This window comes from Pedobacter yulinensis, from assembly GCF_003029735.1.
GTDB lineage: Bacteria > Bacteroidota > Bacteroidia > Sphingobacteriales > Sphingobacteriaceae > Pedobacter > Pedobacter yulinensis.
The window spans coordinates 805,702-854,387 of the sequence record NZ_KZ686268.1 but is presented as its reverse complement, the minus strand read 5'-3'; the positions used below and the strand labels follow the sequence as shown (position 1 = coordinate 854,387).

At 49.2% G+C, this 48,686-nt stretch carries 49 protein-coding genes and 1 tRNA gene; 16 read left to right on the top strand and 34 right to left on the bottom strand.

Translation table 11 applies throughout. From position 1 onward, the window contains the following. A partial coding sequence (locus tag C7T94_RS03830; protein WP_162618585.1) for an IS256 family transposase occupies positions 1-912 on the top strand: 912 nt, incomplete at its 5' end. Between the two features lie 131 nt (positions 913-1,043). Here C7T94_RS03830 and C7T94_RS03825 read toward each other — a convergent pair. The 3 genes from C7T94_RS03825 to C7T94_RS03815 all read right to left on the bottom strand — a co-directional run bounded on the left by C7T94_RS03825 (position 1,044) and on the right by C7T94_RS03815 (position 3,629). Next, positions 1,044-1,601: a hypothetical protein gene (locus C7T94_RS03825; RefSeq protein WP_162618529.1), complete on the bottom strand. Its 558-nt coding sequence runs from the start codon at positions 1,599-1,601 to the stop codon at positions 1,044-1,046. 1 nt (position 1,602) lies between these two features. Then, the gene (locus C7T94_RS03820; protein ID WP_162618528.1) at positions 1,603-2,949 is read right to left on the bottom strand and encodes a hypothetical protein; all 1,347 of its coding nucleotides are present in this window, start codon (positions 2,947-2,949) and stop codon (positions 1,603-1,605) included. A 428-nt stretch (positions 2,950-3,377) separates the two neighbouring features. After that, positions 3,378-3,629, bottom strand: a complete 252-nt coding sequence (locus C7T94_RS03815; protein ID WP_107213788.1) for an Arm DNA-binding domain-containing protein — start codon at positions 3,627-3,629, stop codon at positions 3,378-3,380. A 756-nt stretch (positions 3,630-4,385) separates the two neighbouring features. On the opposite strand from C7T94_RS03815, the gene C7T94_RS03810 reads away from it, so the two are divergent. From C7T94_RS03810 to C7T94_RS03795, 4 genes are all read left to right on the top strand, one after another. Next, positions 4,386-5,482, top strand: a protein-coding gene (locus tag C7T94_RS03810) for an IS3 family transposase (RefSeq protein ID WP_107213786.1) whose coding sequence is annotated in 2 segments (ribosomal slippage) — positions 4,386-4,647 and positions 4,647-5,482 — 1,098 coding nt in all. Because the reading frame shifts where the segments join, the coding sequence is not laid out codon by codon here. A gap of 376 nt (positions 5,483-5,858) precedes the next feature. Further along, the gene (locus tag C7T94_RS03805) at positions 5,859-6,167 is read left to right on the top strand and encodes a hypothetical protein (RefSeq protein WP_162618527.1); all 309 of its coding nucleotides are present in this window, start codon (positions 5,859-5,861) and stop codon (positions 6,165-6,167) included. A 31-nt stretch (positions 6,168-6,198) separates the two neighbouring features. Further along, positions 6,199-6,960 carry a GLPGLI family protein gene (locus tag C7T94_RS03800; protein ID WP_162618526.1) on the top strand — a complete coding sequence of 254 codons (762 nt, stop codon included), beginning with the start codon at positions 6,199-6,201 and terminating at the stop codon, positions 6,958-6,960. Between the two features lie 123 nt (positions 6,961-7,083). Next, positions 7,084-9,765, top strand: coding sequence for a TonB-dependent receptor (locus C7T94_RS03795; RefSeq protein WP_162618525.1), 2,682 nt, complete (start codon positions 7,084-7,086; stop codon positions 9,763-9,765). A gap of 72 nt (positions 9,766-9,837) precedes the next feature. Here C7T94_RS03795 and C7T94_RS03790 read toward each other — a convergent pair. The 3 genes from C7T94_RS03790 to C7T94_RS03780 form a co-directional block, all read right to left on the bottom strand. After that, positions 9,838-9,911 (bottom strand) — tRNA-Asp (locus tag C7T94_RS03790). A gap of 102 nt (positions 9,912-10,013) precedes the next feature. Further along, positions 10,014-11,087 (bottom strand): peptide chain release factor 1, encoded by a 1,074-nt coding sequence (gene prfA / locus C7T94_RS03785; protein WP_107213779.1) that lies wholly within the window; start codon positions 11,085-11,087, stop codon positions 10,014-10,016. A 201-nt stretch (positions 11,088-11,288) separates the two neighbouring features. Further along, positions 11,289-12,089: a UDP-2,3-diacylglucosamine diphosphatase gene (locus tag C7T94_RS03780; RefSeq protein ID WP_107213777.1), complete on the bottom strand. Its 801-nt coding sequence runs from the start codon at positions 12,087-12,089 to the stop codon at positions 11,289-11,291. A gap of 347 nt (positions 12,090-12,436) precedes the next feature. Between C7T94_RS03780 and C7T94_RS03775 the strand changes: the two genes are divergently transcribed. Both C7T94_RS03775 and C7T94_RS03770 read left to right on the top strand, forming a co-directional pair. Next, the gene (locus C7T94_RS03775) at positions 12,437-13,447 is read left to right on the top strand and encodes an NAD(P)/FAD-dependent oxidoreductase (RefSeq protein ID WP_107213775.1); all 1,011 of its coding nucleotides are present in this window, start codon (positions 12,437-12,439) and stop codon (positions 13,445-13,447) included. Between the two features lie 76 nt (positions 13,448-13,523). After that, the gene (locus C7T94_RS03770) at positions 13,524-13,853 is read left to right on the top strand and encodes a 2Fe-2S iron-sulfur cluster-binding protein (RefSeq protein WP_107213773.1); all 330 of its coding nucleotides are present in this window, start codon (positions 13,524-13,526) and stop codon (positions 13,851-13,853) included. An 8-nt stretch (positions 13,854-13,861) separates the two neighbouring features. Here C7T94_RS03770 and C7T94_RS03765 read toward each other — a convergent pair whose 3' ends face one another. After that, positions 13,862-15,550 carry a S41 family peptidase gene (locus C7T94_RS03765; protein ID WP_107213771.1) on the bottom strand — a complete coding sequence of 563 codons (1,689 nt, stop codon included), beginning with the start codon at positions 15,548-15,550 and terminating at the stop codon, positions 13,862-13,864. A gap of 111 nt (positions 15,551-15,661) precedes the next feature. Continuing rightward, a complete protein-coding gene (locus C7T94_RS03760; RefSeq protein WP_107213769.1) occupies positions 15,662-15,877 on the bottom strand; it encodes a hypothetical protein in 216 nt (71 codons plus the stop codon). Between the two features lie 105 nt (positions 15,878-15,982). On the opposite strand from C7T94_RS03760, the gene C7T94_RS03755 reads away from it, so the two are divergent. Next, positions 15,983-17,668 (top strand): alpha-glucosidase, encoded by a 1,686-nt coding sequence (locus C7T94_RS03755; RefSeq protein ID WP_107214658.1) that lies wholly within the window; start codon positions 15,983-15,985, stop codon positions 17,666-17,668. Here the strand turns inward: C7T94_RS03755 and C7T94_RS03750 are convergent. From C7T94_RS03750 to C7T94_RS03735, 4 genes are all read right to left on the bottom strand, one after another. Next, entirely contained in the window at positions 17,634-18,467 is an 834-nt protein-coding gene (locus tag C7T94_RS03750; protein ID WP_162618524.1) for a helix-turn-helix domain-containing protein, read from the bottom strand. The two genes, C7T94_RS03755 and C7T94_RS03750, sit on opposite strands and share 35 nt — an antisense overlap. Before the next feature lie 277 nt (positions 18,468-18,744). Further along, the gene (locus C7T94_RS03745; RefSeq protein ID WP_107213765.1) at positions 18,745-20,061 is read right to left on the bottom strand and encodes a M20/M25/M40 family metallo-hydrolase; all 1,317 of its coding nucleotides are present in this window, start codon (positions 20,059-20,061) and stop codon (positions 18,745-18,747) included. A 4-nt stretch (positions 20,062-20,065) separates the two neighbouring features. Then, positions 20,066-21,898: a M61 family metallopeptidase gene (locus C7T94_RS03740; RefSeq protein ID WP_107213764.1), complete on the bottom strand. Its 1,833-nt coding sequence runs from the start codon at positions 21,896-21,898 to the stop codon at positions 20,066-20,068. Positions 21,899-21,973: 75 nt separating this feature from the next. Then, a complete protein-coding gene (locus C7T94_RS03735) occupies positions 21,974-23,098 on the bottom strand; it encodes a DUF4407 domain-containing protein (protein ID WP_107213762.1) in 1,125 nt (374 codons plus the stop codon). A gap of 185 nt (positions 23,099-23,283) precedes the next feature. Here C7T94_RS03735 and C7T94_RS03730 point away from each other — a divergent pair, with 185 nt between their 5' ends. The 3 genes from C7T94_RS03730 (at position 23,284) to C7T94_RS03720 (ending at position 25,153) form a co-directional block, all read left to right on the top strand. Further along, positions 23,284-23,601 (top strand): rhodanese-like domain-containing protein, encoded by a 318-nt coding sequence (locus C7T94_RS03730; protein ID WP_107214657.1) that lies wholly within the window; start codon positions 23,284-23,286, stop codon positions 23,599-23,601. A gap of 2 nt (positions 23,602-23,603) precedes the next feature. Next, on the top strand, positions 23,604-23,789 hold the full coding sequence (locus C7T94_RS03725) for a DUF6358 family protein (RefSeq protein WP_107213760.1): 186 nt from the start codon (positions 23,604-23,606) through the stop codon (positions 23,787-23,789). Positions 23,790-23,854: 65 nt separating this feature from the next. Beyond that, complete coding sequence (locus C7T94_RS03720; RefSeq protein WP_107213759.1) at positions 23,855-25,153, top strand: MFS transporter; 1,299 nt, start codon at positions 23,855-23,857, stop codon at positions 25,151-25,153. Between the two features lie 236 nt (positions 25,154-25,389). Here the strand turns inward: C7T94_RS03720 and C7T94_RS03715 are convergent, their stop codons facing one another. From C7T94_RS03715 to C7T94_RS03665, 11 genes are all read right to left on the bottom strand, one after another. Then, a complete protein-coding gene (locus C7T94_RS03715) occupies positions 25,390-27,141 on the bottom strand; it encodes an ABC transporter ATP-binding protein (protein WP_107213757.1) in 1,752 nt (583 codons plus the stop codon). Between the two features lie 178 nt (positions 27,142-27,319). Then, positions 27,320-27,883 carry a ribosome recycling factor gene (gene frr, locus C7T94_RS03710; protein ID WP_107213755.1) on the bottom strand — a complete coding sequence of 188 codons (564 nt, stop codon included), beginning with the start codon at positions 27,881-27,883 and terminating at the stop codon, positions 27,320-27,322. A 38-nt stretch (positions 27,884-27,921) separates the two neighbouring features. Continuing rightward, entirely contained in the window at positions 27,922-28,626 is a 705-nt protein-coding gene (pyrH, locus tag C7T94_RS03705) for a UMP kinase (RefSeq protein ID WP_107213753.1), read from the bottom strand. Between the two features lie 63 nt (positions 28,627-28,689). Continuing rightward, entirely contained in the window at positions 28,690-29,787 is a 1,098-nt protein-coding gene (nagA, locus tag C7T94_RS03700) for an N-acetylglucosamine-6-phosphate deacetylase (RefSeq protein WP_107213751.1), read from the bottom strand. Between the two features lie 84 nt (positions 29,788-29,871). Next, complete coding sequence (locus C7T94_RS03695; protein ID WP_107213749.1) at positions 29,872-30,726, bottom strand: M12 family metallopeptidase; 855 nt, start codon at positions 30,724-30,726, stop codon at positions 29,872-29,874. 216 nt (positions 30,727-30,942) lie between these two features. After that, a complete protein-coding gene (gene tsf / locus C7T94_RS03690; RefSeq protein WP_107213747.1) occupies positions 30,943-31,782 on the bottom strand; it encodes a translation elongation factor Ts in 840 nt (279 codons plus the stop codon). A gap of 99 nt (positions 31,783-31,881) precedes the next feature. Then, entirely contained in the window at positions 31,882-32,721 is an 840-nt protein-coding gene (gene rpsB / locus C7T94_RS03685) for a 30S ribosomal protein S2 (protein WP_107213745.1), read from the bottom strand. A 21-nt stretch (positions 32,722-32,742) separates the two neighbouring features. Beyond that, positions 32,743-33,129, bottom strand: coding sequence for a 30S ribosomal protein S9 (gene rpsI, locus C7T94_RS03680; RefSeq protein ID WP_107213743.1), 387 nt, complete (start codon positions 33,127-33,129; stop codon positions 32,743-32,745). 3 nt (positions 33,130-33,132) lie between these two features. Next, the gene (rplM, locus tag C7T94_RS03675; protein ID WP_107213742.1) at positions 33,133-33,576 is read right to left on the bottom strand and encodes a 50S ribosomal protein L13; all 444 of its coding nucleotides are present in this window, start codon (positions 33,574-33,576) and stop codon (positions 33,133-33,135) included. A 277-nt stretch (positions 33,577-33,853) separates the two neighbouring features. Then, the gene (locus tag C7T94_RS03670) at positions 33,854-34,210 is read right to left on the bottom strand and encodes a hypothetical protein (RefSeq protein ID WP_107213740.1); all 357 of its coding nucleotides are present in this window, start codon (positions 34,208-34,210) and stop codon (positions 33,854-33,856) included. A gap of 25 nt (positions 34,211-34,235) precedes the next feature. Continuing rightward, a complete protein-coding gene (locus tag C7T94_RS03665) occupies positions 34,236-34,877 on the bottom strand; it encodes an HAD family hydrolase (RefSeq protein ID WP_107213738.1) in 642 nt (213 codons plus the stop codon). 122 nt (positions 34,878-34,999) lie between these two features. Between C7T94_RS03665 and C7T94_RS03660 the strand changes: the two genes are divergently transcribed. Further along, positions 35,000-35,785, top strand: a complete 786-nt coding sequence (locus C7T94_RS03660; protein ID WP_107213736.1) for a 3-keto-disaccharide hydrolase — start codon at positions 35,000-35,002, stop codon at positions 35,783-35,785. 1 nt (position 35,786) lies between these two features. On the opposite strand, the gene aat is transcribed toward C7T94_RS03660, so the two are convergent. After that, positions 35,787-36,419 carry a leucyl/phenylalanyl-tRNA--protein transferase gene (gene aat, locus C7T94_RS03655; protein ID WP_107213733.1) on the bottom strand — a complete coding sequence of 211 codons (633 nt, stop codon included), beginning with the start codon at positions 36,417-36,419 and terminating at the stop codon, positions 35,787-35,789. Positions 36,420-36,490: 71 nt separating this feature from the next. On the opposite strand from aat, the gene C7T94_RS03650 reads away from it, so the two are divergent. The 3 genes from C7T94_RS03650 to C7T94_RS03640 are packed head-to-tail and all read left to right on the top strand — an operon-like array spanning position 36,491 to position 39,545. Next, positions 36,491-37,924, top strand: a complete 1,434-nt coding sequence (locus C7T94_RS03650; RefSeq protein ID WP_107213731.1) for a DUF1800 domain-containing protein — start codon at positions 36,491-36,493, stop codon at positions 37,922-37,924. A 10-nt stretch (positions 37,925-37,934) separates the two neighbouring features. Continuing rightward, entirely contained in the window at positions 37,935-39,134 is a 1,200-nt protein-coding gene (locus tag C7T94_RS03645; protein WP_107213729.1) for a DUF1501 domain-containing protein, read from the top strand. Between the two features lie 42 nt (positions 39,135-39,176). Beyond that, positions 39,177-39,545 carry a YccF domain-containing protein gene (locus tag C7T94_RS03640; RefSeq protein WP_107213727.1) on the top strand — a complete coding sequence of 123 codons (369 nt, stop codon included), beginning with the start codon at positions 39,177-39,179 and terminating at the stop codon, positions 39,543-39,545. On the opposite strand, the gene C7T94_RS03635 is transcribed toward C7T94_RS03640, so the two are convergent. Then, entirely contained in the window at positions 39,538-40,530 is a 993-nt protein-coding gene (locus C7T94_RS03635; RefSeq protein ID WP_107213725.1) for an App1 family protein, read from the bottom strand. The genes C7T94_RS03640 and C7T94_RS03635 overlap by 8 nt on opposite strands. A 49-nt stretch (positions 40,531-40,579) precedes the next feature. Between C7T94_RS03635 and C7T94_RS03630 the strand changes: the two genes are divergently transcribed. Then, the gene (locus C7T94_RS03630; protein WP_239494917.1) at positions 40,580-41,479 is read left to right on the top strand and encodes a diacylglycerol/lipid kinase family protein; all 900 of its coding nucleotides are present in this window, start codon (positions 40,580-40,582) and stop codon (positions 41,477-41,479) included. Positions 41,480-41,482: 3 nt separating this feature from the next. On the opposite strand, the gene C7T94_RS03625 is transcribed toward C7T94_RS03630, so the two are convergent. From C7T94_RS03625 to C7T94_RS03585, 9 genes are all read right to left on the bottom strand, one after another. After that, entirely contained in the window at positions 41,483-42,142 is a 660-nt protein-coding gene (locus C7T94_RS03625; protein WP_107213723.1) for an energy transducer TonB, read from the bottom strand. Between the two features lie 28 nt (positions 42,143-42,170). Further along, positions 42,171-42,860 carry a peptidoglycan DD-metalloendopeptidase family protein gene (locus C7T94_RS03620; RefSeq protein WP_107213721.1) on the bottom strand — a complete coding sequence of 230 codons (690 nt, stop codon included), beginning with the start codon at positions 42,858-42,860 and terminating at the stop codon, positions 42,171-42,173. Further along, positions 42,860-43,501 carry a PAQR family membrane homeostasis protein TrhA gene (trhA, locus tag C7T94_RS03615; RefSeq protein ID WP_107213719.1) on the bottom strand — a complete coding sequence of 214 codons (642 nt, stop codon included), beginning with the start codon at positions 43,499-43,501 and terminating at the stop codon, positions 42,860-42,862. Before trhA ends, C7T94_RS03620 begins: the two co-directional genes overlap by 1 nt. Further along, the gene (rbfA, locus tag C7T94_RS03610; RefSeq protein WP_107213717.1) at positions 43,501-43,869 is read right to left on the bottom strand and encodes a 30S ribosome-binding factor RbfA; all 369 of its coding nucleotides are present in this window, start codon (positions 43,867-43,869) and stop codon (positions 43,501-43,503) included. The genes trhA and rbfA overlap by 1 nt, the downstream gene beginning before the upstream one ends. Before the next feature lie 78 nt (positions 43,870-43,947). Continuing rightward, entirely contained in the window at positions 43,948-45,141 is a 1,194-nt protein-coding gene (hflX, locus tag C7T94_RS03605) for a GTPase HflX (RefSeq protein ID WP_107213715.1), read from the bottom strand. Positions 45,142-45,208: 67 nt separating this feature from the next. Then, positions 45,209-45,991, bottom strand: a complete 783-nt coding sequence (gene trpC / locus C7T94_RS03600) for an indole-3-glycerol phosphate synthase TrpC (RefSeq protein WP_107213713.1) — start codon at positions 45,989-45,991, stop codon at positions 45,209-45,211. Between the two features lie 12 nt (positions 45,992-46,003). Next, positions 46,004-46,573 (bottom strand): anthranilate synthase component II, encoded by a 570-nt coding sequence (locus tag C7T94_RS03595; RefSeq protein WP_107214655.1) that lies wholly within the window; start codon positions 46,571-46,573, stop codon positions 46,004-46,006. Between the two features lie 33 nt (positions 46,574-46,606). After that, positions 46,607-48,013, bottom strand: a complete 1,407-nt coding sequence (locus C7T94_RS03590; RefSeq protein WP_107213711.1) for an anthranilate synthase component I family protein — start codon at positions 48,011-48,013, stop codon at positions 46,607-46,609. Positions 48,014-48,213: 200 nt separating this feature from the next. Beyond that, a complete protein-coding gene (locus tag C7T94_RS03585) occupies positions 48,214-48,657 on the bottom strand; it encodes a cytochrome B (RefSeq protein ID WP_107213709.1) in 444 nt (147 codons plus the stop codon). Positions 48,658-48,686: the final 29 nt, after the last annotated feature.

The window sequence follows — 48,686 nt, the reverse complement described above, 5'->3', positions numbered from 1 at the left end:
CTGGAGGGCAATATCCTATCGATGTATGCCATGGGCATGAGTACGCGTGCCATGCGTGATTATGTGCAGGAAATGTATGCCATGGACATCTCTGCGGCTGAGATCTCACGGATTACTGATAGTGTATTGCCTGCGGTGCAGGAATGGCGTAACAGACCATTGGAGGCCGTATATCCCTTTGTGTTCCTGGATTGCATGTTCTTCAAAGTCAGGGTAAACGGAGCGGTGGAAACCCGCGCCATCTACAATATTCTGGGTGTGGATATTGAGGGTAAGAAAGATGTGCTAGGCCTTTACACCTCTGAAAATGAGGGTGCCAAGTTCTGGTTGTCAGTGCTTACCGATCTGAAAACTCGTGGTGTGGAAGATATCCTGATCGCCTGCATAGACGGGTTAAAGGGCTTTCCTGAAGCTGTGGAAGCTATCTTTCCAAAGACCAGGGTGCAGCTTTGCATTGTCCACCAGATCCGTTCGTCCATGCGCTATGTTCCTGAGAAAGATAAAAAGGCCGTAATGGCCGACATGAAACCTATCTATCAGGCAAATAACGAACAGCAGGGATATGAAAGACTGCTGGAGTTTGAAGAAAAATGGGGCAAGAAATATCCCCTGAGCTGCAAGTCATGGCTGGACAACTGGGTCAACCTCTCGGCGTTCTTTGAATACGACCAGGTGATCCGAAAGGTCATTTACACCACCAATCCGATTGAAGGCGTACACCGCCAGATCCGTAAAATTACCAAGACCAAAGGGGCTTTCTCTTCTGAACAGGCTCTGATGAAACTCATGTACCTGGTCATTAAAAACATCAGCAAGAAATGGACGATGCCAATCCATAACTGGGGACTGGCATTCTCGCAATTATACATTAAATTTGGTGACAGAATTCTTCAGGAGAACAGAGGCTTCTGAGAGGTGTTAATTTAGAACTGACACAGTTCGCGTTACACTTCCTAAAAGCAGGGAAGCTTACAATCTGCTTTGGTTACTATTCGATCTCCATACCAAATCCTTTACAAGCCCTCCACCTTACAACCTCTATTTTATTTTATTGGACTACTCCGATTGAACACGATTGGCTGGGTAATCAATTTTTTTATATTGTTTCCATCTTTGAATTTCTGAATTGCTGCATCAAAATCTGGATTCATCTGATAAGCCCTTAATAGTTCAAAGGCTTCCGCTAAAGAAATCACTGCCTCCTGATCGCCAACCGGTTTGTTTTTTTTCTGGGTACTGAAAATGATCGGGACTATCAAGCATATTCTACTATCGCTGCCTATTAATGGAGAAAAATTTATATCAGACAACTTTTTATAATTAGGCAGTAACAACCCTAATTTATCCTCGCTTGGGAAAATCGATGTGACTCGAACTTTATTGTCTGTTGACTTTTCTATCAGTAATTTAAAATTAAAGACGGTCAGTGACGAACTATCAGGGAATATAAGTTTGTCATCATCTTTCAATAAAGTCTGATAAACTGAGAGATACGTTCTGCCTATCTTTGTATCCTGTATCTTGGAAAGTTGTCCAGCAGCACGGAATTGCGCAAATGTTAGCGAAAGAACAACAGCTGATAATTTAAAGATCTTATTCATATTATGGGCATTTCGTACCTGTGAATCCTGGTTTAGTAGCATCTCTTTCTTGGTTGTTTACAAGAACATCACTTTGTGTCGACTGCACCACACCACCTCGTGCTAGAATCCATGCTCTACCAATATCGAAGCTGGGATTATAAGTGATTATTGCATCTCGCATGCCATTTAAGAAATTGTTAGCACCCATTTCAAAGTGACCGTTGATTTCGGAAAATAGAGTTCTTCCTCCATTGCTTGACAAACTTCCGAAGCGCTGTTGGTATTGAGTTGGAGTAAGTGTGTGTTTCATGTAGGCAAAATATGCATGTAACGCTTCGTGATACATGGTTACAAGGATATATTCTTTTGTTGCTTTCGATAAGACATCGGGATTCAAATCAACTTTTATGTTTTCTGTAATTCCTGCAGTATAAGACCCTGTTGACATTTGTCCATCCGTGGAAGTTCCGGCAAGAGCAGAATTGACTCTAAACGTTATATTAATATATGAATTATTTGAAAACGTCTGTTTAATCAAGCCTGCTATGGAAGTGTTAAGCTTAGGTAGGGTCTTCAGGAGTGCTTGTGCACATGGGTATCCATTTAAGCTATCGATAATACTTTTCTGCTCGCAATCAACTATCCCTGTATTACCGCCAATACACGCATTGCAATCGTAGGACCATGTTGCATTACCGTTGGCATCGCCATTGCAATCGTAATATATTGGCTCAAAGTACATTCCCCCCGACCCCTCCTCATCTTCAAAATGATCCTGTGCCTCTTCGACATATGCGCATTGGGTAACATATTGTTGACCCGAAGGCACCCAGCCACAAGTAGGTGATGCCCCACCAGCAGAAATGCAACCGAAAGTATAAGTTTGTGCAAACCCAGAATGACACTGAAAATCGGCAGTTTGAGCACCCGACTTTGTGCTGCCCACACCGGAAGTGATTCCCTCGGTGATCGTTCCCTTTTTATATACCCATCCATTCGAGAAAGTTCCTCCTGCATGGAAAAAGAAAAGTTTTCCATCAAAACCCGTAGTGCTCCTATAGTGAATTACATCGGGGCTCATATTTCCTGTGTTCTCAATGAGCATAAAAGCTGCATACATAAGTTTCTGAGTGATATTGTTCTCAAAAATCAGCAGACGAATATCATCTTTTTTGGCCAACTCCTCCAAATTTGACGCTGTCTTGGAAAGCGAAGTAATGAAAAGCTTGTCAGGATTTTTCAAATACACTTCATAGACGGTCTGCCTCGCCTCCTTTCGAACGACCACACGGTCCCAATTAGGAGTCAATTTTCTAAATATATGATCTTCAGGTAACTTGTTATTAATCCGTAACCATGTTGCCAATCTGGTGCTTTGTTGATCAGATAGTTGGTCCGACGAACTATGTTTCTTACAAGACCAAAGAGTGGCAATTAATAACAATATTATAGATAAGCATACGGATCTATAGCCGCGTTGATTCAAGAACATTGAGAATGTATTTAGATTAAAAATGAAGTTAAATGGTTTGTTGATCAGCAAGTAATTGTAGCGGCAAAATTACATAAGACGCAAAGTATTTTAAGCCTTAAATTTAATGAAATGCAAATTCAATGCACTTTATAATTATCGAATGGCACTAGTAAGATACAAAAGTTCGAGAGGTTTGCGCACAAAATGCCATCCAACCATGATCTTTCTCTTTGAGCGTATGAAAGATAGCATTGCAGTCCCCGAAACTTTCCCAGATGCTAATCATGAACGCCTTATTTATTAAAGACATCAGTGCATTGTTACCAAAGAGCCATAACTTCTTTTGCACGTGCTTCAAGGGTATCTAAAAAGAAATTCAGTGACTTGGCAGCTTCGCTGTTACCATAGGCCCTACCGAGTCTTTTATTCCAGGAGTTTGGATTGCAGCTGCGTCCGGTAGATGTCTCGGCTTGTTTACCTTCAACTCTAAAACGCAGATAAACAGGTGATTCGTTAGCAGTTAATGCTTTTGGCTTTCTCAGATGAAAAAGCAATGTGGTTTTTGCACTCATAACAATGAGGATTATTAGTTATAAAATTAATTTGCTCATCATTTGAAATCAAGATGTTCACTCGCTGAACATGTTGTATTACAACAACTTAACCCCTTCCGCGTGAGTCCAAGAATTGGAATTTGCGACTCACGATTTACTCACGTTTTTTATGAGTTCCAGTGCATATTTTGGCATGCGCCAAAAACAAAAACCCTTCAAATGATATCATTTGAAGGGTTTAATCAATTTTAGATCCTCTCTAAGCGGAATGGACGGGACTCGAATCATTGCCTTATATTGTTAGATATCAGTGTGTTTTATAACTTCAAAAATCAATTAGCCATCGAATAGGTCACCGAATAACTTGAGTAATTTTGAGTTGTTTTAAAGAACTTTCTGACGTAAATATCGAAAATACACATGGCGGAATCTGGAACAGCAGATCAACGCTTATCAAGGTGAATTGATCGACAAAAGTGTTGTTCAAAAACTTTTTCAAGCAAAACTCACCGATAGCGAAAAAAATGGTCTGTCTAATGCAGCAGATTGGTCGGGGATGCACCTGATACTAAACGCTATATTTAAAGCGGCTTCTTTATAGCCGAACTTTTAATAATTGAAAAACCTTATAACACAGATATAGTTAATTATACCGCATACGCCTAAAATGCCCTTTGAAATAAATTTTCAAATAAATTTTGTTCTACTGGTGTAAGTGTCCCTGAAAATCGAACAGTTTAGAACTGGACAGAAATGCTTAGTTTTAAATGGGGAATGAAAAAGACACGGTTTACCGAAACACAGATTGTAAGAGCCCTTAAAGAGGGAGAAGAAGGCAGAAAGACAGAAGACATCTGCAGAGACCTGGAGATCAGCAAAGCAACATTTTACAATTGGAAGAGTCGTTACGGCGGCATGGAAGCTTCCGACGTCAAACGGCTAAAAGAGCTTGAAGAAGAAAATGCCCGCTTAAAAAAGATGTTTGCAGACCTAAGCCTGAACCACGAAATCCTCAAAGAAGTCATCACAAAAAAAGGTTGGGGCTCCGGGAACAAAAACAGTTAACCCAGGAGATTATACTGGATCACGGTTTAAGTATCACCGGAGCCTGCATGCTAACGGGCATGTGCCGCTCACAATATTATTATACCAGCAAGAAGGACGACAGTGCAGTAATTGAGGCCTTGGATGAACTATCTGCCAAGCATCCGGTGTATGGTCTCCGTAAGCTATACGCTTATCTGCGCAGGGCTGGTAAGGGTTGGAACCATAAAAAGGTATATAGGGTTTACAAGTTGCTTAAGATGAACAAAAAGCGTCGTGGCAAACGCAGACTGCCTCTTCGCCAGCGGATTCCACTGGAACAGCAAGAAAGTATTAACCAAAAATGGAGTATGGACTTTATGAGTGACAGCCTGGCCTCGGGGGGCAAGTTCCGAACTTTTAACGTAATGGACGACTGCTCACGTGAAGTGTTAACCATTGAGATCGGCTCGTCTATCTCTTCCCGACGAGTTACCCGCGCACTGGAACAGATAATAGACTGGCGTGGCAAGCCTCTTTCGGTACGTGTTGATAATGGACCCGAGTTTACCAGTCATCATTTTGAACTTTGGTGTAAAGACCAAGGTATCAGTATCCAATATACCCAGCCAGGCAAGCCCACCCAAAATGGGTACATAGAAAGGTTTAATAGAAGTTATCGCAAGGAGATTTTAGATGCATACCTATTCTTTAGCTTAGCTGAAGTAAGGGAACATACTGGGGTATGGATGGACGAGTACAATAACAGAAGACCTCATGAAGGACTGGGGGATTTGACACCGGCTGAATTAGCAAAAAACCTCCGGGATCATCAGATAACCGCATAATAATGTAAATTAGAAAAGTCCAGTCTAAGCTGTAGGAGAAATGGAGTACTTACAATAGCTGAATACAGCTTTTGAGCCTGGTATAAATTATCACCGGTTCTATACTGCCGGGCTCAGGGCTACACCGGGTTTCGACTTCTGGTTGGTCGCGCTCAAAATAATTTGCCTTTTTGTTTATAAAAAGCTAAGTTTAGCATATCGAATTAACTAAGATGTCTCTATTGTCCCTGTTATCTGAAATTACTATTGCAATTGTTTTACAGCGGTTAAGTCCGGCTCATTACAAGATTTGTGTTTTGCATAATGCGGTTTCTATTTGCAAACAGAGTTCCTTTGTTGATCAACCAGGTAAGCTTCAAATTAAAACCATTAAATTATGAAAACAATTGTTCTTTCTTTAGGCATTTCGATGATGTCATTGTTCGCCGCAAAAGCAGAAACCAGCGAAAGCAAATCACTTTACAATCAGAATCCCCGTGATTGCACAGCTTCAGCCACGCGCACGGCATCTGCAGATGTCACATGTCCCGACGGGACAATTATTACAATCAGCGCTTCGGTGACACGTTCGGCAACTGCTGCGACTTGTGAAGAAGCAGCGATCGTTGCGGTCATTACCGCTGACGTTGTAGCAAGTCAGGTCGTCAATGGCAACGTTGAGGCAAAAAACTACATTTGTCCTTAGAAATCCAGCGGGGGGATGCCCCCGCATTTTTATGAAAAATCTAATAATAACATTTTTTGCTTTTGCCACGCTATCTTTCGGAAAGGTTGCGGGACAATCAGTCGTGGCAAATTACCTGATCAGTCAGGATATCTATGGCACCGGCGATCTGAGTGAAAAAAAATTAGCCACAATTCAGAGCCGCGGTTATCTTTATAGGCAAAACAATCAATACATCTATTTCGAAAGACCTAATTATTTGGAAACGTATCCGAACGGCTCAGTCGAGATACAAACCGGGAACAATCAACAGTATAGTCGCGCGCTATGCATGGATACGATCCAACGGCTGTCTTTTGTTGATATGGATAGCCTGCAAAGAATTTATCGGCCGCATATTGCAGCTAAGCATCCTTTACGAGTTAATTACAGGCAATCTTTTGAAGCTGATTACTTCTCATGGATTATGCTGCCCGAGGTTAGAGAAATAAATGGTTTAAAATGCCAAAAGGCTACGATGTCTATCAGGGATAACTTACAATGGATAGTTTGGGTCGCAACGGAGGTTCCAATGCAGGCGGGAGTTTTAGGCGTTATAGGTATTCCGGGCCTTATCGTTGAAGCGGATTGCGTTCCGCTAAAAACGAGGTATGTTCTGCAAAGCTATTCCGTAGGAACATCTATACCACAGTCTGTTTTTAAACCCGCTGAGTTCCTGGAGAAGTTCGATGAGATGCCGGCACTTAGAAAGGCTAACCTCGTACCGAAAGGGCCTAGCAAAATACAAAGGCAGGCAGAGTTGTCTAATCAATAGAGCTTTCGTGCAGTCTCCGGCTGATGGAACAACTGAATCATTTCAGGGTACAGTTAATTTTCAATTACAGGCGCACTGCCCGCTTCTCAAGTTAACACAAGCTGTAATCAATCGACTCAAGCATTGATCAAAATCCTTTTCTTTATTCTATTGCTCGGTTCACAGATCGGGTTCGCACAGAAGACTACCCTTTCGGTCAGCGGCGTCATCGTTGACACGGCAGGTGTCGGGTTGACTAATTGCAACATAAAGATATCCTCAGGCAAAAGCGGCCTCATCTACAACTATTTTAATACCGGAAATAAAAATACTTTCAGCGTAGATGTAACACCAAACGTGGGCGATTCACTCGTAGTCGAGATAAGTCATGTATCGTTTTCTACCTTTCGGACAATAAAACCTTATCCCCAGCAAGGGTCTTCCATTCGTATTGCTGCAATATTGGGTATCTCATCGAAGAATTTGGATGCAGTAGAAGTCAAAGCGCCACGCACCTGGGTGCGCGGAGACACCACATTTCATAACGTGGATGCTTATAAGGAAGGTGATGAAAAGAAACTAAAGGACATTTTATTAAAACTGCCAAATTTTGAAAAGGATGCGAACGGCCAGATTACATACAAGAAGAAACCTCTGGACAAGGTAACGATTGACGGCGAAGAACTTTTTGCCGATAAGATCGAACTCATGCTTAATAATTTTCCCGTACATGTACTTGATAACATCCAGGCAATTGAAAACCAAAGCAGCCAGCGGCTGCTAAAAGGGCTAACCAGCGACAATAAGACATTCATCAATCTGCAGCTACACAAGAAAAATAAACTTAGCGCGGGTTTCGGCGATGCTGAGGCAGGTATTGGAAACCGCGGTCGTTATAATCTGTCACCTGTGTTGTTTTCCATGTATGGCACAGTTAAAGCTGGTTTTATAGGTAATTGGAACAGCACCGGTAACGGTGTGGGCTTTCAGCAGGAAACGGAGCTACGAGATAAGTTTGAACGTGATGGGCAGCAATTGCTGATGCTGAATCACCCGCTTCAGCACATCAATAACTTTGAACAGCGCTGGTATATCCGAAACAGACAATGGGATAACCGTTTACAGGTAAATGCACCTTTAAATAAAAAATTGCAATCAAAAACCGAGTTCAGTTATATAAAGGACCGCCAGCCGCAAGATACTTACAGCACTTCTTTATTATTGAATAATGATCGGTATGATCTGCGTATTGATTCGAACGAAAACTTGTATTTACCTGAAATCCTGGACTTGAGACAAACTTTCAGCCTGCGGCCTGATTCCAGTCGGGAGTTGATGATGGCCTTTGATCTGTATAGAGACCGTTCAAGGGGACAGCAAAACAGTCTGTTCCGAGGATTTGGAATCGGATCACCATTATACCGTACAACAAACAACAACTGGACAAGCCTTGGTTTTTCAGGGAATTATACTGTTCGCAAATCCAGTAGAAGAGCGGTAACATGGGCGATCGATTTAAACAGACAGCAACTTGGCCAAGATGCAAATGGACAATCGGCCGATATTGCTAAGATTTTTTCTCTGCCAGACGGTTATGATCAGATGAACATTGCTCTGGGCACAAAGCTGCACGCTGCACGGGGAAGCTGGAAAATGCTGCTTCAAGACAAGAAAAAATTCACCACCAATCTCGGACTTATCCTAGAAAACAAGAAGATCGGACTTGACCAATCCCTAATTATTAGACAAGGGAAGGGAGAATTGCCAAATATCTACCCTGAACAGTTGGCCAACAAATCAAATTATGAAGTAAGCAGGGTTATAGCAAGCGTTGGCAGACCAGTCCGATTTGTGCTCAAAAATCCGTTTGGAGTATCAGCTGAATCAGGTATCGCCCATGCTTCAAATCAGGACCGGGTGATCAATACGTTTCTGTTCAATATCGCCATCACGCAAAGACATCAATTAGTTAAGGGAGTATCCGGACAGATCAATGCTGTAATTTCTCAATCGCAACTGCAGCCGGAACAGCTTTACAGCAACTATTATCCCGCCTCACTGATGTCTTTCAAAAGATGGCTGAATATTGCCGTTCCTTTAAAACGGTATGAATACAGTTATGCGCTTGCGTATCAAATCCCAAATGACTTAAGTAATCTATCCGGATTCGTTTCTGCATCCACAATGCCGAACAGTTTGGTTACTGCGAACAGCTATAACTCATTTATCGCGTTTAATGATGCCTACTTTATAAATCAGAGCACAAGCCGAATTACAATTGGTCTAGGTTCGAATATCCCTTCACTGCTGCTCAATGCAATGATTGATCTTGGCGGAAGCTACAGCCGGGCAGACTTTCTTATTTTGTCTGGCTCTGAAGTGCTGCAGGCAAAACTCGGCTATTACAGCGCATATTTCACATTGAAAAAGAACTGGCAGAAAAAGTATTACGTTCGCTTTAGTTCCAATATTTTTTCAAACATAAGCCGTTTTCCCCGGCCGGATACCGAAACGGTAACCAGAGTTACATCCTGGAAGAATCATATCTACCAACGGCTGCTGCTCAGCAAACAGATGAGCATTGTCTCAAACTTGAATTTATATCATAACAATATGTTTACCGAAAACAAAGCGAGTTTTCTTATTGCTGATCTGGAATACAACTATCAATGGAAAAAGAGTCCCCTGTATCTGACCTTGCGCGCTGAGAATTTACTAAACGAGCGGACATTCAAGACCTTTAGTAATTCGATACAGGCGCAAAGCTTTCAAAGCATTCCGCTGTTGGGAAGAAGCATGTACATTTCTGCCAGGTATACATTTTGATCCTGGTCCAACGTTAGCATGCCTAAACAAAAACAAAAAAGCCTCAACTTTTTCAAGTTAAGGCTTTTGTTGCGGAATGGACGGGACTCGAACCCGCGACCCCATGCGTGACAGGCATGTATTCTAACCAGCTGAACTACCACTCCTAAATTCCAGTTGCTTTCCAGCTCCTGTCTCCCTTTCGGGAATGCAAATATAGACCGAATAATCTACTTTGCAAATACTTTTTTTAAAAAATTTATAAGCACTTAATTCACAGCACCTTCTTTCATTTTCTCTGCATTCTCGGCAAACTGCAGCGCATCGATCAGGTCCTGAACCGCGCCATCCATCACGGCTGGCAGGTTGTACAAGGTCAAGCCAATGCGGTGGTCGGTCACCCTTCCCTGCGGATAATTATACGTCCTGATCTTGGCCGACCGGTCGCCGGTCGAGACCATCGTTTTCCTCTTCGCTGCAATGTCGCCGTGTTTTTTCTGCACCTCCAGGTCGTACAGCTTGCTGCGCAGCATCTCCATGGCCAGCTCGCGGTTGGCCAGCTGCGAACGCTCTACCTGGCACACCACCACAATACCCGATGGCTTGTGCGTCAGCTGTACCTTGGTCTCTACCTTATTTACGTTCTGTCCGCCCGCACCGCCCGATCGCGAGGTTTGCAGCTCCACGTCGGCAGGGTTCACGAATACGTCTACCTCTTCGGCCTCTGGCAGCACCGCTACCGAAGCAGCCGAGGTATGCACCCGCCCCTGTGTTTCTGTCTCCGGCACCCGCTGCACGCGGTGCACGCCGCTCTCATATTTCAGCTGACCGTACACATCGTCGCCGCTTACCTTCAGCACTACCTCCTTGTAACCGCCGGCCGTGCCCTCGGTTACGTCCATCACCTCAGTTTTCCAGCCCTTGGTTTCAAAATAGCGGGTGTACATACGGTACAAATCGCCGGCAAATAAGGCCGCTTCGTCACCACCCGTACCGCCCCTGATCTCGAACACCGCGTTTTTCGCATCTTCCGGATCTTTCGGAATCAGCATCAGCCTGATGCGCTCTTCCATTTCCTGCTGCTGGTCAAGCAGCAGATCCAGCTCCTCTTTGGCCATTTCGCGCATCTCCTGATCTTTCTCGGTAGACAGGATCTCTTTGTTCGCATCTATATTGCTCATGACGTTTTTGTAGACCTTGTACTCTTCTACAATCTTCGTCAGGTCTTTATATTCTTTATTCAGCGCAGCAAAACGTTTCATATCCTGGATCACATCCGGATTGCTCAATTGCTCTTCTACGTCTTCCCAGCGCAATTTAATGGCTTCTAATTTATCTAACATATGCTATTGTTCAGAATTTCAACACACAACAAGCAAAGCTGCTGCGGTGTTTCGGGCTACAAAAATACGGCTTTTCATGCACATTTTTGCCTCCTGTTGCCTGTTTGGAAAGCAGGCTCCGGTGCCGGTCGGTTACACCCCTCCCGCTTTTGCTCCAAGTCCGCGCGCGTTCCTTGCTGCGGGCTTTCCGCGCAATCGGGTTTAGCCGGCAGGGTCTGCCACAAGCTGGTCCTGCCCACCCTGCATCCAGCCGGGGCGCTTCGCGCTTTCAAAAAAACAGAGTTTCAGGTCTGTGCCATCAAAAACGGCGTACGACTGGTACATCAGCCACTCCCCGGTATTGACATACCGGCTTCCCGGCCTCAGCTGCAGATCGAGCGGCAGGTGCCGGTGACCGAAAACAAAATAATCAATGTGCTGCTGCTGCAAAATCTCGCTGGCATAAATGGCCAGCCACTCGCGTGCCGCGCCCTCGTAAACTTCCTCTTTGGCACCCGCGGCGCGGCTGTGCTGCGACCAGGCATTGGCCACACCAATACCCAGGTTTGGATGCACGCGGGCAAACAACCACTGGCACAGCGGACTCCTGAATATCTTGCGCAGCAGCTTGTACTTGCGGTCGCCGGGGCCAAGCCCGTCGCCATGGTGCAGGTAAAACTTTTTCCCGCCGCGCTCAATCACCAGTTCGTCGCTCACGATCTCCATGCCCAGCTCTTCGGTAAAGTAACTGCGCACCCACATGTCGTGGTTGCCTTTAAAAAACCAGATTTTGATTCCTGAATCGCTCATCTCAGCCAGTTTGCCCTGCAAACGAGCGAAACCTTTGGGAATGACCTTCTCGTATTCAAACCAGAAATCAAATACATCGCCCATTAAAAAAAGCTCGCCGCAGTCGTCCTGTATGCTGTTCAGCCAGCGTACAATCCGGCGCTCACGGCTCCGGCTTTCCTCTTTTCCAGGTGTACCCAGGTGAAAGTCTGAGGCGAAATAGATCTTTTTCATGCAGAAACAAAACTAGGAAATTTTAGCCTGTTTTTGCGGCTTGCCCGGGCAGGCTGAGGGGAACTGCCCCCGGATAGCAGCACCTGCCCTGCCGGGTAAACCCGGGCGAAGCGGCAGCCCCGGCGCAGCGGGCTACAGCAAAGCACGGGACAGCTGCAACCGACCGGCTGCCGTCCCTGCTTTCCAAATACTAGTATTTCTATAGATATTACATTATTTTATTTACTTTTGCGGCGCTGCCCAAGGCAGCAAACAAAACAGCATATGACGGACAGATTATTTGGAACTCTTCTAAATAAGCATAAGCCATATCTGTATTTTTTGTAAATTTGCCGCAAAATAAGATTATGATTTCAACAGATATAGCCATTATCGGCGCCGGCCCCGTGGGTTTATTCGCAATTTTTGAAGCAGGATTGCTGAAAATGCGCTGCCATTTGATCGATTACCTTCCGCAGGTTGGCGGACAATTGTCTGAAATCTATCCCAAGAAACCCATTTACGACATTCCGGGTTACCCTTCAGTCCTGGCGCAGGAACTGATAGACAACCTGATGGAGCAGGCCAAGCCGTTCCACCCTACCTTTACCCTGGGCGAGCGTGTTGAAGGACTCGAAAAGCGTGGCGAAGCCGATTTTGTCCTGACCACCAACATGGGTACGGTAATCGAAGCCAAAGTGATCGTGATTGCCGGCGGCCTGGGTTGTTTTGAGCCGCGCAAACCGGCAGTAGAAGGATTGGAAAACTTTGAAAATGGCAAAGGGGTTAATTACATGATCCTGGATCCTGAAAAATACCGGGGCCAGAAAATGGTGATTGCCGGTGGCGGCGATTCGGCCCTCGACTGGACCATCTTCCTGTCTGACGTGGTGAGCGAGCTGACCCTGGTACATCGCAGCGAAAGTTTCCGCGGCGCGCCTGATTCTGTAAACAAGGTGATGGAGCTTGCCGAAAGCGGCCGCATTAACCTGGTACTGAACAGCAACCTGAATGCGGTTCAGGGCAACGGGAAACTGGAAGCCGTTGAGCTGATCCACAACCGCAGCATGGAAACCACGCGCGTTGAAACTGACCACCTGATTCCGCTGTTTGGCCTTAGCCCTAAGCTGGGCCCAATCGAAGCCTGGAACCTCAACATCAGCAAAAGTGCCATCGAGGTCAATGTAGATGATTATTCGACGAACATTCCCGGCATCTATGCCATCGGCGATATCAACACCTATACAAACAAACTGAAGCTCATTCTTTGCGGCTTCCACGAAGCGGCCCTGATGAGCCACAGCGCTTATCAATACATGAATCCGGGTAAAAAATACACCATGAAGTACACCACGGTGAACGGCATCTCTGAATTTTAATTATCCGTCTTTTTCTTAAATTTGTGGCCCGGCCGGCATAATCGGCCGGGCACCAATACAAAAGAGCTAACCCCGCATGGACGAAAACAACATCACGATCTACGTACAGGAACCGGACGGTTCAGTGACTGAACACGAGGCACCAACCGACATGGGCCTGAGCCTGATGGAATTTCTGAAAGCTTCTGAATACGATATTCTGGCCACCTGCGGTGGAATGGCCTTGTGCGCCACCTGCTGCGTCGACGTTTTGGAAGGTGAAGAAAAGCTGAACGAAATGTCTGACGATGAATATGCCATGCTCGATACATTGCCAGACCTGTTACCTAATTCCAGATTGGCCTGCCAGCTGCAGTTAAACCCTGATATGCAGGGCCTTAAAGTGAAACTCCACCACCAGTCTTAACCGGCGCTTTAATCAAGCTCTGATCCTTTTCCGGGTTTCCCGATCGTTTTGTAATTGCCTGAACCTTTCAGGATGGCAAGCACCTGCGGCTTATTGTTCAGGATTGTCATGGCCTGCTGCAGCTCCTTATCATACTGGAACGACTGCTCGATCTTGCCTTTTTCATAGAAATAACGGGCTATAATCTGGCTTTCGAGTACACGTTTGATTTCGGCCTTGTTCGTGACCAGGTCGGTTTTTTTGGCTCCGAGCAGCTTTGTCTTGAGGTCGTCCAGATCTGCCTTGACCTGGGCCAGTTTGTTTTCTTTCTCGGCCTCTTCGGCAAGGCCGCTCAACAGGTTTTCTGTTTTGCTGGTGTAGCTGTAGTCTTTATCGGCCAGGGTGGCCACAAATTCATTGTATTCTGCATCTGACAATTTGAAGCCCTTTGCATCGGCCGGGGCAGGCCGGCTTTTTTTGTAGCTATTGGCGTAGGTAAAAAAGAGGTTTTTGCTGAACAGCGACACAGTGACCGGGCTTACCTTCCTGGCCGGAACGTACACATCCGGGTAAATGCCGTTCGCGTCATACACCTGCCGCCCCGAGCTGGTCTGGAAGACTGACATGGCCGAATCGGCGAAACGTGAAGCGCGGCCGGCCTTGCGGTGGGCATAATCCAGCGCCTGGATACACCTGCCAGAGGGCGTGTAATATTTCGCTACGGTTACCTTAACGAGACTGTTGTAAGGGAGGTTGAAGGTTTGCTGCACCAGGCCTTTGCCATAACTGCGCTGGCCAATGACGACACCACGGTCCAGGTCCTGCATTGCCCCGGCCACAATCTCAGATGCCGAGGCTGAATTGCCGTTGATCAGGATCACCAGGGGCAGCTGCGCATCGACAGGCGGGCTGTACGTCTTGTACGCAATGGTCTTTTCCGGGTTCTTGCCCTTTTGTGTAACCACCAGGATATCTTTATTCACGAACAGGTTGACGATTTTCACAGCTTCCTGCAAGATACCTCCGCCATTGTTGCGCAGGTCGAGCACCAGGCCGCGGGGCTGTTGCTGCATGATGCCGGCAAGTGCCTCACGGACCTCGCGGGCAGAGTTTTCCAGGAACTTATCCAGGCGGATGTAACCAACCCCATCAGCCAGCATCCCTGCATAACTGACATTTGGCTGGTGTATTTCATCGCGCGTCAGTGTTTTGCTGATGACATTGCCATCGCGGATCAGCATCAGGTTAACCGGGCTCCCCTTGGGGCCGCGGAGCAGGCGGCTGATCTCGGTGCGATCCTTTCCCTGCACCGGGACATTGTTGATGCGCACCAGCTGATCGCCCGACCGCAGGTCGCTCCGGTTGGCCGGATAGCCAGCGCTGATGTCATTGATGTATAGTTTGCCTTCGATAAATACTGTACTTGCGCCGATGCCGCCATACTGTGCGCTTACATATTTGAGTTTGTAATCTTCGACCTCAGACTCGGGAACATATTCTGTGTAAGGGTCCAGGCTTTCGAGCATGGCGTCGATCCCGGTGCGCATGAGCGCCGAGGAGTTTGTTTCATCAACATAGTTCATGTTGATCTCCTTGTAAACGGAGGCAAAAATATCCAGGTTTTTAGATACCAGGAACAGGTCTTCGCGAAAGGTCCAGCTTAGAACAGAGACACCCAGCAAAAGGACCGCAAACACAAAGGAGCGGCTTTTTTTCATTGAAAAAGTTTTATTTTGGCACCGGCGGGCAGTACCGCTGCCTAAATATACGAAAAGGAAATAACCTGAAAATGAAGATGCTGAAAAACAGCACCGGCAGGTTGAAGCGGGTTATAACCGGTTGCCCTTCAGATCGGCCAGTGCCTTATTGATCGTAAATTCGATGTATTCCCGGTCGCGTTTTACCAGGTGCATCAATTGCTGCACCAGTTCTTCTTCTTTACCCGGGGTAAAAACGATATCGGCGCCCGCCAGGTCGCGGTATTTGCGCAGAAATTTGATTTTCACTTTTTCCCAGTTCTCTGCAGTAAGCGTAAAATTTGCCATCGGTCAATGTTTGCCTCAAAAATAACAAATAAAAAGCAAGGTCAAAACGCCGGCGTTCCCGGCAGCGAGAGTAAACAAATCCCTCCGGCCGCCTGTTTGTTCTGCATGACCGCAGCAGCAGAACCCCTTGACCCAAGCCAGCCCTGGTGGAAAGAATCAATTGTTTACCAGATCTATCCCCGCAGTTTTAAAGACAGCAATGGCGACGGCATTGGCGATCTGCGCGGCATCCTGGAAAAGCTCGACTACATACAAAGCCTGGGCGTAGACGCGATCTGGCTCAATCCCATTTTTTCTTCGCCTAACGATGATAACGGCTACGACATCAGCGACTACTGCAACATCATGGACGACTTTGGCACCATGCAGGATTTCGATGACTTGCTCGCCGCCATGCACCAGCGCGGACTGAGGCTCATCCTCGACCTGGTGGCCAACCACAGCAGCGACGAACACCCCTGGTTTATTGAAAGCCGCAAAAGCCGTGATAACCCCTACCGCGAATATTACCATTGGTATCCCGCAGAAAACGGGGTGCCGCCTAAGAGATTCAGTTTTTTTGACGTAAAAAACGATGCCTGGAAATACGACGCGCTGACTGATGCCTATTACCTGCGGTATTTCAGTGAAAAACAGCCCGACCTGAACTGGGAAAACCCGGACCTGCGCCGGGAAATTTACAGCATCATGCGTTTCTGGCTGGATAAAGGCATAGACGGCTTTCGCATGGATGTCATTCCATTCATATCAAAAGACACCACCTGGCCGCCGGTACAGGTTTACTCTGAAGGCCCCAGCCTGCACCAGCACCTGCAGGAAATGCATGATGAAGTGCTGCAGCACTACGACATGGTCAGCATTGCCGAAGGTGTAGGCGTAACACCCGAAAAGGCGCTCAATTTTGTAGACCCCGACCGCCGGGAGCTAAACCTGCTGTATCATTTTGAGGGTATGGACATTGGTTACATTCCCGGCGAATACAAAGTGCCTGACCCCGATGGCGTAGACCTCCTCGAATTTAAAAAGGTATATACCGCCTGGGACAAGGTTTTCGAACACCGCGGCTGGGGAACGATTTACCTCGGCAACCACGACCAGCCCCGCATGCTGAGCCGCTGGGGAAACGACGGTCCGGCATTCGCAAACGCCGCTGCGAAACTGCTTATGACTTTCCTGCTCAGCCACCGCGCCACCCCTTTCTTTTATGCCGGCGATGAGCTCGGCATGACCAATATCCGTTTTGACTACATTGACGACTACCGGGACATTGAAACGATCAACCAGTATGAGCGCATCCGGCAGGAGGTGGGCGACCTGAAAGCCTTTATGGACAACCAAAAGATGACAGCCCGTGATAACGGCCGCACGCCTTTTCAATGGACAGCAGGTCCGAATGCGGGCTTCACAACCGGCGAGCCCTGGCTTAAGGTTAACCCAAACCACGAAACGGTCAACGCAGCGGCCCAGGAAACTAATCCCGACAGTCCGTTGAATTATTTCAGAAGACTGGTGGCGCTGCGGCGGCAACATAAAACCCTGGTTTATGGAACGTATACACTGATCGATCCGACCCATCCGCAGGTCTATGCTTATACCCGCAGCCTGGAGCAGGAACAATTGCTGGTGTTGCTCAATTTCAGCAATGATCCTGCAGACATCCAGGTTCCCGGAAAAGATCTTGATGTGCTGATCAGCAACTTGCCCGGTGTAAGCCAGGCTGCGTCAGGCCTTGTACATTTAATGCCCTGGCAGGCACTCATAGCCCGGATTCATGATGGACCGGCTGCCTGAAACCGCGCGGTAAACAACCGAACTTTTTTTTAAACGCCGCCGTAAAATGCTGCGGGTTCTTGTAGCCAACCAGGTAAGCAATTTCGCCCACCGGTAGCCGTTCCTGTTCCAGTAAAGCCTTGGCCTTCTCCATGCGTTTTTCATAGAGGTATCCGAAAACTGTCGTGCCGAACAGCTTTTTGAAATCCCGCTTCAGCTTATAATCATTCAGACCGATCAGCCTGGCCAATTCAAACAGCGATGGCGGTGCCTGCAGGTGCTGCTCCATGTGCAGCCTTGCCTGCCAAAGTTTTTCGGCGTCCGCCGGATGCAGATCCGGCCCCGGGATGCACCCCGCGGGTTCGCCTGTTAACGACGTTACAAGCCGAAGCAGTTCCGGGGTGTTTACCGGCTTGTGGCCAAGCAAGGTCATGACTTCTTTAACCAGCTGCGTTTGTGGCGCGCCAGCACCGTTCTTGCCTGTCATCGATACCGCCGGGTCTGCCCGGCCTATTGCGAGCATCTGGCCGTTGGTTTGCAATTCAAACTGGTCTGCAGTGAGTGCTAACCCACTGTTGTGTACAGAAGTGCCATTCACAGCGCCGGCACCAATGGCGTTGATGTGCCAGCGCCCGCACGCAGGGTGGCGAATTTTTAGTTTACATGTGTTTTTGTGACTGACAGCTATGATTTGGAACCCCTCGAAGCAGGAAAAGGCCAGCCACCCCTCCTGGCCGGAAAGCAGGAAATAGCTCTCCTGCCCGGTATCAAGCAAACCGGAGAAGGTCTGTCCTCCTGCTGAAACAAAGTTTATCTGCATTACTCCTTCTAACGGCATTTATGCTCCGCCTGGCGTTAACCGGTCGATACAATAATAAACATATTTGCCTTATAATTTGTAATCAGTCTAAATAAAAATAAATGTCCCCCGAGCCTGCCTGAACTGCAGTGTGGGCAACGGGCGACGCGAATGTGCCCTTCATCTCCAATAAATATGTTTTGTTAGTTGGTAAAAGCTCCCCGGATGGGGAGCTTTCGCTATTCAAAAAAGGGGTTACGGCTTGACCGCAACCCCAGATCTTCTATTGGAGACAGCGTTACTGCAATTTTGGAATGCGTGTCGGTGTGTCTTTGCCCGCTACAATGCTGACCGCGCTTCTGGCAATGCCCCGGATGGTGCTCAGAATGTTTTCTACGTCCAGGCTGCTGTATTCATCTTTAACAGTATGGTACAGCTTGTCGCCATCTATCTGGACAGTGCTGATGGTGTGCGCGGGTACGCCCAGGGCCGCCAGCGTTGCGTTGTCGCTCCGGTAAAAAAGGTTTTGCTGCGGGTAGGGATCGGGGTGAAAACTAAACTCAGTGCCCGCCAGGTTCTTTTGCAGGATCTTGCCAAAATCAGATTTTTCAAAGCCCGTAATAAACGCGGTGTTTGGTCCGAACTTGGAATCCTTTCCGATCATTTCAATGTTAAACATGGCGACGACATCATCCGGATTAAGCTGGCCAGAGAAATACCGGGCGCCGTAACCGCCAATTTCTTCTGCCGTAAAAGCGACAAAAATAAGTGTCCGCTCGTTGCCTTTAAGCGCTTTGTAGTATTTGGCAAGTGCAATAACCGCCGTAGTTCCCGACGCATCATCGTCAGCCCCGTTGGCGATGCTGTCAGTACCGACCGGCTTCTGGATGCCAATGTGGTCGTAATGACCGGAGAAAATGACCAGTTCTTTTTGTTTCGTTTTACCGGGAATCATTCCTGCCACATTAAACAGTGGCAGCTTTTCCACCTTGCTTTGCATGCTCACCGAAAAATCTTTGGCGGCCGGGTCTGCACCGAATACAAGCACGGTACCACCGCCATCAGTGCCATTCAGGTCTTTTTCGTCGACAACCGTTGCGCCTCCTGCGAAACTTTTTACCCGCTTAAAAGCGTCGGCAAACTTCTGCGGCACCAGCACAAGCTGTTTTTCAGGCGAACGCGCAAACTGGCGGTACTGGGTCGCAAACTCTTTCGTGGTGTCGAGTACAACGATGGCCGCTCCGCCTCTTGAGTCGAAAACAAGCTTTTCTGCCGTATTCCCGATTATGGCAACATTTGCCGGATCAATGGTTTTTCCGGCTACGGTTACCCTTGGCTGACCGCCGGTAAGCCTGTATTTAAAAAAGGTTTGGCGATACCCTTTTAGTCCAGCAAGCGGCTGCAGGCCGATTTTTTTAAATTCAGATTCGATGAACGTGGCGGCCTTGTCAATTCCCGGTGTAAAGGTGCCCCGGCCTTGCATGTCGTCAGCACTCAGCGTTTTGATCAGGCGGTCGGCATATTCCCTGGAAATCACTTTATTGATGTCGGCCGTGGTTTGAGCCGAAGCCTGCATGGCAACCAGTGCAGAAACGGCAAATAGGAGTTTTTTCATGTTATTAGTTTGGTTTAATCTGCGTCTCGAGCCATTTGTCCCTGAAGGTGCGCATAGCCGCCCCGGGCTGCTGACCTGTGGTTTCGAGGGTAACCAGTTCCAGGTAAGGGCTCTCTGTTATTTTCAGTGTTGTTTGCTTTTCTTGTCCACGGTGTGTGTAGCTGATCACGACAGGCTCACCCGCCTGCCGGTCTTCAAAGGCTTTACCCAGGTCTTTGGCATCGTTGATCTTTTGCTGCCCGATGCTCAGGATGACGTCGCCGGCATCAAGGCCTGCTTCATAGGCCGGGCTGCCCTTTACGGTACTGATTTTAATCCGGGCCTCGCCATTGCTTACCTGCAGGTTCTCCAACCCGGTGTAAATGCCTGGTTTTGCCGGCTTACGGAGCACAAGCCCTGCACGGGCAAAAAGGGCCGCGAAGTCAGGCTTGGCTGTGCCGTTCACATGATCAGCAAAAAACTTCCGGGCAAAAGCCTGATTTTTTGTGAGCCGGGCCAGGGCGAGTTCCAGGTCGTTCAATGTATAGGGCAGCTCTGGTTTGCCATGACTTGTCCAGAGCGCGCGCATGTAATCGTCAAGCGTCAGGTTGTGTGAACCACGAAGTTCGAGGTCAAGCGCAAGCGCCACCGCCGCGCCGTAGGTATAATATGACGTAAAGATGTTGCCCATATTGGTCTGGTCTACCGCTACACCTGCATCTGCAAATACGGCATACCGGCTGGCCTGTACCGGCGAAAAATCTTTGGCCCCCGGGCTTGTCAGCACGGCGTTCACGATGCCTGAAAAGGTACGCAGGCACTCTTCGCCAGACCGGAAGCCGGCCCGTTTCAGCACAAGGTTTCCATAATACTGCGTAAAACCTTCGGCAAGCCAGAGTTCGCCGCTCACATTCGAATGGCTGAAATCGAAGGGTTCCAAACTTTTGGGGCGCAGGCGTTCTACGTTCCAGGCGTGAAAAAATTCGTGCGAAAAGGTGCCCAGCAGCTGGTTTTCATTCCCGTTCAGGGTTTTGCGGGGCTGCGTAATAACCGTCGAATTGCGGTGTTCCATTCCGTCGCCGGCGTTTTCAGGATGTACATCATGCAGAAAGTAGTACTGTCCGTAATCAAAAACCGGAAGCTCGCCCCAAATGGCGGCCTGCTCGTCAACCACCCGCGCAATCATTTTCGCGAAACGATCTGCAACGGCCTGTTCATCGGGAATGTGACCTGTATACCAGATGCGCTGCTTTTTGCCATTCGTGAGGCGTTCTGCTACAAGCGCCGCGCGATAGTCGGCCAGCTCAACCGGGCTATCCATGAAATACTGCAGGCCCGGGGCTGTAAATACACCAGGTGCTACAGGCTTCAGCTGCGTGGCCGGTTTCCAGTTTGCGCCTTGCGGCATCCTGAATGTGACCTTCCTTGTCACTTTATCCATCCCTGCCGGGTAAAGAAAACTGGCCGGTATGTTCAGGTGAGCATGGGTTTCATCAATGCCTGCATAGGTTCCGTCGATCCAGTTGCCGAAGAGGGTATAGGAAACACGGAGTTTTCCGGCGGCAGCCTTTACCAGGTATTGGTCGCCGGCAGGCTGTTCGAAAGAAACCGCCTTTCCGTTGTTCCAGATTTTAAGCTGATAAATATTTTTGCCAAACTCGTGCGTGGCATATCTCCCGGGCGAAGACCTGGCCATACGCAGCAGTACATTGCCTGGTTTGATGCCGTCTATCTCCATCTCGATGTGTGCCTCGTGGTGCACCGCATTGGGAAAACTAACGGTATAAGCAATTTCCCGCTGGGATTTAACCGTGAAAGCGCACAGACAAAGGCCGGCAAAAAGATAAAGTTTCTTCATAAATAAGGGTGACACCAATTTAGCGCGTTCTTGCAGTTTATCGGAACTATCTAAAGAATATTACAAGAAAAGACGTTAATCCTGGTCCCAGTTGTATTTTTCAAGATCGCGGTAAGCGCGGCCTTTCAAAATCTCCTGCCTTTTGGTCACTTCTGCATCAACCCTGGTTTCCTGGATCCTGTCTGCAACATGAATGTTGTAATCCTTGTCTTTCGCTGAATGGTGCATGTTTATCTCTTCGAGGTCGTTTACAGCTACATCGTAGGCGCCGCGTTGGCTCATCAGCTTTACAAAGACAGGCAAACATTCAAAGAAAATGAAAAGCAAGCCGATAAAGGTTACGGCCAGTGCATTGTCTTCGTTCTTGGTGCCATTCGGATTGACCTTTAGCTGGCCCAATGCCCAGTTGCGGTCGGCAAAGCCCGCAATGTTCACCGCGCTGTCCAGTTGTTTACCGGTCAGGAGTTTCTCATCCATCAGGCCATCGAATTTTTTGCGCCCGTCTACAAAGTTTTCAGCTTTGACGATGCTGGCGCGCAGGCTGTCAAGGTCTGTTTCCCGGGCTTTCAGATCGGCCTCTTTTCTTTTTGCATATGGGCCGTACCCCATTACACCCGATGTCTCGGTGGTTTTATTCCCGAAAATTTCAAAATTCAGTTTTTGCCTGTCTGTCTTGATTCCCTGTTCCAGCGAGTCGCGGCGTGCCTTTAATTCGCTGAGCTTGGCCAGTTCTGCGTTGTATTTTTTACCGAAAGCTTTATTCAGCGTATCGATCTTTGCACGCTGGGCATTCAGGTAACTTACTTTTAACCGTTCGCGGATTTCCTTATCGAAAAGCTTGAGCTCGAGTGGCCGGGAAATCACGATACCGATCATCACCGCGAGGAAGATCCGGGGTGCTGCCTGGAGGAACTGCTTCCAGGTCGAACCGCTTTTATTGATGCTGGAAACAATGTAACGGTCCATATTAAAGATCGCCAGCCCCCAGAGCACACCAAAGAACAAAGCGAACAGAACGGCCAGCGTATCGCCCTTGAACACGAAATACATGGCGTATCCTCCCGACAAGGCGGCAAAAAGACCTGTAAAGAAGATGGTGGCACCGATCCCGGTGAATTTATTGTGTTCTGTCGGGTATTTTTCCAGTGTGGGAATGTGTGCGCCGCTGCAAAACCAGAAAAAACGGTTTATCCTGTTCATCTCGAGAAGAATTGTCTATACTGTAGTTAAACGCCCGGGGTGTCAGGTTGTTACAAAAGTTTTTGTAAATGGTCTGCTGGGTGTAGCACAAATGTAAAGACAATTCAGCAAACAACCTGCGGTTAATTTTCTTTGTATATTTGTGTTACCGGCTTAGCCGCAATACCGAATCAAAAATCACGCATATGAAAGAGATTACCGTAGAGGAACTCAAAGCAAAGATCGACAACAACGAAGATTTCCAGCTTATCGATGTCAGGGAACCGTTTGAATACGAAACATCTAACCTGGACGGGGAGAACATCCCGCTTGGTGGCATCCTGATCGAGGCCGACAAGATTGCCAAAGACAAGCCGGTTATCATCCAGTGCCGCAGCGGCAAAAGGAGCGCGGCAGCCGTTATGCAATTGGAACAGGCGCATGGGTTTACCAACCTGTACAACCTGAAAGGTGGTATCCTGGCCTGGCAGGAAGCCTTCGATCCAAACATGCCGGTTTACTAGGCATGGGCAAAAAGATCGCATTGAATATCTTCTTCACGATAGGCCTTATCCTTTCCGGCTTCGGCCTCGTTTGGAGCTTTCAGAATGAAAAGTACCTCCTGGTTACCATGTTTGTGGCAACAGGTGCTGTCTTTTTTTACCTGAAGATGCAGCTGTTGAAAGAAGTCCGTAAAAGTTTCAAGGAGTAAGCAATTACTCCTTTTTTTATGCCGTTCTGTAACGGCCAATTATTACTGCGCGTTGTTAACAGTTCATGACAGCTTCTTTACCTGAGGCAGATCCGGTTAAACCGGATCCCTATGCCGCGCTACGCTTCCCCGAGTTCCGTTCATACCTGGGCATGCGTTTTTTCTTTACGCTGGCCTACCAGATGCAGGCCGTTATTATCGGCTTTCACGTTTACCACCTGACCAAAGACCCGCTCGCGCTGGGTTTAGTTGGCCTGTGCGAGGCTATTCCGGCCATTTGCATCGCACTGTATGGCGGTTATGTAGCCGATAAATCAGAAAAAAGGGGGCTGTTGCTTAAAGTTTTCAGCGGTGTGTTCGTGTGTTCAGCCATCATGCTTGCAGCCACGACGCAATGGGCGCACCAGTTTATTCCCGTGAACCGCATCGTGACGGTTATGTATGCCATGGTGTTTGGCATGGGCATAGCCCGCGGTTTTTTCTCCCCTGCCACGTTTTCACTCATGGCGCAGATCCTGCCCAAATCTCATTATCCCAATGCGAGCACCTGGAACAGTTCAAGCTGGCAGGCGGCCTCGATCCTCGGGCCGGCAGCCGGCGGCCTGATCTATGGCTTTGCGGGGATCACGGCAACATATTCGGTCATCCTGTCGCTGATCCTGGTTTCGCTGATCTGCATTTTTTTTCTGAAACGGCATCCGCCGGCTTTTGTTCCGCAACAACCGGTTTTGAAGAGCCTGTCTGAGGGTGTCGTTTTTGTGTTCAGAAACAAAATGATGCTTGGAGCCATGAGCCTCGACCTGTTTTCGGTTTTTTTTGGCGGGGCCGTTGCCCTGTTGCCGGTATTTGCAAACGATATTCTGAAAGTGGGTTCTGAAGGGCTCGGCCTGATGCGGGCCTCGGCTTCGCTCGGAGCCGTGCTGACCATGTTTGCCATGACCCGGTTTTCGCCCATGAACAAACCCTGGAGAAACCTGCTGATCGCCGTAGCCGGATTCGGAACCAGCATCATCTGTTACGGGCTGTCCAGGAACTTCTACCTGACATTGTTCTTTTTGTTCCTGGAGGGATCGTTTGACAGCATCAGTGTCATTATCCGCTCTACGATCATGCAGCTGCTCACGCCCGATGAAATGCGTGGCCGGGTGTCGGCGGTCAACTCCATGTTCATCGGTTCTTCGAATGAAATCGGAGCCTTCGAATCCGGCCTGACGGCGAGACTGATGCGTACGGTGCCGGCAGTGGTTTTCGGCGGCAGCATGACCATTGCCATTGCGGGGATCACCTGGTGGAAGACACGGGCGCTCACGTCCCTGAGCCTTGAAGACCTCAACAATACCCCAACTGAAAAGAAAAAATTGTAATTTTTTAGAAAATTTAAAAACCAAGTTGGTAACTTTGTGAAAGTTACCAACTTTAAGGTGCAGCACTGTGCCGCTGTTTTAAACTATTTGACCCTAATATTAATAGGAATCTGTCATGCCAGCCATTTTGGCCTATCCCTCGTACAAGGCAGCTCCGGGCACCCAACCTGTAAGTGTGCTCACAGCGCCGTCATGCCAGTACAAACCTTTTAAAGTTCGTCCTGAAAATCAGCGATTTAGGCCACTTCTGTTTGCTCGCCGACCTGCTGCCGCCACATGGCCTGGTAAAGCCCGTTCTTATCAATCAACTGCTGATGCGAGCCTGACTCAACGATCTGCCCTTTCTCAAGTACATAGATGCAGTCGGCATGGCGGATGGTCGACAACCGGTGTGCGATTAGAATGGTGATGTGGTCTGTCATGTTGGAAACATTGCGGATCGTGGACGTGATCTCCTCTTCTGTAATCGAATCGAGCGAAGAAGTGGCCTCGTCAAATACCAGGATATCAGGTCTTCTGAGCAGGGCGCGTGCGATGGACAGCCGCTGTTTCTCGCCACCCGAAACCTTTACTCCGCCCTCCCCGATCACCGTATCAAGGCCCTTTTCGGCACGGGCTAGCAGGTTCTGACAGGCCGCCTGGTGCAGGACCCGCATACATTCCTCATCAGAGGCCGTGGGGTTAACGAAAAGCAGGTTTTCTCTGATCGTTCCTGAAAACAGCTGTGTATCCTGGGTTACAAACCCAATCTTTTCGCGCAGCTCATCTAGATCTACATCGAAACTGTCAATTCCGTTGTACAATACGCGTCCCATTTTTGGCTGGTACAAGCCAACAAGCAACTTAACAAGAGTTGTTTTACCCGCCCCCGAAGGACCAACGAAAGCGATCGTTTCACCAGTCCTGACACCAAAACTGATATCTTCCAGCGCGTTTTTGTTCGCACTCTGGTGCTTGAAGCCCACTGCTTCGAAGTCCAGCTTTGAAATGTGGTCAATCTGTTTCGGATTTGCTGGTTTAGCATCTTTCGGGCGGCTCATGATGTTCTCAAAATTATTAAGCGAGACTTCTGTTTCCCGGTATACATTGATGATGTTTCCCAGCTCCTGCAGCGGACCAAAGATGAAAAACGAATAGATAAAGAGCGAGAAGAACTCGCCTACCGTAATCGTTCCCGCAAAAATAAGATACATCATCAAAAACAACAGGCCGTTGCGCAGCAGGTTGACAAATGTGCCCTGGATAAAACTGAGGCTCCGCACATACTTTACCTTCTTAAGCTCGAGCCCAAGAATTTTAGTTGTGGTCGCATTCAGCCGCCCGATCTCCTGCTGGGCCAGCCCCAGGCTTTTAACCAGTTCGATGTTGCGTAGCGACTCGGTCGTTGAGCCGGCAAGCGCTGTCGTTTCAGAAACGATGCTTTTCTGCACCTTTTTAATCCGTTTGCTTAGAAATGAGCTTAGAAAACCCAGCAGGGGAATGGCTGAAAAATAGACAACTGCGATCAACCAGTAAACTGTTACCGCGTAAACAGTGACAAAGACAATGCCTATAATACTTGTAAACAGCACATTGATCGAAAGCTGAATCAACTTTTCGGTGTCAATGCGTACCTTCTGTAAAATGCCCAGGGTTTCGCCGCTGCGCTGGTCTTCAAAAACCTGGTAAGGCAGCTCCAGGGAGTGCGCAAGGCCGTCTGAATAAATTTTTGCACCCAGACGCTGGGTAATCACATTCACGTAATAGTCCTGGAAGTTTTTGGCAATGCGCGAAACCATCGCAGCGCCCATGGCCATTAAAATAAGAACGCCTGCGCCGCGAATAAACTCGGCGGTTGTAAAGTTCTTGTAATTCGTTACATACTTATCAATGATCAGCCGGAAAACATAGGGATCCAGGAAAGAGAAGACTTGGTTAATGGCAGCCAGCAGCAGCGCCAGGGCGATCAGCCATTTATAATTTTTAAGGTAGCCAAAGAGAATTTTCATTGCAGTGCGGGGTTTGTTTTGTTCGTATGCCTGCTTAAGGCAGCAGGGGGTACAGAAGCGCTGTCAGCGACCGGCGCAATACCGGCAGAAGAAAGCCGTCAAAAATAAAGAAAGGGAATGAACTTGCGCCCATTCCCTTTCTAAGCGGACTCAATTTGACATCCGCATGTATTTTGACCTAAACGGTCATGATGTCTTTCTCCTTGGCCTCGGCATGTTTGTCGACCTTAATGATATAAGCATCGGTAAGTTTCTGAACTTCAGCCTCTCCGGTTTTAATCTCGTCATCAGACACACTTTCGCCCTTCAGTTTTTTGAGTTTTTCGTTCGCATCCTTACGGATGTTGCGCACAGTTACACGGCCACGCTCGGCTTCTTCTTTTACCTTTTTGACGAGGTCGCGGCGGCGCTCTTCAGTTAACGGCGGAACAACCAGACGAATCACCACACCATCATTCTGCGGGTTCAAACCGATGTTCGCTTCCTGGATGGCACGTTCGATGGGCACGAGCAAAGTTTTTTCCCAGGGCTGGATCAGCAGCGTGCGCGCATCAGGTGTATTGATGCTTGCAACCTGCGCGAGCGGCGTGGCGTTCCCGTAATAGTCTACAAAAATACCATCGAGCATTCCGGCAGACGCCTTTCCGGCACGTATCTTTGTCAGTTCGGCCTCGCAATGGTCAATCGCTTTATCCATTCCCTGGCGGGCATCTTCCAGTTGTTTCTTTATCAGGTCGTTCATATTCCAGTGTTTTTACAAATATAAAATTCGCGTGCAAATTATTTTACCAGCGTTCCGATGGCTTCTCCGCCTGCTATTTTCAGGAAATTTCCCGTTTTGTTCATATCGAACACAATGATCGGCAATTGGTTTTCTTCGCAAAGTGTAAAAGCGGTCATGTCCATTACGTTCAGGTTTCTCGCGTACACTTCCTTGAAACTGATCTCATCGTACCGCACTGCATTGGGATCTTTTTCGGGATCGGCGGTATAAATACCGTCTACGCGTGTTCCTTTCAGCACCACATCGGCCTTGATTTCAATGGCACGCAGGGCTGCTGCAGAGTCGGTTGTAAAGTAGGGATTCCCCGTTCCGGCGCCGAAGATGACCACCCGTCCTTTTTCAAGGTGTCTGACTGCACGTCTCCTGATAAAAGGCTCGCAGATCTGCTCCATTTTAATCGCGGTCAGCAAGCGGGTTTTCAGGCCATGTTTTTCGAGCGCGTCTTGCAGGGCCATCGAGTTGATCACGGTAGCCAGCATTCCCATATAGTCTGCCTGGGCACGGTCCATTCCTGATTTCTCAGCGCTAAGGCCTCTGAAAATGTTTCCGCCGCCAATAACGATGGCGACTTCGAGTCCTTTGTCATGAACAGCCTTGATGTCGCGGGCGTATTGGTCAACACGCTCGTTATCAATGCCGTATTGCTTATCGCCCATCAGCGATTCGCCGCTCAGTTTCAGGAGTATCCGTTTGTATTTCATCTATGAATAAAATTTTAGCCGCGCAAAAATATCAAAAAAAATCGATTAGCTCCCCGACCGGGGTTAACTGATCGTTTCACCTCTGAAGATTACCTGCTGAACCGCCATCGATTCATCCAGCAGAACCAGGTTGGCAGGCATGCCCGCCTCCAGTTTTCCGGCCTGCAGGCCCGCCAGTTCGGCTGGGTATTCGGCGGCCATTCTAACAGCCTCGTCAAGCGCTATATCACAGCGGTCCACACAGTTTTTTACCGCCCCTGGCATGGTCAGTGCCGAGCCCGACAATGTACCGTCTGGCATCAGGAAGCGGCCGTCTTTTTCATGGTGCTGGTAGGGCCCCTCGTTACAGGCGGTTACTGCGTCAGTAATAAGAAAAAGTCTTTTACCCATCAGAGCCTTGGCCATCCGGATCACCTCAAAATCGACATGGTAACCATCTACAATGATGCTGGCCCGCGCCGAAGGGTGCAGGTAAGCGGCCACAGGGATTCCGGGTGCCCGGTGCTGAATGGGGCTCATAGCATTAAACAGGTGTGTGGTGGTTGCGAAACCCCGGTCATAAGCCTGCATGGCCTGGGCAAAGGTTGCATCACTGTGTCCCAAAGACAGTAAGATATCTTGCGCTGCCAGGTAATCCAGCACCTCTTCATCCTGAAGCTCGGGTGCGATGGTCATGATGCGGATCAATCCCTCGCCATACTCAACCAGCTTTTTTACCTCATCAAGCGTAGCCTTGCGGATAAACTGCTCCACATGGGCCCCGCGCTTTTTCGGATTCAGGTACGGGCCTTCCAGGTGAACGCCCAGGCAATTTCGTGCCTGGCTGCGGTGTGCCTTCAGTACATCGAGGCTGCGGTACACGATCTCATCGCTATTGGTGGCAATGCAGATCATAAAACCGGTCGTTCCGGCCCGCAGCAGGGAATCTTCTATGGCCAGGAGGCTTTCAATACTTGGGCGCGCCGAAAACAGGTTTCCGCCGGCACCGTAAATCTGGAGATCAATAAATCCCGGGCACAACAGGGCGCCCCTGCAGTCCAGAACGTCTGTTCCCACCGGAACATCATCGGTCAGCGCTTCTATGTAGCTGCCGCGGATAACCAGGTTCCTGGTCGAACCCGCAGGGCCCTCAGGAAAGCGGCAATTGGTTAAGGTAAGCATGGTGCGCGAAAGATAAAAAAAATTGCAGACATGGCGCCGGTTAGCCGTTCATGAAAAAGGCTCCCTGGTAAAGGGAGCCTTTTTCTATTCGTTGGCGTACATTTTTTTTACCGTTGCAATGTCTTTCTCTGAGAGCTTACTGCCTCCGTTAAAAGTGCTGCCATCCAGGCGCGTTAACGTCGGTTTGCTGGGATCGATTGCGAACGACCATGAGTGGTACATCATGACAGACTGGAAATCCATTCTTTGTCCCATGTTGAACCCGTTATAATTCCAATGGCTCCACTTTCTGAAGTTGTGTTTTTTGTCTTCCTGGATATTGCCCCATTTGATCTTCACAAATTCGGCCTGGTCGGTCCGCGTGTGTTCATGCAACAGGCCGATCGCATGGCCGATTTCATGTATGGTGGTCGACGTATTACAATTTCTGGCCAGTTTTACAACCTGCCTGCCGCCCTGGTGACCAAGGTCTGCCGAGCATCCGCTGCCACGCACGAAATGCACATAATCACGTTGGTTGCTGCGCTTTACAAAACGAAGCGGTGTGTGTTTTTCCCAATGGGCAATGGCATTGCGCACCCGGTATTTGTCAGGCAATTCTTCTGCAATATCGTAATACACAGTTTTGTTTTTCCATTGCCGGTCTTTAAATCCGGTTGTTTGTGTGGTCATGGGACTTGGGCTTAACATGGAATCGCGCAGGATCATGTCGCCCTCAAGCACGATCTCTCCATTGTAATCGGTGTAGGTAACAAGTTCGCCGTTCAGGTAGGCACTTTTCACAACGCCCGCCTCGCCCGGGTTGCCATCAGTCATGACACGCGATGAGTCCTGGAGCTCCGGGTTCTCCTGTTCGGCCAGGGCCGGCTCGTCTTTCTGGCACGCCGCTATACACACCATTGCCAGGTACAGCGGAATTAAAATTCGATTTGCTTTCATAGGTAGGTTATTAGGTAATGACTGTCAGGAAAATCTGACAAAACTAAAAACTCAAAAACCTTTCCATTTATTGTGCTGACAACCAGCTACTCCCTGCAGTTGTAACCTCATAACAGGCGAGTGGGCAGAAACCCTGAAAATTCCGTCATATCGGGCGGGATTTGGGCAAAAAAAAACCCAGCCGCAAGGGCCGGGTCTTCTATGTTGCCGGGCGGCTTATGCACCCAACTGTACGCGTTTAAAGGCAGTTACGGTCAGTCCTTTCGACGTTTCGTCGAGGAACTTACGCACATCTTTGGAACCGTCTTTTACAAATTCCTGGTTCAACAGGGTGCTGTCTTTGTAAAATTTGTTCAGTTTGCCATTGGCAATTTTTTCAACCATTTCTTCTGGTTTGCCTTCTGCACGGATCTGCTCTTTTGCAATTTCGATCTCGCGGTCAATGGTGTGCTGGTCGACATCACCTTTGTCAAGGGCAACCGGGTTCATTGCAGCGATCTGCATGGCCACGTCTTTACCGGCTTCTTCCACACCAGCTCCGTCCTGGTTCAAAGCAACCAGTACGCCCAGGCGGTAGTTGCCGTGAATGTAAGGAACAACCTTGTCGCCAGAGACAACTTCATATTTAGAAATGCCAAGTTTTTCGCCGATTTTACCGGTGTTGTCGATGATCAGGTCAGAAACTTTAACGCCGTCTACTTCAAGAGCCAGCAGTTCTTCGAGAGTTGCCGGGTTTTTCTCGATAGCGATGTCAGCAAATTTATTACCCAGGGCAACGAAATCAGCATTTTTTGCAACGAAGTCAGTCTCGCAGTTCAATTCAAGAACAACACCGCGTTTGCCGTCGGCAGTCGCTTTTGCAATCACGACACCTTCGTTCGACTCACGGTCCTGGCGGCTGGCAGCGACTTTCGCGCCTTTTTTGCGCAGGTAATCAACGGCAGCTTCGAAATCGCCATTGGCTTCAGTCAGGGCTTTCTTACAATCCATCATGCCTGCGCCGGTTTGCTGGCGCAGCTTGTTTACGTCTGCAGCTGAGATCTGTATTGTAGACATGTTTTTCTTTGTTATTTTTTTATAAAAAAGTTATGGGTTAGGAGTTTCGTGCTGAAGCAGAACTTGCAACACAGAACCCGTAACCCACAACGTGATTAATTACTCTTCTGTTTTTGTTTCTTCTGCAGTATCGGTCGTTCCTTCAACAGCAGCTTCTGCTTCTCTTTTCCTTCTTGGCTCTTTTACCTCAGGAGCATCAGCAGCAGCTTTAGCAGCTACAGCTTCTTTCTCAGCTTCGTCTTCTTTGTCGCGTTTGCGTTCTTCCAATCCTTCTTCGATCGCTTTAACGATGATGTCAGTGATCAGGGTGATCGACTTGGTCGCGTCATCGTTAGCCGGAATCGGGAAATCGATGTTTGAAGGGTCAGAGTTGGTATCGACCATCGCGAAAGTCGGGATGTTCAGTTTCAACGCTTCAGTTACAGCAATGTGCTCTTTCTTTACGTCGATCAGGAACAAAGCAGCCGGAAGGCGGTTCAGGTCGGCAATACCGCCAAGAAGCGACTCCAACTTGATACGTTCACGCTGAATCATCAGGCGTTCTTTCTTTGAAAGGATCGCGTATGTACCGTCTTTGGTCATTTTGTCAATGTTCGCCATCTTTTTGATCGACTTGCGAACAGTAGCAAAGTTGGTGAGCATACCACCCAACCAACGCTCAGTAACGAAAGGCATGTTTACTTTTTTCGCTTGTTCAGCTACGATACCTTTTGCCTGTTTTTTGGTTGAGACAAACAAAACTTTACGGCCCGATTTTACGATCTGTTTGATCGCAGAAGCTGCCTCTTCAGTTTTGGTCAGGGTTTTATTTAAGTCAATAATGTGGATACCATTGCGCTCCATGAAAATGTAAGGCGCCATTTTTGGGTTCCATTTACGGGTGAGGTGACCAAAGTGTACACCTGCATCCAATAGGTCTTGATATGTTGTTCTAGCCATTGTTTTGTTCTCCTTTGTCGATTAACGTTTACTGAATTGGAAGCGTTTACGGGCTTTCGCACGTCCTGGTTTCTTACGCTCAACCATACGCATATCGCGTGTCATGAGGCCTTTGGCGCGTAATGCAGGTTTTTTCTCCGCATCAAGTTCAACAATAGCTTTGGCAATTGCCAGACGAACAGCTTCTGCCTGTCCTTTGATTCCACCGCCCTGAACATTAACGGTTACGTCATAACGGCCGGTCAGTTCAGCGACTTCGATACTCTGGTTAACAATGTATTGAAGGGGAAGCGTTGGGAAATATTCTTTGTGATCTTTACCGTTCACAGTAATGGTACCGTTGCCGTCTTTCAGATAGATCCGGGCAACTGCAGTTTTTCTTCTTCCTGAAGTATTTGTAGTTGACATTTCTTAGAGTTTAATGGTTGTTGGAGATTGTGCCTCGTGCGGATGAGTCTCACCAGCATATACAAAAAGATTTTTGTACAGTTTAGCACCCAATTTGTTCTTTGGTAACATACCGCGAACGGCTTTCTCGATTACACGCTCAGGGTGTTTCGCCATCAACTCTTTTGGAGAAATGAACCGCTGACCACCTGGATAACCTGTATAGCGAACATATTCTTTTTCGCTGAACTTGTTTCCGGTCAGTTTAACCTTGTCTGCATTGATAACAATCACATTATCTCCGCAGTCTACGTGTGGGGTGTACTCAGGCTTGTTTTTTCCCCGAATGATCATTGCAATCTTCGAAGACAAGCGCCCCAAAATCTCGCCCTGGGCATCAACTACTACCCACTGTTTATTAACAGTTTTAGCATTGGCAGAGACAGTTTTGTAACTTAACGTATTCACTTGCTTGTATTTAATTATGTAACAATTATTTATTTCCCCGCTTTTTTGGGGACTGCAAAGATAGATGAAATACTTTTATTATCAAAGAGTTGAAGGGTTATTTTTTTGTTTCAAGGTCCCGCCCGTGGCAGAACAGATCAGTCTTTGAAAGCGCTCCAGCCCTGCAGCATCGGCTCGGGCAGTCCCGCTTTTCGCTGCAGGCTGCCCGCAGGCTGCGCAAAGCAGTCGGGCCTTTCGCTGCAATCGGGCTTATTTTACGCAGGTCCCGCACATTTGGTCAAGTCCTTGCCTGCTGCTGCAGCAAAACGTTCAGCGCCGCCAGCCCTGCAAGGAAAATGGCCCGCAGTGCGGCCAGCATCACCAGCGACACGTCCAAATAGTGGTGCACACGCACACTTTGAAAAAGGTTCCAGCTCAGAATATTCAGGTACAGCGCGCCGGCCAGTCCGACAAGGACCGAAAGAGCACGCACAATGCGCAGCGCTTTGCCTGAACCTTCTGCAAGGCTGAACATGGCCGCTGCAAGGCCCGCCACCACCCCGCCCCAAACCGGCCAGCGGGTCGTTTCCTGGACAAAAAACAGCAGGTAGGCCATGCCGGCTGCCAGAACGAGGTAAGCAAAGTACCGTTTCATATCGTATTGGAAAAAAGATGCCGCATCAGCCTTTCGCCTGCCCTGCAGCCTCGGCAAGGCTTTCAAAGCTGCTGCTGCGGTATGTTGACCGGGCATCGGGAAAACGCCCTTCCGGATCAAACAGGAAAGTTTCCAGTCCGAGCTCCAGACCGGCCCTGATCTCGGAATCGGCATCGTCGCCAATAACCAGGATCTGCGACCTGTCAAGTCCGTATTCCCCGATCAATGTTTCAAACGCATCTTTTTTGGTCTCCTCTTTCACAGAAACATCAACCACATAAAGCGCTTCAAAGTCGGCGGCAATACCCAGCATGGCTAATTTGGAACGCTGCTTTTTGGTAAAGCCCGCGGTCACTACAAACTTTCGCCCTTTCAGGGCTTTGATGTAATGGTATTCACGATGTACCGAAAGCGGCTCAGTCACTTCGCCCTGTTGCAGAAAGGCTACCACCTTTTCGACGGCCGCTGCCTTGAACCCGTACCTGGCCGCCACGCGCTGAAATGGTGTGTGCAGCATGTCTTTTTTTGCCTGCTCAAGTTGCTTCGCGCTCACACCCAGATCCTGTTCTTCGAGAAAAGCATAAAGCCCTCCAAGCAGCTGGTTTACATTAGGCGCGGTGAAATAGATGGTGTTGTCAAGATCTATAAAAAAGATGGTCTTCATCATAACATTAAAATCAGGTTTACCGTTGTCTAAACACAGGCGGCAATGTAAATTAAACGTGCCAAATTAATTTTCTCTCTCTTTTTTGGATAGATTTACCTTCCACAAACAAATAATGAAATCTGATGAAGAAAAAAAACGTTTACGTATTGCTGGCAACAGCGCTGATCTCTACGACCGTTATGGCTCAACAAAAGAACGACCCGGCGAAAGAAGCGGCTAAAACCGAGGTCTGGGAGCCGGTACCAAAAACCGTTACACCCGGCAACCTCCCGCAGGATGCCCCTTCAGATGCGATCATCCTTTTTGGCGGCAAAAACCTTGACGAATGGCATGCTGTTAACGACCCTTCCAAGCCTGCAGGCTGGACCATCGACGATGGTTTCTTCACTGTAAAAAAAGGAACCGGCAACATTGAAACGAACCAGAAATTTACAGATTACCAGCTGCACCTGGAATGGCGTATTCCCTCGAACATTACGGGGAAAGACCAGGCCCGGGGCAACAGCGGCGTGTTCCTGGCCTCTACCGGCCCTGGCGACGATGGCTACGAGATCCAGATCCTCGACATTTACAACAACAAAACGTATGTGAACGGGCAAACCGGCAGTGTTTACAAACAAGGCATTCCCCTGGTCAATGCAAATAAAAAACCTGGCGAATGGCAGTTTTTTGATATCATCTGGACCGCCCCCCGTTTCAACGATGACGGCAGCCTGAAAAGCGCTGCCCGCGTAACCGTTATGCTGAACGGCGTATTGCTTCAAAATAATTTTGAGCTGAAGGGCGAAACCCGCTGGATTGGTGCACCGGCCTACAAAGCACACGGCCCTGCTGGCATCAAATTACAGGACCATGGCGACCCGAGCGAACCCGTCAGCTTTAGAAATATCTGGATCAGGAAACTTTAATTCAGGAATGTAACATCTCCAGGAAACGCTTCCTGGAGATCATCTCTGCGCCCATACTCATCAGGTGTTCATTCGGCAGCTGGCAGTCGATCAGGCGGTACCCGCCATAGCGGCAAAGCCAGATCAGCGCCGCCTTTGAAGCGTTAGGCTCCTGGCTGAACATGCTTTCCCCACAAAACACGCCGTTTACAGTTACGCCATAGAGGCCACCCACCAGATGGCCGTTCTTCCAGGTTTCGATGCTGCTGGCATGACCCAGCTCATTTAGTCTCTTGTAGGCTGCGCGCATATCTGCCGTGATCCAGGTGCCCTGTGCGCCAGGCCGGTGTATCATGGCACAGTTGTCAATCACACGGGCAAAGTCCGTATTTACCCGAACCTCCAGAATGCCAGACCTGCCAAGCCGCTGCATGCTCTTGCTTTCATAAATTTTTTCCGGAAAAATGACGCAGCGCTCGGACGGAGAAAACCAGCAGATCGGATCATCTTCACTGAACCAGGGAAAGATGCCCATTTGGTATGCCACGAGCAGGCGTGCCGGGCTCAGATCGCCCCCAATGGCCAGCAGGCCGTCTTCTTCTGACCAGGAGGGATCGGGAAATTGAAGGTTTTCATCGTCCAGTTTGAAGATCATACGCAAAAGTAGAACAAAACAAAGCTTAAACCTTGACGTTTTTTTTATGTCTCACCACCAAATGCCTCGCCATGGACCGGAAAGAACGCTTTTCAAAAATCAAACATTTGTACAACCGCGCGGGTTTCGGCCTTTCTTATCTTGAAACCGAGCAGCTAAGTCGCAGAAACCTCGCTAAAGTTGTCGACAAACTCCTCGAAGGCCCCACTATTCCTGACGAGATCAGGATTCAGAGCGCCGAAGATAACCGCAGGCTGTTGCGCGAACAACAGGAATTGAATGCCAGGAAAGACCAAAACGAAGCGGAAAAAGAAAGAAAAAAAGCATACCTGCGCTTGCGTAACCAAAAAAACCAGGAACTCAACCTGGCCTGGATCGATAAACTGATCCATACCGGTTACCCCCTCCAGGAAAAGATGACCCTGTTTTGGCATGGCCTCTTTGCCTGCCGTTCCGAGACCACCTATTTTGCGCAGCAGCTTAACAACGTGCAGCGCCGGTACGCCCTTGGCAATTTTAGAACACTCCTCATCGAGGTGGCCCGCACACCGGCCATGCTGCAGTACCTGAACAACCAGCAAAACCGCAAAGGCCGGCCGAACGAGAATTTTGCGCGCGAGTTGATGGAGCTCTTTACGCTCGGCAGGGGCAATTATACCGAGCAGGACATCAAAGAATCGGCACGTGCGTTTACAGGCTGGATGTACAACCGGGACTGGGTTTTCGAGTTCAATGAGAAAGTACACGATACGGGTACCAAGACGTTTTTTGGCAAAACCGGCCGTTTTAACGGTGAAGACATCATAGACATGATCCTGGCCCGGCCAGAGGCTGCAGACTTCATTGCCGAAAAGGCCTGCCGGTTTTTTGTCAGCGACCAGCCGCAGCCGGCGCATATCAAGGAGGCCGGCCGCAGGTTTTATGAGTCAGGCTACGACATCAAAGCGCTGATGCGCCATATATTCACCGCCGACTGGTTTTATGCGCCTGAAAACCGCGGCAACAAGATCAAATCGCCGACAGAGCTGCTCGTAGGCTTGAGCAGAACATTCCACGCCCGTTATGCAGACCCGAAGGTGTTGATCCGCCTGCAGCAGAACTTAGGACAGTATCTTTTCAACCCGCCAAACGTGGCCGGCTGGCCTGGGGGCCGCAGTTGGATCGACAGTTCCTCGCTCATGCTGCGCATGAAAATCCCCTCGCTCGTGCTCAACGATGGTGAAATTGATTTCAGCGGAAAAGCAGATCCTGAAGAAGAGGCCGTTATCGCGGTAAGCAGGGCCGCCGTGCCATCACGCGGTAAAAGAAAATCGTTTGTCAATGCCGAGGTAGACTGGGCTGCATTTACGCGCGACTTCCCTAAAGATATCACGCCCGCCGAACTGGCCGCCTTCCTGCTGCAGGTGCAGCCTGCCGGAAAGGTCATGTCCATGCTGGCCGATAACAAAGGACTTCGCAGTACGGCCATTGAGGTGGCCAGCCTGCCCGAATATCAACTGTGTTAAATAACAAACCATGAAGAGAAGAGATTTTCTGAAAAACACCGCGCTGGCCACTGCGGGCGCCTGGATGGTGCCGGCTTTCCTCAAACCACTCGAGGCGCTGGCCATGAACGACCTGAGCGGCTACAAAAATCTGGTCGTGATCCAGCTTTCGGGCGGTAACGACGGGCTGAACACAGTCGTGCCTTTCGGCAGCGACATTTACTACCAAAAACGCCGGAGCATTGCCATCAAACCTGAAGAAGTGATCCGCCTGGACGACATGCAGGGCCTCAACCCCAACCTGGCCGCCCTGCAGGAAATTTACGACCAGGGCTGGATGACGATCATCAACAGCGTGGGCTATCCCAATCCTGACCGTTCGCATTTCCGGTCAATGGATATCTGGCAAAGCGGCAGCGATGCCAACCAGTTTCTGAGTACCGGCTGGATCGGGCGCTACCTGGACAGCAATTGCCAGACCTGTAAATTCCCTTACACGGCCATCGAAGTAGACGACGCGCTTTCACTTGCCCTTAAAGGCAAGACCAAAAAAGGCATTGCCGTTCGCGACCCCGCGGCCTTGTTCCGCAACACCAACGAGCCGTTTTTTAAACGCATTGCGCAACAGGAAAAAGAACACCTTGACGAAGACAACCTGGGTTACCTGTACAAGACCATGATCGAAACCGCATCGTCTGCGAGTTACATTCAGCAGAATTCGAAAATTTACCAGGCCAAGGCAGCTTATCCGGCCAGCGGATTTGCAAGCCAGCTTAAAACCGTCTCTCGGTTCATCTGTTCGGGTCTGCAAACCAGGGTATACTATGTTTCCATGAGCGGTTTCGACACACATGTAAACCAGCCGGGGCAGCAGGGAAACCTGCTGAAACAGTATGCTGAAGGCATGAACGTTTTCCTGAAAGACCTGCAGGCCAACAACCGGCTGGACGACACCCTTGTGCTGACTTTTTCAGAATTTGGCCGCCGCGTGGAACAAAATGCAAGCAACGGGACCGATCACGGCACAGCCAATAACTTGTTTGTGTTTGGCGGCCGCCTGAACAGGAAAGGGCTCTTCAATGCTGCCCCTGATCTGGCCGACCTGGAATCGGGCGATTTGAAGTACAAGGTAGACTTTCGCGAGGTCTATGCCACTGTGCTGGACAAATGGCTTGGCGCCGGCAGCAACCAGGTCCTGAGCCGCAATTTCAGCACGTTGGATTTCATTTAACATGAGCCGGTAACTTTTTTTGTAACGGCACGTCAAAAGCACATGAATTTTATCGGCAACGTGATCTGGATCGTTTTTGGGGGCATCTTCATATTCTTTGAATACATCATTGGCGGCTTGATCCTTTGCCTGACCATTGTTGGCATTCCGTTCGGCCTTCAGTGTTTCAAATTTGCAATTCTGGGACTGGCGCCTTTCGGCGTACGCATTACGCACACTGCCTCAAGCACGGGCTGCCTGGCAACGGTCATGAACATCATCTGGCTCATCTTCGGCGGTTTGTGGATTGTTCTTACGCATCTGGTATTTGGCCTGCTACTCTGTATCACCATTGTCGGCATTCCGTTTGGCAGGCAGCACTTTAAGCTGATGAATCTGGCTTTCAGCCCCTTCGGCAAATCGATCAGCTAAGGCGCCAGTTCTCGATCAGCCCAATGCGGTGCGAATGGTCCATGGCTTCTTCACTGTTCACAAACAGGCAGTTCGGGATCTGAAGGGCTGAGAGTTTGTCCAGCAGCAGCTGCGTTTCTGCGGCCACACCGGGCCTGATGTTGCGAATGTATACCGCGGCCACACGTTCAGGATATTTTTCGGCAATCGCCGTATAAATAAAAGGATCCCGTTGCGAATTGTCGCCGAACAGCACAAATTTCTGTTTCGGGAAGGCATCAAAAATGCGCAGCACGCGCACCAGTTTCCCTTCGTGTCCCGTTTTTCCCGTCTTAAGCAAGTCTTTCCAGCGTTTAATCTGGTTCAGGAGAAAGGCGCCTTCGGGCAGCTTATTGAAGCGGAAGGTTTCTACCAGGTAATCATATAGGTTCCACTCGCTGCTTGAAACATAAAAAAACGGGTTCGGCTTTTCGCTGCTCGCATAGGCAGCAGACAACAGTTTGTAGTGTTCGGCGGTTCGCGGAAAGGTCTTCCGCGTATGCGGATTCTTTATAAAAAGTTCACGCAGGCGGCGCCCGATCGTCGCGGAATGAGATACCATAACCGTATCGTCAATATCTGATATAAATGCGTACTGGGTAATGTGCGGTACATAGATCATGCCCTCTGAGGCTGCAACGGCCTGCCCGGATTCATCGAGCGCTTCGACAAGCACCTGGTGCCAGCCGGCATCTACCGCCGTCTCTGAATCAAACTCAAATTTGAAAAAGCCGTCATACTCCGTCCGGTTATAGATTTGCTGTCCGCGAAAGGAAAGCCTGACCTGCACAAATGGCCATGTCCTGATCAGAAATAGCCGGAGCAGATGCCTGATGTTTACCCACAGGCTTTCGCTGAACACCTGCCTGGGGTTGCTGTGTCTTTTAAAAACGTGACCGTATACCACCAGGTTATGGGTGTGACCATACCCATGGTATACTTTCACACTGGGTTGCGAAAGTGTCATACAAAAACAAACAGTATTCCTTCTGGCTTGTTTGATAATAAACGGCAAGATGGAACAGCCCCGGGATCCCATGATTTTACACTTTATCATTAACCCCGGTTCCGGCCAGGATGACCAGGACCTGCGAGCGGTGATCGATGCCTGGTTCGCTCAGTCAAAACATACCATACATATTTATGAACTGAAGAAGGACTGTCGCATCAGCGACATTAAGGCAGAGATTGAGCGGGTAAACGCCGACCGCATCATTGCCGCCGGCGGCGATGGTACGCTGAAACTGGTTGCCGAATGCCTGCTGGAAAGTAAAAAACCTATGGGCATTATACCTACCGGTTCCGCAAACGGTATGGCCAAAGAACTGGGGATTCCCGTAGAGACCGAAGCGGCGCTCGAGATTGCAGTGAACGGACAGCCAACCAGCATACATGCCATCAGCATCAACAACGAACTTTGCATTCACCTGGCTGACCTCGGCTTTAACGCGTACATCGTTAAGAAATTTGACGACCTGTCTCACCGCGGCATGCTTGGTTATGCCAAAGCTGCCTGGCATGCACTTTGGAACCACCAAAAAATGGAAGTGGAACTCGAAATGGGCAATGAACGTGTCCGTTCGGCGGCTGCCATGGTTGTGGTGGCCAATGCCACCATGTATGGAACGGGTGTCAAGATCAATCCCATAGGCCGGCTTGACGACGACCTGTTCGAGGTGGTCCTGGTCAAGACCTATTCTGTGCTGGAAGTGCTTAAAATGCGTTTTACGCAGAAGGGCTTTAATCCGAAAAAGGTCGAGTTTTTTCAGACTCGGTCACTCCACATCAGGAGCAGGCACAAGGCCCATTTCCAGGTCGATGGTGAATACATGGGGAAGATTACCGAAGTTGAAGCGAAAATTTTACCGGGTGCGATCTGCGTGGTGTTGCCGCAACCTGAACCTGAAGCCGGTTAAAGGTTACCTGCAATATTTCTCGAGGTGTGTGTCGGCTTTCGACGAGCCCATGTATTTCACGAACCTGAAATCTTCACAAGCCCCTTCGTGGTCGCCTTGTTTGATCTTCTTCAGACCAGCGCTGATGCGTTGGTCGTAATACTCGTCATCATAACCCAACTCCTGCTGTATGCTCCTGATCCGCTGTTCTTCGCCTGCAGGCGCCTTCCCCTGCTCTTTGTTGCGGTAATAATTGAGCACGGCGTTGGTCAGTTCCTGTTCATTCCGGTAAGCCTGAATGGCCTGCCTGATCTCTGCCACACTTTTTTGATCGCAGTTGGCACCAGACACCTTAAAGTTAACCGGTACCGAAACCAAAGTCGTGGTGTCGAACCCGGCAGGAAGACTCCATTTGCCACGGGTCATGCGCACCAGCCTGAGCGCCTCATCGTCCAGATCGGTCCCGACTCCGCGAACAACACGCGAAGAGAACACATCGCCTTTTTTATCTAATTTAAATGCCACGACAACCGTCCCGCCAATACAGTTTTGGCGCGAGTAGGCCGGATAAACAGTGTTGCTGGCCAGGAAACTTTCCAGCGTATGTTTTCCCGTTCTGAAAACAGGCTGCTGCGCCATGCCGCCGAGCGAAAGGAACAGAAAAAAAACCAATAGCTTTTTCATACAAAAATTTACACAATGGGGTACACGATCAGAAACCAGCCGACAAAATTACCTGGGGATCAGGGCAATTGGCCAGGAAAATATCCCGCTCGCTGTAACGGCAAACACCAGGAAAGTCTCCCGCCATCCCTTTCATGTCAATAATAAGCTGGAAATGAAGATGGGGCGGCCAGTTGCCATTCTCTTGTGGAACGCCTAAGCTGGCAATTTGTTTTCCGGCCGGAACGAACCCGCCCTTTTGTAGTCCCGCCAGAGCGGCCCGGTTCAGGTGGCCGTACAAGGCATGGAAAGCATGACCGCCAAGTTCATATTTCAAAATGATCGTAGCCCCATAGTCGCCATTGCGGTTATTGTCGGCAAAGCTGTGTACAACTGCATCATAAAAATTAAATACAGGTGTTCCCGCCGGTCCCCAAATGTCTACGCCCAAATGCAGGCGTCGTGGCTCGCCGGAAGCGTCGAAATGGTCACTTTTAGCATAAATATCCCGGTGTTCAGCGTATCCGCCAATGCCGTATCGTGCGCCATGCGCACGAAGCATTTCGTTGATCCAGCGGGAAAACAGCGTGGTATCTGTATAGATCTGCTCGTTAAGTAAAGAATTTTGCAGGGTCAGGTCGAGCCTGTACAGGCTGTCACGTCCGGGGTCAAAGGGAACAACCTGGCTAAATGATTCACGGTATTGATCTAACGCCCCGGCTAATGGATGGCTCGTCATCAGCGTTTGAATAAGTAAGCGTAATTGTAAACATAATGTGCCAGGGCGCCCCCGGTTACAAACAGATGCCACAGCTCGTGGCTGTGTATCCAACGGTACATCTGCCGGTCCTTTGCATAAAAATAAGTTCCGCCGATGTAAAAAGCGCCGCCGAGAAGCAACCAGAAAATTGCCCTTCCGGGCAGAGCGGCAGACATTTTATACAACAGGGGAATAATGAGGCATCCCATTAAGATGTATAGCGCCAACGAAATGCCGGCACTTTTCAGCCGGTTGAAGATCTTAAGCAGGCAGCCGGTTATCGCCACCAGCCAGACCAATGCGAACAGTCCCCAGCGCAGCCAGCCATCGAAAACCAGCAGGGCGGTGGGGGTGTATGAGCCTGCAATCATCAGGTAGATGCAGCAGTGATCGAACTTTTGCCAGAAACGAATGCCGTATTCACTTCTGGGGTAACCATGGTAAACCGCGCTAACAGCAAAAAGCAGGCAGGTGCCAATTCCGTATACCAGCGCAGCTACCTGTGCAGTCGTGCTGGCCGCGTGTACGAAGAGCGTCCAGCCCGCGGGCAGCGCCAGCAAAGCAGGAATAAAATGGGTGTAGAAGTTAACTGGTTCGCGCAGGCGCTTTCCCGGGATCATTAGTCTTCCTGGTCTTTCCGTTCCTTTGCGATCTTGTCAAAAAGCTGGTCCATACGCTCAACATACTCGTTCGTATCATCCACGAAGAAACTGAGTTCGGGGATAACGCGTACCTGGTGGCGAATGCGGGCGCCCAGCTTGTACCTGATCTCCCCGGCATGCGCGTTCACGGTATTTACAGCCAGCGACGTGTTCGGGCTGTTTAAAAAACTGAGGTAAACTTTGGCAATAGCCAGGTCTGGCGAAACCCGAACCCGGGTAATGGTGACCAGCGTATTGGGCAGATAGGCCGACCCTTCCTTCCGGAAGATCTGTGCCAGTTCTTCCTGTATAACTCCTGCAAATTTCTGCTGACGTTTACTTTCCATATCTCTGAATTTTCCTGGCCGGCAGATGCCGGCCGGAATGAATAATTCGACGGCCCTTCCAGACTCGCCGGTTCTTGACTAATATAACAAATTATCGTAAGGGTAGCGCTCCGTATGCACCGCCTTCACCCGGTCGTACAACAACTGCCTGAACGCCTCAACGTTCTCTTTCTCTGTTGCCGATATAAAAATGGCCGGTGCATTGTGCTGCGCCATCCACGTGTTCTGAAAATCTGCGAGCGACATTTTGCCGTTCTCCAGCGCCACCAGGTCGTCTTCATCGGGCGGCGTATACGCATCGATCTTATTAAATACGACAATCGTTTCCTTGTCGCGTGCACCCAGGTCTTTCAGCGTCTCATTCACGGTATTGATCTGGTCTTCAAACCCGGGGTGCGATACATCGACCACATGGATCAGTATATCTGCTTCCCGAACCTCGTCAAGCGTCGACTTAAAACATTCGACCAGGTGGTGGGGAAGCTTGCGTATAAAACCGACCGTATCTGAAAGCAGGAAAGGCACATTGTCTATCACAACCTTGCGCACGGTGGTGTCGAGTGTTGCAAACAGCTTGTTTTCTGCAAACACCTCAGACTTCGACAGCATGTTCATGATGGTCGATTTGCCTACGTTTGTGTACCCGACCAGCGCTACACGGATCAACTGGCCGCGGCTTTTCCGCTGTGTCTCGTTCTGTTTGTCTATCTGTTTAAGCCGCTCTTTGAAAAGCGAGATCTTACTCAGAATGATGCGCCTGTCTGTCTCAATCTGCGTCTCGCCCGGCCCGCGCATCCCGATACCCCCTTTTTGCCGTTCCAGGTGCGTCCACATGCGGGTCAGCCTGGGCAGCATGTATTGCAGCTGTGCCAGTTCAACCTGGGTTTTGGCCTGGGCGGTTTGCGCGCGTTCTGCGAAAATATCGAGGATCAGGTTACTGCGGTCAAGGATTTTAACCTGCAGTTCGCGCTCAATGTTGCGAAGCTGCGAAGGCGTCAGCTCATCATCGAAAACCACCATATCGATTTCTTCAGACTGCACATAGGCCTTGATCTCTTCCAGCTTGCCGCTGCCTACAAAGGTTGCCCGCTCGGGCCGCAGCATTTTTTGCGTAAAGGTTTTTTCAACTTTCCCACCGGCCGTGTCGACCAGAAATGCCAGCTCTTCGAGGTATTCCCGCTCCTGCTCTTCGCTGCTGTTCGGCGTAATGACGCCTACAAGAACCGCGCGTTCCTGTTTTACTGCTGTATCATAAAATTTCTGTTTTCCCATGTTGTTCTTCAAAGTTACGAAGATAAATGCCTCTGCCCCGCTGTGTTCTTGATTTCTCGGGGCCTGCTTAAAGCTGCCCCATGAAATCGCGTGCCGCTGCGCCGGGGTCTGCCGTTTTCATAAAGTTCTCCCCGATCAGGAAGCCCTGGAAACCCGCCGCACGCAGCTCGCCTATGGTTTCAGGAGCACTGATGGCGCTTTCCGAGACCTTGAGGTAATCATTAGGGATGTGGTTAACCAGGTCAAATGACGTCCGGATATCTACACTGAAGTCGGCCAGGTTCCGGTTGTTCACCCCTACGGCGTCAATTGATCCGACCAGGCTGCGTTCCAGCTCTTCCAGGTTGTGTACTTCCAGCAACACGTTCAGGTCAAGTTCTTTGGCCAGATTACTCAGGCTTTCAATTTCGGCCGGGTTTAGGATGGCCGCAATAAGCAGGATCATGTCTGCGCCCATGGCCCGGGCTTCATACACCTGGTACGGGTCTATCATAAAGTCTTTCCGCAGCACCGGTATATCGTTGGCCTCGCGCGCCGCAATCAGGTCCTTCGCTGTGCCCCCGAAAAAATCGGTGTCGGTCAGTACAGATAAAGCCGATGCCCCGCTTGCATTGTACGCCCTGGTTACATCAGCAACCCCTGCGGTGCCATTAATAAGTCCTTTTGATGGCGACCGGCGCTTAAATTCTGCAATAATGCCCGTGCGGTCTGGCGCCAGCAAAAACTCCCGGAACGAAAGCGGCTTGCGCGCAAATGCGGCAGAGCGGCACAGGGCCTCCTTGCTGATCTGTGCTTTGGCTATGGCAATTTCTTCTTTTTTTCTTGCTACTATTTTTTCTAAAATGTTCATTTTGCTTGTCCGTTATGCTTCCAGCCAGTTTTTCATCATCTGTTTACCATACTCTGTAAGCACGCTTTCCGGATGAAACTGTACACCGCGCACATCCAGAGTTTTGTGGCTCAGCGCCATGATGCCTCCAGATTCGTCTGTGGCAGTTACCTGCAGTTCTTCCGGCAGGTCTGCATGATTAACAACCCAGGAATGGTAACGGCCAACCTTAAAGCTCTGCGGACAATCTTTAAACAAGGGTTCTGCCGAATTTGTTACGTTGACCGGCGTGGCAATTCCGTGCATGGGCCGCCCAAGGTTGCTCAGTGAGCCGCCAAATGCCTCTGCAATGGCCTGTTGCCCCAGGCAAACCCCAAAAATACTTTTGCTGGGTGCATAGGTTCTGATCACGTCGAGCAACAGCCCGGCCTCTTTGGGAATGCCTGGTCCTGGCGAGAGCAGTACCTTATCGAAGTTTGCCACAGCGGCCAGTTCGAATTTGTCATTTCTCCATACTTCGGTATCGTAACCGGCCTCGTGCACCAGATGAACGAGGTTGTAAGTAAAACTGTCGTAGTTATCTATAACAAGTATCTTCTTCATTTTTTCTTTTCTTGAATATGCAGCCATTCCTGATTAAAGTTCTGCAGCCATCAGGATGGCTTTGCGCAGCGCCGCAATTTTGTTGTTCACTTCCTGCAGTTCGCTCTCAGGCACCGAATCGGCCACGATACCGGCGCCCGCCCTGTAATGAAGCTGATTGTTCTTGCTCATAAACGTACGGATCATGATGGCATGGTTAAAATCTTCGTTGAAACCCATAAAACCGATGGCTCCGGCATAAAAATTCCGGCCGTTCTTTTCATAGGCATCGATCAGTTCCATGGCCCGGTACTTCGGCGCGCCGCTCAGCGTTCCGGCCGGATAGGTATCTGCCACAATCTTGAACGCAGCCGTGGCATCGTGCAGTTCGCCGCTGACCTGCGATACAAGGTGGATCAAATGTGAATAGTATTGCACCTGTTTAAACGACCGGACCTGCACATTGCGGCAGTTGCGGCTCAGGTCATTGCGGGCCAGGTCGACCAGCATGACATGTTCGGCGCTTTCTTTCGGGTCCTCTTCTAGTTTTCGTGCAAGCGCCGCGTCTTCCACATCATTGCCGGTGCGCCTGAAAGTGCCTGCGATCGGAAAAATGCTGGCCACCTGGTCCTTGATCGTAATCTGTGCCTCGGGCGACGAGCCAAACAGCTTGAAATTACCGTAATCGAAGTAAAAGAGGTAAGGCGACGGGTTGATGGAACGCAAACACCGGTATACATTAAATTCATCGCCCAGGAAGCCCTGCCTGTAAGCCCGCGAAGGCACGATCTGGAACACATCACCCCGCATGATGTGTTTCTGCATTTTCAGCACCATTTCCTTGAACTCGTCATCGCTCAGGTTTGATTGTTCGCCGCCCTCGGTCCTGAAGCTGTATTCCGGGAAGTTCTTGTTCTGGATCAGGTATTCGATTTTGTCCAGGTCTTCGCGTACCTCGCCATTAAACGTGTTTTTAAAAAGCGTGATCTCATTTTTGAAATGATCGATCGCGATGATATACCTGTATACATGGTACTGCATGTCTGGGATGCGGTCTTCTTCGGGGATCGACCCGTTCAGACGTATATCTTCAAAACGCTGTACGGCATTCCAGGTGAAGTAGCCAAAAAGGCCGCCGCTCAGGAATTTGATCTCCGGAAATACTGTTTCTTCAAAGCGCGATTTAAAAGCGGCTACCTCGTCGACAATGTTTCCCGGTTGTTCATTCTGCTCGCGCGACCCGTCAGGAAAATACGCCTCCAGCAAGCCGTTGTTCAGCACAATGCCGGCAACAGGGTCGGCGCATACAAAACTCATGCTGTTTTCCCGGCTGTGGTAATCGGAACTTTCAAGCAAGATGCTGTTGGGAAACACATCACGCAGCCGCAGGTAAATACTCACCGGCGTGGTGGTGTCGGCGAGCATCTTTTTGTATGTGGTGTTAATTTTATAAATGTTCATGTGGTGTTTAAATAAAAAGCCCGACGTGTGGTTCTACGTCGGGCTTCAATGTGGTTTTAGGTTTAGATCGATCAATATATCTTATACACACAGTGCACAACGCTTTTTAGGGTTGCCTGGCCATTGCCATGTATGTGAATTGCTGATCATGGGGAGCAAAAATAGAAAGAATTTTAAAAAAGCAAAATATTTGTTAAAATTTAAGAAACCCCAAAGAATGTTCTGGAAGGATCACTTTTGGTCATCAAATAAATGGCAACAAGCACCAAAACCAATGCAATACCAAAGAAAATAGCGATTGTTTTGTGTTTGGCCACCCCATCTGCACCCTTTTTCGAACGCGCATTACCAACAGTGATCAGAATGACTGCCAGCAGCATCATGGAAATGTGTTCCATTTTCCAGTAACGTGCAATGGCGGCAGAGCTGTCCGCCCTAAACCAGCCGTTCAGGAAATAGAGCGCCAGGCCGAGCAGCAGCTGGATATGCGCACTGATCAGGGTAAACAGGTTCAGCTTCCGGTTACCCTCGCTGTAAGATTTTTTGCCTGTCCAGCCGCCAAGCGCCTGGAATACCGCCGCAATAAGGAGCAATAGAACGACATAACGCCAGCCCGAGTGGGCACTTTTCAGAATTTCATTCATAAACCGCTTTTTTATGCCAAATGTAAGCC

Excerpts from the sequence above, each read along its gene's own strand:
- C7T94_RS03585 (WP_107213709.1), bottom strand. The coding sequence starts at position 48,657 with ATGAATGAAATTCTGAAAAGTGCCCACTCGGGCTGGCGTTATGTCGTT.
- C7T94_RS03725 (WP_107213760.1), top strand. The coding sequence starts at position 23,604 with ATGGGCAAAAAGATCGCATTGAATATCTTCTTCACGATAGGCCTTATC.
- C7T94_RS03590 (WP_107213711.1), bottom strand. The coding sequence starts at position 48,013 with ATGAACATTTATAAAATTAACACCACATACAAAAAGATGCTCGCCGAC.
- C7T94_RS03750 (WP_162618524.1), bottom strand. The coding sequence starts at position 18,467 with ATGCAGATAAACTTTGTTTCAGCAGGAGGACAGACCTTCTCCGGTTTG.
- C7T94_RS03645 (WP_107213729.1), top strand. The coding sequence starts at position 37,935 with ATGAAGAGAAGAGATTTTCTGAAAAACACCGCGCTGGCCACTGCGGGC.
- aat (WP_107213733.1), bottom strand. The coding sequence starts at position 36,419 with ATGATCTTCAAACTGGACGATGAAAACCTTCAATTTCCCGATCCCTCC.
- C7T94_RS03745 (WP_107213765.1), bottom strand. The coding sequence starts at position 20,061 with ATGAAAAAACTCCTATTTGCCGTTTCTGCACTGGTTGCCATGCAGGCT.
- C7T94_RS03660 (WP_107213736.1), top strand. The coding sequence starts at position 35,000 with ATGAAGAAAAAAAACGTTTACGTATTGCTGGCAACAGCGCTGATCTCT.
- C7T94_RS03815 (WP_107213788.1), bottom strand. The coding sequence starts at position 3,629 with ATGAGTGCAAAAACCACATTGCTTTTTCATCTGAGAAAGCCAAAAGCA.
- C7T94_RS03770 (WP_107213773.1), top strand. The coding sequence starts at position 13,524 with ATGGACGAAAACAACATCACGATCTACGTACAGGAACCGGACGGTTCA.
- trhA (WP_107213719.1), bottom strand. The coding sequence starts at position 43,501 with ATGATCCCGGGAAAGCGCCTGCGCGAACCAGTTAACTTCTACACCCAT.
- rbfA (WP_107213717.1), bottom strand. The coding sequence starts at position 43,869 with ATGGAAAGTAAACGTCAGCAGAAATTTGCAGGAGTTATACAGGAAGAA.
- C7T94_RS03650 (WP_107213731.1), top strand. The coding sequence starts at position 36,491 with ATGGACCGGAAAGAACGCTTTTCAAAAATCAAACATTTGTACAACCGC.
- C7T94_RS03805 (WP_162618527.1), top strand. The coding sequence starts at position 5,859 with ATGAAAACAATTGTTCTTTCTTTAGGCATTTCGATGATGTCATTGTTC.
- C7T94_RS03800 (WP_162618526.1), top strand. The coding sequence starts at position 6,199 with ATGAAAAATCTAATAATAACATTTTTTGCTTTTGCCACGCTATCTTTC.
- trpC (WP_107213713.1), bottom strand. The coding sequence starts at position 45,991 with ATGAACATTTTAGAAAAAATAGTAGCAAGAAAAAAAGAAGAAATTGCC.
- rpsB (WP_107213745.1), bottom strand. The coding sequence starts at position 32,721 with ATGGCTAGAACAACATATCAAGACCTATTGGATGCAGGTGTACACTTT.
- C7T94_RS03595 (WP_107214655.1), bottom strand. The coding sequence starts at position 46,573 with ATGAAGAAGATACTTGTTATAGATAACTACGACAGTTTTACTTACAAC.
- C7T94_RS03625 (WP_107213723.1), bottom strand. The coding sequence starts at position 42,142 with ATGAAAAAGCTATTGGTTTTTTTTCTGTTCCTTTCGCTCGGCGGCATG.
- pyrH (WP_107213753.1), bottom strand. The coding sequence starts at position 28,626 with ATGAAATACAAACGGATACTCCTGAAACTGAGCGGCGAATCGCTGATG.
- C7T94_RS03635 (WP_107213725.1), bottom strand. The coding sequence starts at position 40,530 with ATGACACTTTCGCAACCCAGTGTGAAAGTATACCATGGGTATGGTCAC.
- prfA (WP_107213779.1), bottom strand. The coding sequence starts at position 11,087 with ATGTTAGATAAATTAGAAGCCATTAAATTGCGCTGGGAAGACGTAGAA.
- C7T94_RS03730 (WP_107214657.1), top strand. The coding sequence starts at position 23,284 with ATGAAAGAGATTACCGTAGAGGAACTCAAAGCAAAGATCGACAACAAC.
- frr (WP_107213755.1), bottom strand. The coding sequence starts at position 27,883 with ATGAACGACCTGATAAAGAAACAACTGGAAGATGCCCGCCAGGGAATG.
- hflX (WP_107213715.1), bottom strand. The coding sequence starts at position 45,141 with ATGGGAAAACAGAAATTTTATGATACAGCAGTAAAACAGGAACGCGCG.
- C7T94_RS03720 (WP_107213759.1), top strand. The coding sequence starts at position 23,855 with ATGACAGCTTCTTTACCTGAGGCAGATCCGGTTAAACCGGATCCCTAT.
- C7T94_RS03760 (WP_107213769.1), bottom strand. The coding sequence starts at position 15,877 with ATGGCAAATTTTACGCTTACTGCAGAGAACTGGGAAAAAGTGAAAATC.
- C7T94_RS03775 (WP_107213775.1), top strand. The coding sequence starts at position 12,437 with ATGATTTCAACAGATATAGCCATTATCGGCGCCGGCCCCGTGGGTTTA.
- C7T94_RS03780 (WP_107213777.1), bottom strand. The coding sequence starts at position 12,089 with ATGAAAAAGATCTATTTCGCCTCAGACTTTCACCTGGGTACACCTGGA.
- C7T94_RS03765 (WP_107213771.1), bottom strand. The coding sequence starts at position 15,550 with ATGAAAAAAAGCCGCTCCTTTGTGTTTGCGGTCCTTTTGCTGGGTGTC.
- C7T94_RS03670 (WP_107213740.1), bottom strand. The coding sequence starts at position 34,210 with ATGAAACGGTACTTTGCTTACCTCGTTCTGGCAGCCGGCATGGCCTAC.
- C7T94_RS03630 (WP_239494917.1), top strand. The coding sequence starts at position 40,580 with ATGGAACAGCCCCGGGATCCCATGATTTTACACTTTATCATTAACCCC.
- C7T94_RS03715 (WP_107213757.1), bottom strand. The coding sequence starts at position 27,141 with ATGAAAATTCTCTTTGGCTACCTTAAAAATTATAAATGGCTGATCGCC.
- C7T94_RS03640 (WP_107213727.1), top strand. The coding sequence starts at position 39,177 with ATGAATTTTATCGGCAACGTGATCTGGATCGTTTTTGGGGGCATCTTC.
- C7T94_RS03825 (WP_162618529.1), bottom strand. The coding sequence starts at position 1,601 with ATGAATAAGATCTTTAAATTATCAGCTGTTGTTCTTTCGCTAACATTT.
- nagA (WP_107213751.1), bottom strand. The coding sequence starts at position 29,787 with ATGCTTACCTTAACCAATTGCCGCTTTCCTGAGGGCCCTGCGGGTTCG.
- C7T94_RS03620 (WP_107213721.1), bottom strand. The coding sequence starts at position 42,860 with ATGACGAGCCATCCATTAGCCGGGGCGTTAGATCAATACCGTGAATCA.
- C7T94_RS03740 (WP_107213764.1), bottom strand. The coding sequence starts at position 21,898 with ATGAAGAAACTTTATCTTTTTGCCGGCCTTTGTCTGTGCGCTTTCACG.
- tsf (WP_107213747.1), bottom strand. The coding sequence starts at position 31,782 with ATGTCTACAATACAGATCTCAGCTGCAGACGTAAACAAGCTGCGCCAG.
- C7T94_RS03665 (WP_107213738.1), bottom strand. The coding sequence starts at position 34,877 with ATGATGAAGACCATCTTTTTTATAGATCTTGACAACACCATCTATTTC.
- C7T94_RS03695 (WP_107213749.1), bottom strand. The coding sequence starts at position 30,726 with ATGAAAGCAAATCGAATTTTAATTCCGCTGTACCTGGCAATGGTGTGT.
- C7T94_RS03735 (WP_107213762.1), bottom strand. The coding sequence starts at position 23,098 with ATGAACAGGATAAACCGTTTTTTCTGGTTTTGCAGCGGCGCACACATT.
- C7T94_RS03755 (WP_107214658.1), top strand. The coding sequence starts at position 15,983 with ATGACCGCAGCAGCAGAACCCCTTGACCCAAGCCAGCCCTGGTGGAAA.
- rpsI (WP_107213743.1), bottom strand. The coding sequence starts at position 33,129 with ATGTCAACTACAAATACTTCAGGAAGAAGAAAAACTGCAGTTGCCCGG.